The organism is Nocardia fusca NBRC 14340 (genome assembly GCF_001618425.1).
In the GTDB taxonomy this organism is placed as follows: domain Bacteria; phylum Actinomycetota; class Actinomycetes; order Mycobacteriales; family Mycobacteriaceae; genus Nocardia; species Nocardia fusca.
This window is the reverse complement of record NZ_BDCU01000035.1, coordinates 1-57520: the sequence shown is the minus strand read 5'-3', so window position 1 is coordinate 57520 and position 57520 is coordinate 1. Positions and strand designations below refer to the sequence as shown.

At 69.7% G+C, this 57520-nt stretch carries 53 protein-coding genes and 1 riboswitch (1 of these 54 cut by a window edge); of the genes, 34 read left to right on the top strand and 19 right to left on the bottom strand.

Going from position 1 to position 57520, the window contains the following annotated elements:
• A riboswitch (cobalamin riboswitch) is annotated at positions 1–130 on the bottom strand; it reaches 24 nt to the left of the window's first position.
• 136 nt (positions 131–266) lie between these two features.
• Positions 267–1004, top strand: coding sequence for an SDR family NAD(P)-dependent oxidoreductase (locus tag NF4_RS22990; RefSeq protein WP_063129446.1), 738 nt, complete (start codon positions 267–269; stop codon positions 1002–1004).
• A gap of 18 nt (positions 1005–1022) precedes the next feature.
• On the opposite strand, the gene NF4_RS22985 is transcribed toward NF4_RS22990, so the two are convergent.
• Positions 1023–1814, bottom strand: coding sequence for an aminoglycoside adenylyltransferase family protein (locus NF4_RS22985; protein WP_063129445.1), 792 nt, complete (start codon positions 1812–1814; stop codon positions 1023–1025).
• Between NF4_RS22985 and NF4_RS22980 the strand changes: the two genes are divergently transcribed.
• Positions 1808–2485, top strand: coding sequence for a hypothetical protein (locus NF4_RS22980; RefSeq protein ID WP_157120520.1), 678 nt, complete (start codon positions 1808–1810; stop codon positions 2483–2485). The two genes, NF4_RS22985 and NF4_RS22980, sit on opposite strands and share 7 nt — an antisense overlap.
• Before the next feature lie 17 nt (positions 2486–2502).
• Here NF4_RS22980 and NF4_RS22975 read toward each other — a convergent pair whose 3' ends face one another.
• From NF4_RS22975 to NF4_RS22965, 3 genes are all read right to left on the bottom strand, one after another.
• Positions 2503–3573: a hypothetical protein gene (locus NF4_RS22975; RefSeq protein ID WP_063129443.1), complete on the bottom strand. Its 1071-nt coding sequence runs from the start codon at positions 3571–3573 to the stop codon at positions 2503–2505.
• A 532-nt stretch (positions 3574–4105) separates the two neighbouring features.
• Positions 4106–4480 carry a hypothetical protein gene (locus NF4_RS22970; protein WP_039827705.1) on the bottom strand — a complete coding sequence of 125 codons (375 nt, stop codon included), beginning with the start codon at positions 4478–4480 and terminating at the stop codon, positions 4106–4108.
• Positions 4481–4560: 80 nt separating this feature from the next.
• Positions 4561–5259 (bottom strand): ESX secretion-associated protein EspG, encoded by a 699-nt coding sequence (locus tag NF4_RS22965; protein WP_063129442.1) that lies wholly within the window; start codon positions 5257–5259, stop codon positions 4561–4563.
• A gap of 349 nt (positions 5260–5608) precedes the next feature.
• Here NF4_RS22965 and NF4_RS22960 point away from each other — a divergent pair, with 349 nt between their 5' ends.
• The 4 genes from NF4_RS22960 (at position 5609) to NF4_RS22945 (ending at position 12233) form a co-directional block, all read left to right on the top strand.
• Positions 5609–7126 (top strand): PEP-utilizing enzyme, encoded by a 1518-nt coding sequence (locus NF4_RS22960; RefSeq protein WP_063129441.1) that lies wholly within the window; start codon positions 5609–5611, stop codon positions 7124–7126.
• A 10-nt stretch (positions 7127–7136) separates the two neighbouring features.
• Positions 7137–8096 (top strand): nucleoside-diphosphate kinase, encoded by a 960-nt coding sequence (locus NF4_RS22955; protein ID WP_063129486.1) that lies wholly within the window; start codon positions 7137–7139, stop codon positions 8094–8096.
• 59 nt (positions 8097–8155) lie between these two features.
• Positions 8156–10015, top strand: a complete 1860-nt coding sequence (locus tag NF4_RS22950; RefSeq protein ID WP_063129440.1) for a Na+/H+ antiporter — start codon at positions 8156–8158, stop codon at positions 10013–10015.
• A gap of 112 nt (positions 10016–10127) precedes the next feature.
• Positions 10128–12233 carry a RecQ family ATP-dependent DNA helicase gene (locus tag NF4_RS22945; protein ID WP_063129484.1) on the top strand — a complete coding sequence of 702 codons (2106 nt, stop codon included), beginning with the start codon at positions 10128–10130 and terminating at the stop codon, positions 12231–12233.
• On the opposite strand, the gene NF4_RS22940 is transcribed toward NF4_RS22945, so the two are convergent.
• Complete coding sequence (locus NF4_RS22940; protein ID WP_198165432.1) at positions 12157–12951, bottom strand: Pr6Pr family membrane protein; 795 nt, start codon at positions 12949–12951, stop codon at positions 12157–12159. The genes NF4_RS22945 and NF4_RS22940 overlap by 77 nt on opposite strands.
• A gap of 92 nt (positions 12952–13043) precedes the next feature.
• Between NF4_RS22940 and NF4_RS22935 the strand changes: the two genes are divergently transcribed.
• Positions 13044–13796: an isocitrate lyase/PEP mutase family protein gene (locus tag NF4_RS22935; RefSeq protein WP_063129439.1), complete on the top strand. Its 753-nt coding sequence runs from the start codon at positions 13044–13046 to the stop codon at positions 13794–13796.
• Between the two features lie 35 nt (positions 13797–13831).
• Here the strand turns inward: NF4_RS22935 and ligD are convergent, their stop codons facing one another.
• The 3 genes from ligD to NF4_RS22920 form a co-directional block, all read right to left on the bottom strand.
• Positions 13832–14794: a non-homologous end-joining DNA ligase gene (gene ligD / locus NF4_RS22930; RefSeq protein WP_063129438.1), complete on the bottom strand. Its 963-nt coding sequence runs from the start codon at positions 14792–14794 to the stop codon at positions 13832–13834.
• A gap of 123 nt (positions 14795–14917) precedes the next feature.
• Positions 14918–15406 (bottom strand): hypothetical protein, encoded by a 489-nt coding sequence (locus NF4_RS22925; protein WP_198165431.1) that lies wholly within the window; start codon positions 15404–15406, stop codon positions 14918–14920.
• Positions 15400–16119 (bottom strand): SDR family oxidoreductase, encoded by a 720-nt coding sequence (locus tag NF4_RS22920; RefSeq protein WP_063129437.1) that lies wholly within the window; start codon positions 16117–16119, stop codon positions 15400–15402. The genes NF4_RS22925 and NF4_RS22920 overlap by 7 nt, the downstream gene beginning before the upstream one ends.
• Positions 16120–16219: 100 nt before the next feature.
• On the opposite strand from NF4_RS22920, the gene NF4_RS22915 reads away from it, so the two are divergent.
• Entirely contained in the window at positions 16220–17041 is an 822-nt protein-coding gene (locus NF4_RS22915) for a helix-turn-helix transcriptional regulator (RefSeq protein WP_063129436.1), read from the top strand.
• Positions 17042–17122: 81 nt separating this feature from the next.
• Here the strand turns inward: NF4_RS22915 and NF4_RS22910 are convergent, their stop codons facing one another.
• Positions 17123–18001: a helix-turn-helix transcriptional regulator gene (locus tag NF4_RS22910; RefSeq protein ID WP_063129435.1), complete on the bottom strand. Its 879-nt coding sequence runs from the start codon at positions 17999–18001 to the stop codon at positions 17123–17125.
• Between the two features lie 101 nt (positions 18002–18102).
• Between NF4_RS22910 and NF4_RS22905 the strand changes: the two genes are divergently transcribed.
• Positions 18103–18858, top strand: a complete 756-nt coding sequence (locus NF4_RS22905) for an SDR family oxidoreductase (RefSeq protein WP_063129434.1) — start codon at positions 18103–18105, stop codon at positions 18856–18858.
• A gap of 62 nt (positions 18859–18920) precedes the next feature.
• Here NF4_RS22905 and NF4_RS22900 read toward each other — a convergent pair whose 3' ends face one another.
• A complete protein-coding gene (locus tag NF4_RS22900; RefSeq protein ID WP_063129433.1) occupies positions 18921–19442 on the bottom strand; it encodes a DoxX family protein in 522 nt (173 codons plus the stop codon).
• A 290-nt stretch (positions 19443–19732) separates the two neighbouring features.
• Here NF4_RS22900 and NF4_RS22895 point away from each other — a divergent pair, with 290 nt between their 5' ends.
• Complete coding sequence (locus tag NF4_RS22895; RefSeq protein WP_232330608.1) at positions 19733–20305, top strand: hypothetical protein; 573 nt, start codon at positions 19733–19735, stop codon at positions 20303–20305.
• 224 nt (positions 20306–20529) lie between these two features.
• On the opposite strand, the gene NF4_RS22885 is transcribed toward NF4_RS22895, so the two are convergent.
• On the bottom strand, positions 20530–21747 hold the full coding sequence (locus tag NF4_RS22885; RefSeq protein WP_063129431.1) for an RtcB family protein: 1218 nt from the start codon (positions 21745–21747) through the stop codon (positions 20530–20532).
• 154 nt (positions 21748–21901) lie between these two features.
• Positions 21902–22786, bottom strand: a complete 885-nt coding sequence (locus tag NF4_RS22880) for a ribokinase (protein WP_084533353.1) — start codon at positions 22784–22786, stop codon at positions 21902–21904.
• A gap of 63 nt (positions 22787–22849) precedes the next feature.
• Between NF4_RS22880 and NF4_RS22875 the strand changes: the two genes are divergently transcribed.
• The 12 genes from NF4_RS22875 (at position 22850) to holA (ending at position 34618) form a co-directional block, all read left to right on the top strand.
• Positions 22850–24115, top strand: a complete 1266-nt coding sequence (locus NF4_RS22875) for a glutamate-5-semialdehyde dehydrogenase (RefSeq protein WP_063129430.1) — start codon at positions 22850–22852, stop codon at positions 24113–24115.
• 219 nt (positions 24116–24334) lie between these two features.
• Entirely contained in the window at positions 24335–25228 is an 894-nt protein-coding gene (locus NF4_RS22870; RefSeq protein WP_063129429.1) for an AAA family ATPase, read from the top strand.
• Positions 25229–25233: 5 nt separating this feature from the next.
• Positions 25234–26637 carry a vWA domain-containing protein gene (locus NF4_RS22865; protein WP_232330607.1) on the top strand — a complete coding sequence of 468 codons (1404 nt, stop codon included), beginning with the start codon at positions 25234–25236 and terminating at the stop codon, positions 26635–26637.
• A gap of 105 nt (positions 26638–26742) precedes the next feature.
• Positions 26743–27408, top strand: coding sequence for a nicotinate-nucleotide adenylyltransferase (gene nadD, locus NF4_RS22860; protein WP_063129428.1), 666 nt, complete (start codon positions 26743–26745; stop codon positions 27406–27408).
• 73 nt (positions 27409–27481) lie between these two features.
• Positions 27482–27886, top strand: coding sequence for a ribosome silencing factor (rsfS, locus tag NF4_RS22855; RefSeq protein WP_030523197.1), 405 nt, complete (start codon positions 27482–27484; stop codon positions 27884–27886).
• Positions 27883–28542: a histidine phosphatase family protein gene (locus NF4_RS22850; protein ID WP_063129427.1), complete on the top strand. Its 660-nt coding sequence runs from the start codon at positions 27883–27885 to the stop codon at positions 28540–28542. Before rsfS ends, NF4_RS22850 begins: the two co-directional genes overlap by 4 nt.
• Entirely contained in the window at positions 28532–28708 is a 177-nt protein-coding gene (locus tag NF4_RS37945) for a hypothetical protein (protein WP_157120518.1), read from the top strand. The genes NF4_RS22850 and NF4_RS37945 overlap by 11 nt, the downstream gene beginning before the upstream one ends.
• Positions 28709–28727: 19 nt before the next feature.
• On the top strand, positions 28728–29603 hold the full coding sequence (gene octT / locus NF4_RS22845; protein WP_232330606.1) for a diglucosylglycerate octanoyltransferase: 876 nt from the start codon (positions 28728–28730) through the stop codon (positions 29601–29603).
• A 3-nt stretch (positions 29604–29606) separates the two neighbouring features.
• The gene (locus tag NF4_RS22840; protein ID WP_063129426.1) at positions 29607–30449 is read left to right on the top strand and encodes a DegV family protein; all 843 of its coding nucleotides are present in this window, start codon (positions 29607–29609) and stop codon (positions 30447–30449) included.
• A gap of 115 nt (positions 30450–30564) precedes the next feature.
• Positions 30565–31464, top strand: a complete 900-nt coding sequence (locus NF4_RS22835) for a ComEA family DNA-binding protein (protein WP_063129425.1) — start codon at positions 30565–30567, stop codon at positions 31462–31464.
• Positions 31465–31762: 298 nt separating this feature from the next.
• The gene (locus NF4_RS22825; protein WP_198165429.1) at positions 31763–33394 is read left to right on the top strand and encodes a ComEC/Rec2 family competence protein; all 1632 of its coding nucleotides are present in this window, start codon (positions 31763–31765) and stop codon (positions 33392–33394) included.
• A 252-nt stretch (positions 33395–33646) separates the two neighbouring features.
• Positions 33647–34618: a DNA polymerase III subunit delta gene (holA, locus tag NF4_RS22820; RefSeq protein ID WP_084533352.1), complete on the top strand. Its 972-nt coding sequence runs from the start codon at positions 33647–33649 to the stop codon at positions 34616–34618.
• Between the two features lie 34 nt (positions 34619–34652).
• On the opposite strand, the gene NF4_RS22815 is transcribed toward holA, so the two are convergent.
• The 3 genes from NF4_RS22815 to NF4_RS22805 form a co-directional block, all read right to left on the bottom strand.
• Positions 34653–34898 (bottom strand): hypothetical protein, encoded by a 246-nt coding sequence (locus NF4_RS22815; RefSeq protein WP_039823397.1) that lies wholly within the window; start codon positions 34896–34898, stop codon positions 34653–34655.
• Between the two features lie 148 nt (positions 34899–35046).
• Positions 35047–35307: a 30S ribosomal protein S20 gene (rpsT, locus tag NF4_RS22810; protein ID WP_063129422.1), complete on the bottom strand. Its 261-nt coding sequence runs from the start codon at positions 35305–35307 to the stop codon at positions 35047–35049.
• Positions 35308–35648: 341 nt separating this feature from the next.
• Complete coding sequence (locus tag NF4_RS22805) at positions 35649–36230, bottom strand: type II toxin-antitoxin system PemK/MazF family toxin (protein ID WP_063129421.1); 582 nt, start codon at positions 36228–36230, stop codon at positions 35649–35651.
• 121 nt (positions 36231–36351) lie between these two features.
• Between NF4_RS22805 and lepA the strand changes: the two genes are divergently transcribed.
• From lepA to NF4_RS22790, 3 genes are all read left to right on the top strand, one after another.
• Positions 36352–38229: a translation elongation factor 4 gene (gene lepA, locus NF4_RS22800; protein WP_063129420.1), complete on the top strand. Its 1878-nt coding sequence runs from the start codon at positions 36352–36354 to the stop codon at positions 38227–38229.
• 191 nt (positions 38230–38420) lie between these two features.
• Positions 38421–40850, top strand: coding sequence for a RodZ family helix-turn-helix domain-containing protein (locus tag NF4_RS22795; RefSeq protein WP_063129419.1), 2430 nt, complete (start codon positions 38421–38423; stop codon positions 40848–40850).
• 99 nt (positions 40851–40949) lie between these two features.
• Positions 40950–42755, top strand: a complete 1806-nt coding sequence (locus tag NF4_RS22790; RefSeq protein WP_084533361.1) for a dynamin family protein — start codon at positions 40950–40952, stop codon at positions 42753–42755.
• Positions 42756–42765: 10 nt separating this feature from the next.
• On the opposite strand, the gene NF4_RS22785 is transcribed toward NF4_RS22790, so the two are convergent.
• Both NF4_RS22785 and NF4_RS22780 read right to left on the bottom strand, forming a co-directional pair.
• Positions 42766–44778, bottom strand: coding sequence for a glycoside hydrolase family 15 protein (locus NF4_RS22785; protein WP_063129418.1), 2013 nt, complete (start codon positions 44776–44778; stop codon positions 42766–42768).
• A gap of 42 nt (positions 44779–44820) precedes the next feature.
• The gene (locus NF4_RS22780; protein ID WP_063129417.1) at positions 44821–45483 is read right to left on the bottom strand and encodes a class I SAM-dependent methyltransferase; all 663 of its coding nucleotides are present in this window, start codon (positions 45481–45483) and stop codon (positions 44821–44823) included.
• An 83-nt stretch (positions 45484–45566) separates the two neighbouring features.
• Here NF4_RS22780 and NF4_RS22775 point away from each other — a divergent pair, with 83 nt between their 5' ends.
• From NF4_RS22775 to NF4_RS22745, 7 genes are all read left to right on the top strand, one after another.
• Positions 45567–45776, top strand: coding sequence for a hypothetical protein (locus NF4_RS22775; RefSeq protein WP_030523180.1), 210 nt, complete (start codon positions 45567–45569; stop codon positions 45774–45776).
• A 133-nt stretch (positions 45777–45909) separates the two neighbouring features.
• Positions 45910–46881 carry a sulfate ABC transporter substrate-binding protein gene (locus NF4_RS22770; protein ID WP_063129476.1) on the top strand — a complete coding sequence of 324 codons (972 nt, stop codon included), beginning with the start codon at positions 45910–45912 and terminating at the stop codon, positions 46879–46881.
• A 165-nt stretch (positions 46882–47046) separates the two neighbouring features.
• Entirely contained in the window at positions 47047–47802 is a 756-nt protein-coding gene (gene cysT, locus NF4_RS22765) for a sulfate ABC transporter permease subunit CysT (RefSeq protein ID WP_157120524.1), read from the top strand.
• On the top strand, positions 47799–48605 hold the full coding sequence (cysW, locus tag NF4_RS22760; protein WP_063129416.1) for a sulfate ABC transporter permease subunit CysW: 807 nt from the start codon (positions 47799–47801) through the stop codon (positions 48603–48605). Before cysT ends, cysW begins: the two co-directional genes overlap by 4 nt.
• A 235-nt stretch (positions 48606–48840) precedes the next feature.
• Entirely contained in the window at positions 48841–49836 is a 996-nt protein-coding gene (locus tag NF4_RS22755; RefSeq protein ID WP_063129415.1) for a sulfate/molybdate ABC transporter ATP-binding protein, read from the top strand.
• Positions 49837–50050: 214 nt separating this feature from the next.
• Complete coding sequence (locus NF4_RS22750; RefSeq protein ID WP_084533350.1) at positions 50051–51064, top strand: AurF N-oxygenase family protein; 1014 nt, start codon at positions 50051–50053, stop codon at positions 51062–51064.
• A 17-nt stretch (positions 51065–51081) separates the two neighbouring features.
• Positions 51082–52674 carry an FAD-dependent oxidoreductase gene (locus tag NF4_RS22745; protein WP_063129413.1) on the top strand — a complete coding sequence of 531 codons (1593 nt, stop codon included), beginning with the start codon at positions 51082–51084 and terminating at the stop codon, positions 52672–52674.
• A gap of 280 nt (positions 52675–52954) precedes the next feature.
• On the opposite strand, the gene NF4_RS22740 is transcribed toward NF4_RS22745, so the two are convergent.
• Entirely contained in the window at positions 52955–53794 is an 840-nt protein-coding gene (locus NF4_RS22740; protein ID WP_063129412.1) for an NAD(P)H-binding protein, read from the bottom strand.
• A gap of 62 nt (positions 53795–53856) precedes the next feature.
• Here NF4_RS22740 and NF4_RS22735 point away from each other — a divergent pair, with 62 nt between their 5' ends.
• Positions 53857–54252 (top strand): winged helix-turn-helix transcriptional regulator, encoded by a 396-nt coding sequence (locus NF4_RS22735; protein ID WP_063129411.1) that lies wholly within the window; start codon positions 53857–53859, stop codon positions 54250–54252.
• 77 nt (positions 54253–54329) lie between these two features.
• On the opposite strand, the gene NF4_RS22730 is transcribed toward NF4_RS22735, so the two are convergent.
• The gene (locus tag NF4_RS22730) at positions 54330–55295 is read right to left on the bottom strand and encodes an Lrp/AsnC family transcriptional regulator (protein WP_063129410.1); all 966 of its coding nucleotides are present in this window, start codon (positions 55293–55295) and stop codon (positions 54330–54332) included.
• A gap of 601 nt (positions 55296–55896) precedes the next feature.
• On the opposite strand from NF4_RS22730, the gene NF4_RS22725 reads away from it, so the two are divergent.
• Positions 55897–57520, top strand: a 1624-nt coding sequence (locus NF4_RS22725; RefSeq protein ID WP_063129409.1) for an Hsp70 family protein, incomplete at its 3' end; no start/stop codon positions are given.

The window sequence follows — 57520 nt, the reverse complement described above, 5'->3', positions numbered from 1 at the left end:
GAACCGAGCTCGGCGGATGAGTGATCGGACTCCACCACGCGGGTGTCACCGTTGCGCGCCAGTCCCGGATTTCCACCGGGTTCCCTCATCACGCCCCGACCGCAGTGCGGCCGCCGTCCATGCTATCCGACAGCGAACTGGACGTTCGACCCGATCGAACCGGCATACCGGCCGTGGGCGAATGCGACGGCGATTTCCTGCCAGCGCGCACCGTATGTCCTCCCCGATGCTCATAGGGCACGAACGGAAATCACGAAAGGAACGACATGTCGGACAAGATCGTGGTGGTCACCGGGGCAACCCGCGGAATCGGACGCGCCACCGCGACGGCATTCGCCCGCGCGGGCTACCGGGTGATCGTCACCGGCCGCCGCGCGCCGGCGGTGGAAGCCGTGGTGGGCGAACTGCGGTCGGCGGGACTGGCGGCCGAGGGGGAGATCCTCGACGTGTGCTCGGTGGACAGCGCGCGGTGCCTGCACGATTCCCTCGCCGAACGGCACGACCACATCGATGTACTGGTGAACAATGCCGGCATCCTGCCCGAGGCCACCGCCACGGGCACGGTGAACTTCGCCCATCCCGGCGCGTTCACCGAGACATTGATGACCAACACCTTCGGTCCCGTCAATGTGATCGAAGCGCTGCTGCCGCTGGTGCGCCGCGCACCGGCCGGCCGGATCGTCAACATCTCCACCGAGATGGGCTCGCTCACCGAGCAGCGGAACCCGGAATCGGCGTACTACTCGATGGTGGTCCCGGGTTATCAGGCGTCGAAGGCGGCACTGAACAGCATCACGGTCGGCCTGGCCAAATCGCTCGCCGATACCGCCGTCCGGGTGACCTCGGTATGCCCCGGTTTCGTCGCGACCGAATTGGCTCCCGCGGCGGCCGACGCGCCGACGACACCGGAGCAGGCCGCCCAGGTCGTCCTCGCGGCGGCGGAGTCGCCGGAGGTGTCCACCGACGGTTCCTTCGTCGGCGCGCAGGGGGCCATCGCCTGGTAGCGGGTCCGGGCGGAGTGTTCAGTGCTGTTCCCGGTCGGCGTCCGCGGCGGCCGTGATCCCCGCGGCGGCATATCGCACGAACGCCGCCACCTCGGCACGGTGCCCGGCCCAGTCGTCCACCGCCGCACCGAGATAGCCGTCCCGCGCGCGGCGCAGCAACGCGGCGTGCGCGGCCGGCACCCGCGCCGCGAGTCGCTGGGCCGCTTCGGTTTTGGAGACCACCGCCCCGGTCTCCGCGGTGATCCACATCCGGGCCAGTGTCAGGATGGTATTGCGCTCGTCACCGTCCACGCCGGCGAGCAACGCGGGCAGGCTCTCCGTGATCGCGCGGACCAGATCCTCCGGCGGCACCGGATCCAGTAACCGAGCGGCGGGCGGTCCGGCCAGCGCCACCGACGAGTCGCGCACCATGCCGAGCAGGATCGCCAGATCGGGGTCGGGCGCGGGCGGGTCGACCGCACCGCGCTCGAACTCCGCTCGCAACCACTCGCCGTACACGAACTCGCCGCGCGGCGGGAAGCGCCACGGCACCACGGCGTCACGCGCCACCACGGTGAGTTCCACCGGCCTGGCCTCGCCCGTGCGGGGCCACCGTCCCGACTGCGGGAGCAGTCGCTCGGCCAAACGCGAACGCAGTGCGTCATCGAGGGCCGCGGCGGTGACCGCCAGGAAATCGAGGTCGCTGTCGTCCTGCAGACCGCTGGTCACCGCCGACCCGTACAGGTACAGGCCGAGCAGGTCGGCACCCAGCAGATCGGTGACGATTCGGGTGATCGGCGCGGTGTCCGCGGCGAGACCGGCGGGTGGCATGGGCACGGATCCACGATAGGCAAAGGGGTATCGACAGCGTCCGGGCATCGAGGTATCGCACTCCGCTGATCCTGCTCGTCCCGCAGGCCCGCCGTTTCGCGGATTTCTTCCTGCTCGCCCGCCGTGCCGATCCCGCCGTGCAACCGCCGCTGTGCACGAGCCGGCGGGGCGCGCGGATCGCCGGGTTCGCCCAGACGGCGGTCGGTATCTGGCTGGTCGGCGGAGTGGCGGTCCTCGGCTGGTCGAGCTGGTGGGAGTACGGCGGCGGTGCGCCGAAGCCCGAACTGTACGGGCTGTGGGAGGTCACCGAGTTCCGGATGGACGGCCGGCCGGTACCCCCGCTGCTCACCGACCCCGATCGCTGGCAACGGCTGGTGATAGAGAAGGAGGGCGCGGTGTCGTGGCAGCGGATGAACGGGGCGTTGGTGACGGTGCCCGCACAGATCGACGCGACCGCACACACCCTCACGGTCGCCGCTCCGGCCGGTACCGACCCGGCGGGCATGCCGATTGCCGACTTCGCCTATGCCCGTCCGGAACCCGGCATCCTGCGACTGGACGGAGAACTGGACGGACGGCCGGCGACCATCGATCTACGAGCGACCGATCCCGCTGCCTTCCCGCTGAACGGTCCGCGGTTCCACTGGGTGCAGGACCATCCCGATCAATAGTGCTCCGCGGGCCCGCCTCAGGATTGTGGCGGAATGACTCCGGGCTGGTCGGGGGCGCGCTGTCCGGGCACCGGTCCGGTGATACCGGGCTGCCCGGCCGGATCCGAGAGCGGTACCGCGGTCGGATTCGGTGCCGCGTGCGGCTCCGGCTCGGCCGGATTCGCCGGCGCGGGTGGTGGTTCGGCCGCGGGCGGTTGGACCGGTGGTGCCGGGGGTGGTGCCGGTGCGGTATCCCCGGGAGCGGGCTCGGCGGGGGGCGCCGAGCCGTCGGTCGGCTCCGGGACCTCGGATGCCGGTGGCTGCGGGGATCCACCGTCGTGTTCCGGGGACGGCGCAGGGGTGTCCTCCGGCGTCGCGGGAACCTCCGGCGGGGGTGCGGCCGGGGCCGAGCCGCTCTCTGGCGACGGCCGATCGGTGGCACCCTCGGACTCGGTGGCCTCGCCGCCGGGTGCGGTGGAATCTCCTGCCGCCGGGGCCGATTCCGCGCCGACCGCTGAATCGATCCGAGCCCGGGGTGCCGGCGGCGGCCCGAGCGGGGGCAGCGGACCGGGGGCGGCCGGCGGTTCGGGCAGCGCGGGGACCGCGGTACCCGCCGCCAGATAGGCCGGTTTGTAGACCATGTTCATGGTGAGGATCGCTTCCTGGCGCAGCACCTCCTGCACCATCTGCGCGTCGATCACCTTGGCCGCCTCCAGCAGTCGGGCCAGCGCGCCGACCGGGCCGGAATCTCCGGGCGGTACCACCGCGATCTTCACCGCTTCCGCGGCCGCGGCCACCGCACCCAGGCGCAACCCCACCTGACCGAGCACGCCGGCCAGTTCCTCCACCGAATCGGCGAAACTGCGGGTGCTGGCGAAGGCGGCGTCGGCGGCCTCCCCGTCCCATTCCATCGCGTTCATCACCCGGTCCGCGCCGGCACGGGTCAGCGGCAGCGAGGTCTGCAAGGTGGTGGCGGCATGCATCCAGGTGCCGGAGATCCGCAGGATCTCACCCGCATCGATCTGCTGGGTGGCCCGATAGATGTCCTCGTGGCGCATGGCTTCGAAATGCTCCATGGCACTGATGTAATCGGGATCAAATCCCATCATGAAGTCTCCTCGAAGCAGCTACATGCGGTCCGCGGAGGCCGTAGCGAAGGCGGAGGTATCGCATCATCGAGCCTCCCCCGAAGCAGTTGCACGCGGTCCGCGGAGGCCGGGGCAAACGCGGGGTATCGCATCACAAGGCCTCCTTCGAAGCGGCAGCCCGTGTTCGGCGGAAGCCGTAGCGAAGGCGGAGGTATCGCCTTATTGAACCTTTTTCGCAGTGGGTACATGTGTCGGCGGAGGCCGTAGCGAAGGCGGAGGTATCGCCTCATGACGCCTCCTTCGAAGCCGGTGCCTGCCGTGCGCGGAGACCGAAGCAAACGCGGAGGCAACGCATCACAGGGCCTCCTCCGAAGCAGCCACTCGAGTTCGGCGTAAGCCGTAGCGAAGGAGGTTCCGCCGCATCGAGCCTTCTTCCGGCGGGTACATGTGTCGGCGGAGGCCGAAGCGTTGGCGGAGGTATCGCCGCATCGAGCCTTCTTCCAGCGGGTACATGTGTCGGCGGAGGCCGAAGCGAAGGCGGAGGTATCGCCCCTCATCGGTCGAGCCTCGCTTCGAGCGCGCGTACCGCCGCGGCGTTCGCGGCGTCGGCCTCGTCGTAGAGCCCGCCGCTGACCAGGAACGCTTCCTTCATCCGGTAGGCCGCCTCGATGTAGTGGTCGAGCAGGGCGGCGGCGTCGCGGGCCTTGTGCCCGAACCCGGCCTGGAGCTGTTGCGCCGAGATCAGACCTCCGAAACCGTGCGGATCGGAGGCGTCTTCCAGGCGCTGTCGCAGATAGATGAGCCGATCGGCCTGGCGGTCGTAGAGTTCCGCGCAGCGGCGTGCCGCCTCCGGATCGAACTTGACCGTTCCCGCATGGGCTGCCTGGCGGAACCGGACGATCTCGGCGCGGCTGTCTTCGATCTTCATGACTGGCGTCCCCTCCGTCGGTCAGGCCCAGCGTAGCCGGAACCGGCGGCCCGGGGCAGCCGGTCCGGTGCGATACCGGCTCAGACGGGTATCCGCTTCTGCAGGTGCGCGGCGAGTTGTTCGGGGGAGGCGGGAACCATGTGCACGTCCTCGTCCGCCTTGAGCAGGTAGCGACCGTCGTTTTCGACATCGAGCCAGGTGTAGTGCAGCGGCGGCGGCGGATTCGGCCGGTCCAGATGCGGTTCGATCCGGATGTGGCCGTCGGCGGTGTGCGGGGCGCACAGCAGTTTCCGGATCAGCGGTGCGGCACGTTCTTCCTGGATGACGGTTTCGGTATCGCGGACCGCCGCGGCCGAGGCGGTGCGGGCCGGGTGGCGGCCGGCGGGGGCCTTCGGCAGCAGTGCCGCCAGCCGGGCGCCGAGTTTCGTACTGTGCCCGATCGAGAGCTGGACCGGCCCGCCGAATTCCCGCGTGCGTCCGGGGGCCTGAACCGCCAGGACCGCGCGGTCGTAGACGACGCAGCCCAGTACACGCAGTTCCCGGCCCGGTTCGGGCGCCCCGCCGATGGCGATCACCCGGGTTTGCGGCAGCGCGAGAATACGCAGGCAGGCATCGAGATCGGGGTCCGGCGGGAGCCGCTGGGCGAGTTCGGCGCGCAGCAGCCGGGCATCGCGCTCGGTGCGCGGCGATTCGAGGACCCGCAGCGGATAGGGGATCCGGTCCAGGTCGGCGCGACGCCATACATGCGCGAACTCGTCGGGGGTCAGGCTCCAACTCACGCGGAATCACATCCTCACCGAAACCTGCGCGGGCCTTCTCAGACTATCGGTTGTTTCGCGCTGCCCCGACCTCGGCACGGCCGGAACCGATGCCCCCGCGGCCGGACACAAAACCCGAATACGCGGTGGACGAGGTCGTTCTCGGGTTTACTCGTCGGCACGGACGACGATGTCCTGTTGTGGCAGACCGGGTTGGAGGTCGGTTCTTGCGGGTGCTCGGGACGGACGACACCGAGACAGAGATCATGGCGCGGCGTGGTGCGGCCCCTCGGACGTGCGCGCCGGGGGCGCGACTACCGGGGTGGACGGGGACCGGCGCCGCGTGCGCTCCCCGCCGCGGGAGTGGGCGATGGCGGGGGTGATCCGGGGCGCGGGTGAGCCGGTGGCGCCGGGGGAACCGCGGATCTGGGACGATGCCACCACCGCCGAGGCCTTCCCCGGGGCCACCGCCCCGCTGACCTTCACCCTCGCCGCCGGGATCCATGGGCGGGTGTGCCGCGAATACGCGCGCTTCCTCGGTGTCCCGGCGGACCAGCTGGCGCAGACGGATGCGTGGACGCCCTACCTGCTGGGCAGTTTCCACGGGCGGGTCTATCTGGATCTGCTGCACTGGTATCGGCTGGCGGCGATCGCGCCCGGCCACCGGCTGAACCGGCGCGGGCTGGAGGCGGTGCTGGGCGCGTCCGACCCACTGCTCGATGAGCTCGCGGAAACGCTGCGTCCCTTCACCTTCGAGTCGGAGGCGCGCCGGATCCGGTCGCGGATCCGGACGACCGCGGCCTTCGTGCACCGGGCGTTGCGGACGGAATCGATGATGCGGGAGTTCCGGACCGAGTTCGACCGCGTCTGTGACCGTTACGAGGCGACGGACTATGTGCACGGGGATCACGCCTACGCCGAGTATCGGCGCCTGGACCGGGAGCTGGTCCTGCTGTGGGGCCCCGTGACGGTCCTGGACGCCCTCGCGCTGATCCTCACCGGCGCCGTGGTCGCGCTGACGGAGACCTATCTGCCGGAGGCGCCCACCACGTTCCGGTACGCGGCGCTGCGGCCTCCCGCGGATACCGGATCATCCGGCGCACCGGAACACCCCGCCGTGGGGGAGCCGATCGTCACCGGAGTGGACCCGGACGCCTACCTCGACCGGACGCTGGGCGGCCCGCGCCGATGGCTCTACGACCTGGTGCGGGTGCGCGCGGCGCGCTGTGCCGCGCACCGGGACACCATCCGGTCGAGCCGGACCCGTGCGGCGGGTCTCGTCGAGGCCATGATCCGGGTAATGGCCCGCGACCTCGCCGACCGCGCGATTCTCCACGAGTCCGCCGATATCCGGTATCTCACCGCAGGCGAACTGCGCGACTGCTACGACCGGGTGCCGATACCGGATCTGCGGGCCCGGATCGCGGCCCGGAAGGCCGCTCACGCCGCCGGCGAGTTCTCGGCTCCGGTACGTTTCAGTACCGAAGGCCCGGATTTCTCGGATAATGAACTGGCAGAACAGGGTTGGTCACCGCGTGCCCGGATCGCGGCCGCGCGCGACGGCGATGTGCTCACCGGAATCGCGTCCGCCGCGGGCGTGACCGAGGGGACCGCGGTGGTGGCGGATCGATCGGGCGACCCGGCCCCGGGGGTCCTGGTCACCGAGAGCGCCGACCCGCGCTGGGTGGCGGCACTACCGTCGGCGTCGGCCCTGGTGATCGAACACGGTGGCCCGCTCACCGTGGTGGCGACCGTCGCCCGTGCGCTCGGTGTGCCCACGGTGGTGCGGGTGCCCGGATGTACCGCGAAACTGCGGACCGGTATGCGCCTGCGGGTGGACGGGTCCGCGGGCACGGTGACGGTGTTGTCCGGGGTGGGCCGGAGATGAGGTGGAACAGATGACCGATCCGCAGACCGCGCAACCCGCCGCGCCGCCACCGCCGGACCCGCTGGCGGCGCTGCTGTCGGCCCTCACCCCGGCCGAGGACAAGGCCGGCGCCTACCACGGCGACACCTATGTGCTCGAATGCGTCGATCAATTGCGGCGGTTGCGGGTCGACCCCGCCGCGTTCGCGTCCCGCCATTCGCTGCTGCTGCTGGCGCCCGGTGCCATCGTCTCCCGGGCGGTGGATCCGACGCTGAAATGGCTGTCCGGCAACGGCTTCCGGGTGGTCGATGCGGCCGCGGTGCCGTTGAACCGGCATCTGGTGCGCGCCCTGTGGCGCTACAGCTGGAATACCGCCTCACCGGAGCGGCACCGGCTCACCGATCTGCTGGCCGGGATATCCGAGGCGCTGCTGCTGGTCGTCACCGGCCCCGACGGTGAACTTCCGGCCCCGGTACGGCTGGCCGAAGGCGCGGGACCCGACGATCCGGCGCAGCGCCGTCCGGGACAGTTGCGCTACCTGCTCGGCCGGCGCAGTACGGTGCTCGACCCCGTGCACACGCCGGAAGACCCCGCCGATGTCGTGCGGGAACTGGCCATCTTCTTCCCCGAGACCCGCCGCGCCGAGGTGATCTCGCGGGCGTACACCGGCGCCGACAGCGCCGAGACCGCCCGGACCCTCGCCGATGCCCTCTATGCCCGGACGCCGTGCCGTTCCTTCGACAAGTCCGTCGCGCTCGATCGCATCCTGCGCGATCTCGATCGGGCGGGTGCCCCCGCACCGGCGGATTTCGACGCCGGGTCCGCGGGCGCCTGCGCCGCGATGCTGACCCGAGCCCTGGCGTCCGGACTGGATATCGACCCGTGGTCGGCGATCGTCCTGGGCGCGGAGGTGCTGCCGATGCGGGCCGGCGCCGGACCACAGACCCTGCGCCCGGTGACCGCGGCCGACTGGCGGGCCGGCGCGCGCTGACCCCCGGGGTGCGCCGACGGGCGTGTCACCGGTAATCGGCCACCTGCGAGAATTCGCGAATGCACATCGCGATCGGCCTGGTTGTTCTGGTGGCCTCGGCGGCGGCCGTGGCGGCGCTGGCGCGCCGAGCCGGCATCTCCGAGCCCCTGGCCCTGACCCTGGCCGGGGTCGCCGCATCGTATCTGCCGTTCGTCCCGGAGGTCCATCTGGAACCGGAGGTCGTGCTGCTCGGCCTGCTGCCGCCACTGCTGTACACGGCGGCGATCCGTACCTCGCTGGTGGATTTCCGGGCCAATATCGGCGCGATCGCGCTGCTGTCGGTGGGGCTGGTCCTGTTCAGTACGTTCGCGGTGGCCGCGGTCGTCTGGTGGCTGCTGCCGGTGCCGTTCGCGGTGGCCGTGGCGCTGGGCGCGGTGGTGGCGCCGCCGGACGCCGTGGCGGCGACCGCGGTGGCGCGGCGGATCGGGATGCCGCGCCGGATCGTGTCCATCCTCGAAGCGGAGTCGCTGTTCAACGACGCGACCGCGCTGGTGGCACTGCGGACCGCGATCGCGGCGTCGGCGGGTGCGGTGTCGGTGTGGAACGCCGGCGGTGATTTCCTGCTCGCCGCCGGCGGCGGCGCGGTGGTGGGGATCGCGGTCGCGTACGCGCTCGCCCTGTTGCGGCGGCGGATCACCGACCCGGTCCTGGACACCACACTGTCCTTCCTGGCGCCGTTCCTGGCCTATCTGCCCGCCGAGGAGATCCACGCCTCTGGCGTGATCGCCGTGGTGACCTGCGGGATGATCCTCGGACACGGGGCACCGGTGTGGCAGAGCGCGGCCTCGCGTACCGCCGAACGCATCAACTGGGGCACCGCGCAGTTCATCCTGGAGAGCGCGGTGTTCCTCGTCATCGGGCTGCAGGTGAACACGATCGTCCGGGACGCGTGGGCGAGCGGGCTGGACCACCGCACCCTGATCGTCACGGCGCTCGCGGTCCTGGTGGCGGTGATACTGGCACGACCGGTCTGGATCTTCGGCTATGCCCTCCTCGAGCGGGTGATCGGGCGGTCGCCGGCGCCCGTGGCCCATTCGACCGTGGTCTCCTGGGCCGGGATGCGCGGGGTGGTGACCCTGGCCGCCGTGCTGCTGCTGCCCGCGAACACTCCGCAGCTGCCGGTATTGAAACTGCTGGCTCTGGTCGTCGTCGCGGGGACCCTGCTGCTCCAGGGCACCTCGCTGTCGTGGCTGGTCCGGCGGCTGCGGCTACGTGGGCCGAGCCGTGCCGAGGACGCGCTGCAGAAGGCGAACCTGCTGACCCAGGCGTCCAACGCGGGACTGGCCGCGCTGGACGCGGCGATCGGTCCGGATACCCCGGAGGAGGTCGTGCACTCACTGCGCGACCGGGTCACCTGGCGGACCAATGCCGCCTGGGAGCGGCTGGGCCGGCCGGAATCCGAGCTGGCGACCCCCACCGCCGAATACCGCCGGTTGCGGTTGGAGATGTTGCGCGCCGAACGGGAGACGGTGCTGCGGGTCCGCGACTCGGGCGGGGTGGACTACGAGATCCTCCAGCACGTACTGGCCCGGCTGGACCTCGAGGAGTCCATGATCGACCGGTTCGACGAAGGCGACGAGGAGGAGCGGGCCGAGCCGCTGGCGGTCCCCGGCGGCGCGGCCGAGGACTGCGCGCATCTGCGGGCAGCCCCGCTGGTGTGCGAATCCGACGGGCCGGATGTGTGCGCGCAGTGTGTGGCGGAGGGCCTGACCTGGGTACATCTGCGCATGTGCCTGACCTGCGGGAATATCGGCTGCTGTGATTCCTCCCCGGGTAACCACGCGGCCGGGCACTACACATCGACCGATCACCCGGTCATACGCAGTGTGGAGCCGGGCGAGGCGTGGCGCTGGTGCTACGTCGACGAACTCCTCGGCTGACCTCGATCGGCTGCTGCCGGCGCGCGGTATTCACCGGGTGCCGCGGGCGGGCCGGCCGCTGTCGGTGGCCTGCGGCAGTATGGGCGCCATGACGACGGCACCGGGCAGCACCATGGGCGGGGCCGGCGAAGTCGCCGGCGAACTACGGGAGCACGCGGAGGCGCTGCTGCGCGAGCTCGCGGGGCCGGGCGCCCGCTTGCGGGAGGACCAGTGGACCGCGATCGAAGCGCTCGTGGTCGGTAGACGACGGGCCCTGGTGGTGCAGCGCACCGGGTGGGGTAAATCCGCGGTCTATTTCATCGCGGCGAAGCTGCTGCGCGCGCAGGGTCGCGGGCCCACCGTCATCGTCTCGCCGTTGCTGGCCCTGATGCGCAACCAGGTCGCCTCGGCCCAGCGGGCCGGCGTGGTCGCGGCGACCATCAATTCCGGCAATGTCACCGAATGGGACGAGATCCATCAGCAGGTGGCGGCCGGTTCGGTGGATGTGCTGCTGGTCAGCCCCGAACGACTGAACAACCCCGATTTCCGGGACCAGGTGCTGCCCCGGCTCGCCGCCGACGCCGGGCTGGTGGTCATCGACGAAGCGCACTGCGTCTCCGACTGGGGCCACGATTTCCGCCCGGACTACCGCCGCATCCGCACGCTGATCGCCGACCTCGGCGCCGATGTACCGGTCCTGGCCACCACCGCCACGGCCAACGACCGGGTGGTGACCGATGTGGCCGGGCAGATCGGCACCGACACCCTGGTCCTGCGCGGGGACCTCGACCGTGCGTCGCTGCATCTGTCGGTGGTCCGTTTCGACGACGCGGTGGAACGCACCACGTGGCTCAGCGGTCAACTCGACCGGTTGCCGGGTTCCGGGATCGTCTACACCCTGACCGTGGCCGGCGCCCACGACCTCGCCGATGTGCTGAACTCACACGGCCACAAGGTCGCCGCCTACACCGGCCAGACCGACCCCACCGAACGGGAAGCGCTCGAGGCCGCCCTGTTGAACAACGAGGTCAAGGCGCTCATAGCCACCTCCGCGCTGGGTATGGGCTTCGACAAACCCGATCTGGGTTTCGTGGTCCACGTGGGTGCGCCGTCCTCGCCGATCTCCTACTACCAGCAGGTCGGCCGTGCCGGGCGCGCGACCGAACGCGCCGAGGTGGTCCTGCTGCCCGGCCCCGAGGACACCCGTATCTGGAGCTACTTCGCCTCGGTCGCCTTTCCCCGCGAGCATGTGGTCCGGTCGGTCCTCGAAGCGCTGGATCGGGAGCGTCCGCAGTCCACCGCCGCCCTGGAACCCCTGGTCGAACTGAACCGCTCCCGGCTCGACATGGTGCTGAAGGTGCTCGATGTGGACGGCGCGGTCCGCCGGGTGCGCGGCGGCTGGCTCGGCACCGGCGAGCCCTGGGCCTACGACGCCGACCGGTACGAACGGCTCGATGCCGCCCGCACGGCCGAACAGCAGGCCATGCTCGACTACCAGCGCACCACCGGCTGCCGGATGGAGTTCCTGCGCCGCCAGCTCGACGATCCGGCGCTACTGGCCGCCGCGCCGGGTACCGGCGCCTGCGGCCGCTGCGACAACTGCACCGGCGAGCATCGCGAGACCACCGTCGACACCGCGGCGGTGGCCGCCACCCGGGCCCGGCTCGACCGGCCCGGTATCGATCTCGCGCCGCGTAAACAGTGGCCGACCGGGATGGCGAAACTGGGTGTGCCGCTGTCCGGCAAGATCGCCGAGGGCGCCGAGACCGGGCGGGTGCTGGGCCGGCTGAATTCGCTGGGCTGGGGCCGGCGGCTGCGCCCGATCCTCGACGGCCCCGACGGCCCGGTTCCCGACGAGGTGGTCGACGCGTGCATTCCGGTACTGCGGGAATGGGGCTGGGCCGTCCGGCCCACCGCGGTACTGGCGCTGGAGTCCGAGACGCATCCGGTCCTCACCGGATCGCTGGCCGAACGCCTCGCCGGGATCGGCCGCCTGCGCCACCTGGGCACGCTGCGCATCCGTCCGGACCGGCCACCGGTCTCCGCCGTCAACTCGGCCCACCGGGTCGCCGCGCTGTACGACGGGTGGGAGGTCCCCGACCTCGGCGCGGCGGACGGTCCGATCCTGCTGGTGGACACCCTCACCGACACCGGCTGGACCTTCACCGTCGCGGCGTGGGCGCTACGCCGGGCGGGCGCCCCGGCGGTTCTTCCGTTCGCGCTGGCGACCCCGGCCTGACCGGTGCGTCCGCGGCGGCCGCCGACCGGGTTCGCCCCCTGGCGGTGGGCAGCCGGTCGAGCAGCGCGAACAGGCCGATCAGCACCACTGCCAGGACGACCACCAGGAGTGTGTTGGTCACCGCGGTCGCGTACCCCTTCCGGGTGACGGTCAGGAACGGATACGGGTACCAGTCGGTCACGGCGCCGTGGGCGAAGGTGTAGCCGATCCAGGCAACCGGCCAGACCAGTGCGGCGCCGATCGTGCGCCGATCGATCCGGGGCCGGGGCCCGAACACCAGCCATGCGGCCAGGCCGGCCCAGGGGGCGAGATAGTGGAAGCCCAGATTCGCCCACCACGCCGCGCCGGTCAGATGTACCTCGTCCGCGAGTACCAGGGTGAAGACGAGGCCGGTGATCACGACCCCCAGCAGGGAGTCCAGTCGCACCACCCGCCAGAGCCGCCCGTCCCGCGCCGGATTCAGAGCCAGCCCCGCCGAGGCGACCAGCAGGAACAGATTGCTCTGGATGGTGAAATAGCTGAACAGGCGGACAAGTTCCGTCCCGATACCGGCGTCCGGTTCCGCGCGTCCCGAGTTCGCGTCCGGGCCGCCGGTGAACAGCAGCGCCAACTGGGTCACCAATGCGGCCGCGATCACCAGTGCGATCACGAGATGACAGGCCCGGGCGGCCGAATCGGCCGCGGCGGCCCGGCCGGCCGGCCGAATATGCGCGTTCACACCGGTCCATCCTGCCGTCGCCGGCCGTGCCCGGGCCGGCGACACGCGACAGCGGGTGCGTATCCGGGCCCGGGTACGGCAGGATCGGTGCGGTGACCACATTGCCCGAGAAGGCCGCCGCATTCCTCGAACTCCATCGCCCCGGTGACCCGGTGATCCTGCCCACGGTATGGGACGCCTGGTCGGCGGATCTCGTCCAGCAGGCCGGTTTTCCGGCGCTCACGGTCGGCAGCCATCCGCTCGCCGATTCGCTCGGCAAATCCGATCACGAGGGTATGGCCTTCACCGATGTGCTCGGCCGCGTCCGGGAGATCACCTCCGCGGTGGATGTGCCGGTCTCGGTCGATCTCGAATCCGGTTACGGTGTCGAGCCGGCGGCGCTCATCGACGGGTTGTTGCAGGCCGGCGCGGTCGGCTTCAACCTCGAGGACACCGTGCACAAGGAAGGCGGGCGGCTGCGCGAACCGCAGGAGCACGCCGATCTCGTGGGCCGGTTGCGACAGGCGGCCGACGACAGCGGTGTGCACGTCGTCGTGAACGCCCGCACCGATCTGCTGCTCGCCCCCTCCGGTGATCCGGCCGAACTCGTCGGCCCGGCGATCGAACGGTTGCGGCTGGCGGCCGCGGCAGGGGCCGATGTGCTGTATCCGGTCGGCCGCTACGGGCCGGACGTGCTGGCCCGGCTGTGCGCCGAATTGCCGCTGCCGGTCAACGCGGTCACCCTGCCGGAGCAGGGAAACAAGGCCTATTTCGCGGAAGCCGGGGCGGCGCGCGTGAGTTTCGGGCCGTTCCTGCAGGCCGCGCTCGCGGTGGAGGCGAAACGACTGCTGGAACCCTGGAAGTGACTATCCGGCAGTGAACGGCGCGGGGCCCGGACCGGTCAGGATTCCGGGACGGGCTCCTCGTCGAGATCCACCGCGTCACGGTCGGCCCATTCGATCAGCTGCCGCAGATCGAATACCGCGTCGTCGATTCCCGCGTGCAGATCGCCGAGCCGGCGGTACCGGGCGGGCACGGTGGCCACGGTGAAATCTCGGGGATGGATATCGTCGATCTCGTCCCAGCCCACCGGGGTGGAGACAGTGGCCGCGGGATTGCCGCGGACCGAATACGCGGCGGCGATCGTATGGTCGCGCGCATTCTGGTTGTAGTCGATGAACAGTTGGGCCGGATCGCGGTCGCGCCGCCACCAAGTCGTCGTCACATCATCGGGAGCCCGGCGGCGAACCTCTTCGGCGAAGGCCAGGGCGGCGCGGCGCACCTGCTGGAACCCGTGCTCCGGCGCGATCCGCACATAGACGTGCAAACCCTTGCCGCCCGAAGTCTTCGGCCAGCCGACCGCGCCGATCTCGTCGAGCACCTCGCGGACCACCCCGGCCACCCGCTGCACCCGTGACCAGGGACAGTCCGGCATGGGGTCGAGATCGATCCGCCATTCGTCCGGACTTTCGGTATCGGTCCGGCGCGAATTCCACGGGTGGAACTCGACCGTGGACATCTGCACCGCCCAGATGACCTCCGCCAGGTCGCCGACACAGAGTTCATCGGCGTGCCGGCCGTAGCGCGGGAAGTACACCCGCACGGTCGACACCCAGTCCGGTGCGCCCGCGGGCAGTCGTTTCTGGTGCACTTTCCCGCCGGTCAGCCCCTTCGGGAAGCGGTGCAGCATGCAGGGCCGATCCCGCAGTGCGTTGACGATCCCGTCGCCCACGCTCAGGTAGTACTGCACCAGATCGAGTTTGGTCACGCCGGACTCCGGGAAGTAGACCCGGTCGGGGTTGGAGATACGCACCTCGCGTTCTCCGACTGTCAATTCCACCGCCGCGCCCGCGCCGCCAGCCATGCTCCGACCCTAGCCGCCGCACGCGGTTCGGGTTCGGTTGTCCGTGGCGCGTCGGTCGCGCGGCCGCGTTACGGGTACCGATATCTGTCCGCCGGTCGACGCCACGGTCCGGTTTCGGTGTGCTCAGTGGACGACGGGCTCCACCCAGCGGCGCAAAGCGTCGATGGTGGTTTCCGGGGAGGTGTTGAAGCACAACCGTATGCCGGGCACGAGCTCGACGACCACGTTCACCAGGCGTTCGAACAGCAGTGTGTGCTCGGCTGCCATGCGTACGCCCGCGCCGATCATCGCCACCCCGAACGACCGGCCCGCCGTGCATTCACGCAGCTTCGCTTCGGCCGCGTCCGGGTCCGCGGGTACCTGGCACGATACGAGGTCGAATCCGGCGTCACGGAGAGCCGTCTCACCCGCGGCGATCCGCGCGGTGAGGGTCGCCGCATCGATGTGCGGATAGCGGCTGTAGTCCACGGCACCGGGATCCAGGCCGATCGACAGTACGGTCGTCCCGCTCGAGTTCTGTCGTTCCATCGAATGGTCCTCCGATCTCAGATACACGAACAGTGCTGTACACAGTGTCAGCAGCGCGGTGACGATCGCCGCGGCCCTCACCATCGGGTAGTTCCGTTCCTGTCGAAGAACCCGCCGGTGGGCCCGTCGGGGCCGATCGATGCCAGACGGATGATGGCTTCGGCGCCTTCGGACACGGTCTGGAGGCCGGTGTGGCCGTTGAGGTCGGTGGCCGTGTAGCCGGGATCGACCGCATTGATATGGATATCGCCCAGTGCGCCGGCGTACATGGTGGTGAGCATGTTCAGGGCAGCCTTGGACGTCGAGTAGCCGAGCTCGGGTCGCACGAAGTCTTTCCATTGCGGATCGGTGACGGTCGTGATCGAGCCCATACCGCTGGAGACCATGACGATGCGCGGGTGGTCGGAAGCGCGTAGCAGGGGCAGGAAAGCGTGGGTCACCCGGATCGGGCCGAGGACATTGGTGTCCAACACCCGGCGCACCTCGTCGGCGCGGGTGTCGGCCGGAGGCGTGCCCTGCCCGCCGATCGCGGCATTGTTGACCAGCACGTCCAGGCGGCCCGTCTCGGCCCGGACCGCGGCCGCCGCGGCGGCCACGGATTCGTCGGAGGTCACGTCCAGCGTGACGAGACGAGCCCGCACGCCTCGCTCGGCCAGCTCCGCCACTGCGGCGGCACCGCGTGCGGGATCGCGAGCTCCGAGGAACACCTCCCAGCCCGCTCCGGCCAGCCGGCGGACGGTTTCCCGGCCGATTCCCTTGTTCGCGCCGGTTACCAGCGCGATCGTCGTTGTTGTCACGCTCGTAGTCTCGTGCCGCTCGCCTGTGGACTCCAGGGACGGCGAGGCATGGGAGAGCGGGTCCCACCCCCGCACCGCCGGCCTCCGGCACCATAGGACGGTGGACAGAGCTGAATTGGCCATGGTGCTGCGCACGGCGCGGTCACGCATCGAACCGGCCGAGGTGGGTTTCGCGGCGGGATCCCGCCGACAGGTGCCCGGGCTCCGGCGGGAGGAAATCGCGCAACTGGCGGGGCTCAGCGTCGATTACATCGTCCGGCTCGAGCAGGGGCGCGGCTCCAAACCTTCCGATCAGGTGCTCGGTGCCTTGGCGCGGGCGCTGCGGTTGAGCGACTCCGACCGTGATCTGATCTTCCGGCTCGCCGGGTCCGAGCCCCCCGGAGTCGGACGCATTCCCATGCTGGTCCGGCCGAGCGTCATGCGGCTGCTGGACCGCTTGGCGGGTCTGCCCGCGCTGGTGTTATCCGCCAAATCCGATGTGCTGGCCTGGAACCCACCGGCGGCAGCGCTGCTCGGTGACTGGTCCGCACTGCCGCCCGCGCAGCGAAACCTCATCTGGCAGCGGTTTCTCGGAGCCGGACCGGACCGGGTGGTCGAGACAGGAGAACAGTCCGGGGCCGACTGCGTCGGTTGTCTGCGTACGGCGCAGGCCAGATACCCCCAGGATCCGAGTCTCGCCGGGCTGATCGACGAACTCCGGTCCGGCAGCCCGCGGTTCGACGAGTTGTGGCGGGCCGGGCGCTCCGGACGGCTGCGTAGCCGCACCGCTTCGGTCGTCCATCCGGAGTTGGGCACCCTCACTCTGGACTGCGATGTTCTGTCGGTGCCGGAGGCAGATCAGACGGTCATCGTCTACTCGGCCGGGACCGGCACCGCTACCGCCTCGGCACTCGAACTGCTCCGTCTCCCCGGCCGCGCGTGATCCGGCCCCGGCGGGCGCAGCGCGGCGCGTTGTTCCGGGAACGAGGTACCGGGGAACTCCGATGCCGACGTGCCGGGCAAGCTACCCGAGCGTCGTATCGATGACCCGGCTCGGCGGAGGCGAGTCGGTGTCGGCGGACTCCGCGGCCGTCAGGCTGCCCAGCAGCGACAACGCGCGCTCGGACGGTGAACCGGGTTCCGCGTGGTAGACGATGAGCGTCTGCCCGGGTACACCGTTGACGGTGAAACTCTCGAAGGAGAGGGTCAGTTCGCCGACCATCTCGTGATGGAACCGTTTCGTCCCGGCCGTTTTGGTGCGCACATCGTGCCGGGCCCACAACTGCCGGAAATCCTCGCTCTTGAGCGACAGTTCGCCGACGAGTTCGGTCAATTGCGGATCGTCCAGATCGGTGCCCGCCGTCGCGCGCAGACTGGCGACCGTATCCGCGGCGATCGAGTTCCATTCGGGGTACACATCGCGCGCCCGGGGGTCGAGGAAGACCATCCGCACCTGGTTGATACCGGGGACCGAGCACGCGTTCACCGCGACGGCCAGCGGGTTGGCCGCCAGGACGTCGAGGCTGCGCCCCAGCACGAGGGCCGGCGTCCGCTCCCACAGATTCATGAGCCGCAGCAGTCCGGGCGCCACGCGTTCGGGCCGGCGGGGTCGCTTCGGCCGGGCCGGCGCCGGGCGGGCCAGCTCCCGCAGATGCGCGGTGCCTTCCTCGTCCAGCGCGAAGACCCGGGCCAGGGCGCTGACCACCTGCTCCGAGGGATGTTTGTCCCGGCCCTGTTCGAGCCGGATGTAGTAGTCCGCACTCACCCCGGCCAATAACGCGATCTCCTCCCGCCGCAGTCCGGCGACCCGCCGCTGCCCGCCGCCGGGCAACCCGAAGTCCTCCGGCCGGACCAGTTCACGACGGGCTCGCAGGAACGCGCCCAGGCGGTTGTCCGAATGCATGTGTTCCAGGGTAGGGCGGGCCCTACCCGGCCGGGTGGCCCTGTGACTACCAGGAAGTGCGCGACCTGGCAGCCCGCCCGGCCCGGAGCGAGGGTCGAAGCATGACGAACAACGTGAATTCGAACGGACGGGTGGCCGTGGTCACCGGAGCTTCCAGCGGAATCGGTGCCGCGACCGCGCGCCGGCTCGCCGCGGAGGGCGCGCGGGTCGCGGTGCTGGGCCGCCGCAAGGAACGCATCGAAGAACTGGCCGCCGAACTCGGGGGCGGCGCGATCGCGGTGGTCGCCGATGTGACCGACCGCGATTCGGTCCGCGATGCCGCCGCCACGGTGCGGGCGGCGCTGGGGCCGGTCGATCTGGTGGTGGCGAATGCGGGTGTGATGCTCGGCGCGCCCTTCGAAGCCGCCGAGGTCGACGAGTGGGATCAGATGGTCGGGACCAATGTGACCGGCCTGCTGCACACCGCGCGGGCCTTCATCGATGATCTGCTCGCGGCCGCCGGTGCCGGCAACCGGGCCGATCTGGTGCTGGTGGGGTCGGTCGGTGGGCACGCCGTATTCCCCGAGTACGCCGTGTACACCGCGACCAAGGCCGCGGTGGCGCATCTGACCCGCAACCTGCGCGCCGAATTCGGTCCCCGGGGAGTCCGGGTGAAGAACGTCGAACCCGGTTTCGTGGCCACCGAACTCGGCGCGGGTATGCGCGGGGAGAAGCAACAGGCCCAGCTGTCGGAGTGGCGTACGGCTTTCACGATCCTGGAGCCGGAGGATATCGCGGACGCGATCGCGTTCGCCACCTCGGTGCCGGCGCGGCTGAATGTGGCCGAGCTGATCCTGGTGCCCACGCAGCAGGGCTGATTTCCCGGCGAAAGGCCCCGTTCCCGCGCAGTGCCGAGCGGGAGCGGGGCCGGCGAACGGGCTCAGCGCGCCGTCGGGACGAGCGACCGCTCGGCGCCGCGGTCCCCGCCCACCGCGGGCAGAACTCCGCCCACCCAGACGGCGAGGGTGAAATACACGATCTGTTCCGGGATCCGGAACCACAGCGGCGTGGCCGCTTCTCCGTTGAGCGGAATGTCGTTCAGCGCGGCATGGATATTTGCCGGGATCATGATCACGAGCAGCGCCGCGAGACCCAGGCCGGCCCAGCGGCGGGTGACGGTCACTACCAAACCCACGGCACCTGCCAGTTCCAGGACGCCCGTGGCGTAGACCGCGAAATCCGCGAACGGGACGAACGGGGGAACCATCGCCGTCAGGTCGTCGTGGCTGGGCATCACGGTGACCGAGTCGGGTACGAAATGCGCCAGTCCGGTCATGGTGAACAGGAACGCCAGTCCGTGGGCGGCGCTGACCCGCCAGGTGGCGAAGCGCTGGACGCCGATCCGGCCGAGTAGCCGCAGGACCAGCGTGGGGACCACGAACAGCATCAGGGTGTCGAACATGAGGTTCCTCCGAGGCAGGAGTCGGTTGTCCGGTCGCGCGGCGCCGACGTCTTGTGGTTATCGACTGATAACAAATTAAGATTATGCATCGGATGATAACTAGTCAATACGCGGCTCGGCCGTGGTGCGAACAGTCCTCCGGCGGCTTTGTCGGCCCACTCTCCGTCGGTTGGGCACTCGGTTCGCTGGGCGGCGTAATGGTCGGTGAACCTCGGGTGTGCGAGGGTGCGGGGCAGCGCGCGGTACCGGCCCGGACCGCCGCACCCGCCGACCGGCCCGGAGAAGTGTGCATGACCTCTCGACTCGAACGACCCACCACGGCGCAGTCGCCACCGCCGGACGACGGTGCCGCACGGCGGACCCTGGACGGCCGTGCCGCACAGGAGCGACAGAACGACGGCGCTGCGCGGGAGAGGCCGGGCGGCACGCGGTACCGGCAGCGGGAGTTGCGGCGCACAGCGCTCGCCACGCTGCTCGCGGCCGTGATCACCCCGGTTGCGGTCGGTATCGCGGCCAACGGCGCGGCGACCAGCGGCCGCTGGTGGGACTCCACGGACCGCTGGCTCTCACCCGCACAGTCGCTGCTCGGGGCGGCATTGTTACTGATGGTCGTCGGACTGGCGGCGTACGAACCGGCGGCGGCGGTAATCGCCGGGCTGGTGTGGGGCGCGCTGCCCGCCGCCGTCCAGATCGCCGCGCCGGGACAGACCTATCGGTTGATCTCGTCGCTGCCCGGCCTGCCCGCCGACCTCGCCCGTGCGCTGCACACCTGGTTGTCGAGCGGGGTGGTGCTGTCGATCGGTGTCCTGTTGGCCGGTGCCGGAATCGCCGTCGCGCTATGTCGGCGCAGACTGCCCGGCTGAGGGCCGCCGATGACCTCCCGCCGCACGATTACCCGGGTGGCGCCGGTGGCGGAGCGGCCGCGGGATCGTTGGCGCGCACTGTCCGGACCGCCGCCGCGTCCGGGCGGAGCAGTGCACGATTATCCGCGCGCGATATACGAACCGCCGCCGCGTCCGGTATGCCGGGCGACCGGAAACCGCCCGGCAAACCGGCACCGCGGATCGGATCCGCACTCACCGCGATCTCAGCCCTTCACACACAGCACCTGACGCAGCGTCGCCACCACATCGACCAGATCGCGCTGGGCGTCGATCACCTCGTCGATGTTCTTGTACGCGGCCGGGATCTCGTCCACCACGCCCGCGTCCTTCCGCGACTCCACCCCCTCGGTCTGGGCGATCAGATCCGCGACGCTGAACTGCCGCTTGGCCGCGTTACGGCTCATCCGGCGGCCCGCGCCGTGGGACGCGGACTGGAACGAATCCGGATTGCCCTTACCACGCACCACATAGGACCGCGTACCCATCGAGCCCGGAATGAGCGCCATATCGCCCGCTCCGGCCCGTACCGCACCCTTCCGGGTCACCAGCATCGGCACACCGTCGATCGTCTCCTCCGCCACATAGTTGTGGTGACAACTGATGGGGGTATCGAACCGGACCTCCCGGGTCGGGAACTGCTTGCGCACCGCCTCGCACACCAGCGCCAGCATCACCGCGCGGTTGCGTGCCGCGTACTCCTGGGCCCAGGTCAGGTCGTGGCGGTAGGCGGCCATTTCCGGGGTGTTCGCCAGGAACACCGCCAGATCGCGATCGACCAGGTTCTGGTTGTGCGGCAGTTTGCGCGCCACCGCCATATGCCGTTCGGCCAGTTCCTTGCCGATATTGCGGCTCCCCGAATGCAGCAGGATCCAGACCTGATCGTCCTGGTCCAGGCACACCTCGATGAAATGGTTGCCGCCGCCGAGCGAACCCATCTGCTTGTGCGCCTTGGACTCTCGCGACGCCACGGCATCGTCGAGGTCTCCGAACGCCGACCAGAACCGGTCCCAGCCGGTGCGCAGGGGCGCCGTGGCGACTCCGGACGGGCCGGGCGCCAGCTTGTTCACCGGCACCGGGTGCTGGTGGGCGGCGAAACCGACCGGTACCGCCGCCTCGATCGCCGACCGCAGCGCGCGCAGATCGTCGGGGAGGTCGGCGGCGGTGAGATCGGTGCGGACGCTCTCCATCCCGCAACCGATGTCCACGCCCACCGCGGCCGGGGCGACCGCGTCGCGCATGGCGATCACCGAACCGACCGTGGCGCCTTTCCCGAGGTGCACATCCGGCATGACCCGGACGCCGTGGACCCATTCCAGCCGGGCGATATTGCGCAGCTGTTGCAGCGCCGCCGCCTCGATATCGTGCTCGTGGGCCCACATCAACGTCCGTGCCCGGGCGCCGGACAGCTCGACGGGAAACATCGTCTCGTTCCTTCCCTCCGGGGCGGACCGATATCCGCCGCCGTAATTCCACGGTAGGCCGCCGGCTACGGGGAGGCGATCGATTTTCCGAGTGGGTGTGGGTGGGGCGTCCGGGCCCGCGGCGTGCGCCGACGGCGACGGGGGCGGCGACGTCTCACGGAGGGGGGTCGCCCGGCCCGGCGGACAGGGCGGCTTCGATATCGGCGCGCGACGGAATGGCGGCGCTGGCGCCCAGCACGGTGGTGGCCAGGGCACCCGCGGCGCAGGCGAACCGCAGAGCCTCGGCCGGGCCCCGCGACCAGCGGACGGCCAGGGCTCCGGCGAAGGTGTCACCCGCGCCGGTGGTGTCGACGACATCGACCGCCGGCCCGGCGACGGAGGTCTGCGTACCGTCCGGCCCGCGGTGGCGCGCACCGTCCGCGCCGAGCGTGACCACCAGATGCGGCACCCGGTCGAGCGTGCCGCCCAGGTCCTCGGCCTCGCCCCGGTTCACCACCGCCACATCCACCCGGCTCCACAACTCCGCCGGAAGACGCTGCGCCGGAGAGGGGTTCAGTATCACGGTGGTGCCGTTGTCCCGGGCGTGCCGCACCGCTTCCTCGATGGTCGGGATCGGGACCTCGAGCTGGCACAGCAGGATATCGGCCGCGGCGACGGCGGCGAGATCGCCGGCGCGCAGGCCGCGCAACTCGGCATTGGCACCGCCCACCACGATGATCGAGTTCTCGCCCCCGGCGTCGACCACGATCGAGGCGATACCGCTGGGGCCCTCGATGGTGCGCAACCCGGTGGTGTCGACCCCGGCCCCGGTCAGCACCGCGCGCAGTCGCGGCGCGAAGACATCGGTGCCGATCGCGCCGAGGAACATCACCTGCCCACCCGCCCGGCTCGCCGCGACCGCCTGGTTGGCGCCCTTCCCGCCGGGCACCATCGTGAAGCCGCGGCCCAGGACCGTTTCGCCGGGTGCGGGCCGGTGATCGGTGGTGGTCACCAGATCCATGTTGATACTGCCGAGTACAGCGATCAGCGGAGTGGTCACGGGGAGAACCTAGCGCGGTGAGCGTCGAGATAACCGATTTTCCCGGTGCGTAGGCTATAAGCCATGACGGTAGAGACCACCGCTGATTTCGATATGCGTGCGGCCGTGCACGAGGCCGCCCGCCGGGCGCGGGTCGCTTCCCGGGTCCTCGCCCAGCTCACCACCGACCGGAAGAACGAGGCGCTGCACGCCGCCGCGGACGCGCTGCTCGCCGCCGCCGGCACCGTGCTGGAGGCCAACGGCGAAGACCTGGTCGCGGCGAAAGCGGCCGGCACCGAGGACTCGCTGCTCGACCGGCTGCGGCTGACCAAGGACCGGATCGACGGTATCGCCTCGGGGTTGCGCCAGGTGGCCGGACTACCGGATCCGGTGGGTGTCGTGGAGCGCGGGTCGACGCTGCCGAACGGACTCGAGATCCGCCAGATCCGGGTGCCCCTCGGCGTGGTCGGCATGGTCTACGAGGCGCGGCCGAATGTCACCGTCGACGCGTTCGGGCTGGCGCTGAAGTCCGGGAACGCGGCGCTGCTGCGCGGCTCGTCGTCGGCGGCGCGGTCGAACGCGGCGCTGGTCGCCGTGCTGCGGGACGCGCTGAGCGGGGTCGGCATCCCGGCCGACGCGGTCCAGCTGCTGCCGAGTTCGGATCGTTCCAGCGTGACCCACTTGATCCAGGCCCGGGGCCTGGTGGACGTGGTCATCCCACGCGGTGGCGCGGGCCTGATCAACGCGGTGGTGCGCGACGCCAAGGTCCCGACCATCGAAACGGGTACCGGCAACTGCCACGTCTACGTGCACTCCGGTGCCGATCTGGATATGGCCGAAGAGATCCTGATCAACGCCAAGACCCGCCGCCCCAGCGTGTGCAATGCGGCCGAGACGGTGCTGATCGACGCGGCCATCGCGGAGACGGCACTGCCGCGGCTCAGCAAGGCGCTCGCCGACAAGGGCGTCACCTTGCACGGCGATCTCGACGGGATGGTCCCGGCCACCGACAAGGACTGGGGCGAGGAGTACCTGACCCTCGATATCGCGGTGAAGGTCGTCGACGACCTGGACACCGCGATCGAACACATCAACACCTGGGGCACCGGGCACACCGAGGCCATCGTCACCGGTGAACTGGCCGCGGCCGACGAATTCTCGCGCCGGGTGGACGCGGCGGCGGTCATGGTGAACGCCTCCACGGCCTTCACCGACGGCGAACAGTTCGGTTTCGGCGCCGAGATCGGCATCTCCACGCAGAAACTGCACGCCCGCGGTCCGATGGGGCTGCCGGAACTCACCTCCTCGAAGTGGGTTGTGCGGGGTTCGGGGCAGATCCGTCCCGCCTGACGACGCGTGGTCCCCGCTGTCGGCGGGGCGTTCCGGGCCGGCGCCGGCCCCGCCGCTCGGTCGGCCGGCGCTGTCGTTCCGCACGTGGGCCGTCGCGGTCCGCGGGGTCGATCATCGGCCTGGCGGCCCGGTGGTACCCGTCTCTTGGCCCCGGGGGACGACGCCGGGCGCGTGACCGCCCGGTAGCGTGGGTGGAGAGTTCGACGGAAGGACGGCCCGATGGAGCCCGCGAGTACCCCCACCCCGCCGGTTCAGGAGCCGATCTTCGCATCGGTCGAGGATGTGGTGCACCGCCTCGCCGAGACCGGATACCTGGCCGACAAGGCCACCGCGACCTCGGTCTTCCTGGCCGACCGGCTCGGTAAACCACTACTCATCGAAGGTCCGGCGGGTGTCGGCAAAACGGAGCTGGCGCGGGCCGTGGCACAGACGGCGAACGCCGGACTGGTGCGGTTGCAGTGCTACGAGGGCGTGGATGAGGCGCGGGCGCTCTACGAATGGAACCACGCCAAACAGATCCTGCGGATCCAGGCATCCAGCGGAAACGACTGGGCCGAGACCGAATCCGATGTGTTCACCGAGGAATTCCTGCTGTCCCGGCCCCTGCTCACCGCGATCCGGCGTACGGACCCGACGGTGCTGCTCATCGACGAGACCGATAAAGCCGATGTGGAGATCGAGGGCCTGCTGCTCGAGGTACTGAGCGATTTCGCGGTGACCGTGCCGGAGCTCGGCACCATCACCGCGACCCGGACCCCGTTCGTGGTTCTCACCTCCAACGCCACCCGTGAACTGTCCGAGGCGCTCAAGCGGCGCTGCCTCTATCTGCACCTGGACTTCCCGGACGAGGATCTCGAACGGCGGATCCTCGCGAGCCGGGTCCCGGAACTACCCCAGGCGGTGGCCACCCAGCTGGTGCGGATCGTGCACGTGCTGCGCGGAATGCAGTTGAAGAAACTGCCCTCGGTCGCCGAATCCATCGATTGGGCCCGCACCCTGCTCGCACTCGGGCACACCGAACTCGACGACGCCACCGTCCGGGAAACGCTGGGCGTGGTGCTCAAACACCGCAGCGACCACCAGCGGGCGCTGGCCGATCTGAAACCGGCCTGACCGTGGTGGCCACCGACGACCTGCCCCTCGCCCCGCACGGTCTACCTGGGCACCTGGTCGGTTTCGTGGAGGCGCTGCGGGCGCGGGGGATTCCCGTGGGCCCGTCGGAGACGGTGGACGCGGGCCGGGTGCTGTCGGTGCTGGACCTGCTGGACCGGGAGTCGGTTCGCGAGGGACTGGCCTGCGCCCTGTTGCGGCGCACCACCCATCGCGGCACCTACGACGGACTCTTCGACCTGTGGTTCCCGGTGGCCATCGGGGACCGCGCGGCTGCCGCGGAGGCCGAGATCCCGTACCGCGACGACGGAGAGGTCGATATTCCCGCACTGCGGCGCATGCTGGCCGAGATGCTCGCCGACGAGGATTCGGGACAGCAACAGGCGCTGATGGCCGCTCAGCTGGTCGAACAGCTGGGGCAGTACCGGTCGGCGCGGGGCGCGTCCTTCTCGTCGTATCAGGCGTTGAAGGAGGTGCAGCCGCAGACGCTGCTCGCGCAGATCCTGGCCGCCATGGCCACGCCCGGTATGAGCGATTTCGATACCGAGATCGCGCGCCGGGCCGCCCGCTCCCGTATCGAGAAGTTCCGGCGCACCGTGGAAGCCGAGACCCGGCGGCGGGTGGCCGAACGCATCGGTAAGGAACGGGTCGCCTCCTACGGGGTCCCGCGGCAGGCCGAAGAAGTGGATTTCCTGCGGGCTTCGCAGGCAGAGCTGGCCGAACTGCGGCGCAGCACGCAGCGGCTGGCCCGGATCCTGGCATCGCGGCTGGCGGTGCGGCGCCGGCACGCCAAACGCGGCGAGATCGATCTACGCAAAACCCTGCGCAAATCCATGTCCACCGGCGGGGTACCGATCGATCTGGTGAACCGCAAACCCCGGCCCGGCCGCCCTGAGCTGGTCCTGCTCTGCGATGTGTCGGGCTCGGTCGCCGGTTTCAGCAATTTCACGCTGCTCCTGGTGAGCGCGTTGCGTGAGCAGTTCTCGAAGGTCCGGATCTTCGCCTTCGTCGATCACACCGACGAGGTGACCAGGTTCTTCGATCCGCACACCCAGCTCGACGAAGCCATGCAGCGGATCTTCGCCGAGGCCGATATCGTCGGCTTCAACGGCCACTCCGACTACGGCAGCGCGCTGACGAGCTTCGCCGAAGCGTTCCCGGACGCCGTCACCAGCCGCAGTTCCCTGCTGATCCTGGGTGATGCCCGCACCAACTACCGCGACCCCGAACTGCCGACCCTGCGTGAGCTGGTCGAGGTCGCCAAGCACGCGCACTGGCTGAACCCGGAACCACGCACCAACTGGGGATCCGGGGATTCGGCCGCCGACCGGTACCAGCAGGTCATCGAAATGCACGAATGCCGGTCGGCGGCGCAGCTCACGGCTGTGGTCTCCCGGTTGCTACCGGTCTGATATGCCTCCGCCGGCGCTTCGGCCACCGCGGACCGCAAGCGCCCCCACAGACGAAGGCCGATCGGTCGGGAGGGGCCGGTGGCCGACCCGTTAAGCTCGACACTCATGCACGGAACGGGCCGGGGTGGACGCAAGCTGGGTGTGATGGGCGGCACCTTCGACCCCATCCACCACGGACACCTGGTCGCGGCCAGTGAAGTCGCGCACCGGTTCGACCTCGACGAGGTGATCTTCGTCCCCACCGGGCAACCCTGGCAGAAGACCGATCGCCAGGTCAGCCCCGCCGAGGACCGGTACCTCATGACGGTGATCGCCACCGCCTCCAACCCGCGGTTCTCGGTGAGCCGGGCGGATGTGGAGCGGAGCAAGGTGACCTACACCGTCGACACCCTGCGTGATCTGCACGCCCAGCACCCGGGCGCGGAACTGTTCTTCATCACCGGGGCCGACGCGCTGGCCAGCATCCTCACCTGGCAGGATTGGGCCGAACTGTTCGAGCTGGCGAAATTCGTGGGGGTCAGCCGGCCGGGGTACGAGCTGAACATCGACCATCTCGCCGACCATCTGCGAGGTTTGCCCGACGACGCGGTCACCATGATCGAGATCCCCGCGCTGGCCATCTCGTCGAGCGAATGCCGCCGTCGCGCGGCCGAGGGGCGGCCGGTCTGGTATCTCGTACCGGACGGGGTCGTGCAGTACATATCGAAGCGGCATCTCTACGTGCCCGCTCGAGCGGAAGGTGATGGAAACGTGAACGAGGTGCTGGCATGAGCGGGGTACGCCCGGCGGCGGAAGCCTGCGTGACCACGGAGGCCGTGCGGCGCCCGTGCCCGGAGGTGACAGCGTGAGCGCGACGGAAGAGGCGGTGCGGATGGCGACCGTCGCCGCCCTGGCCGCGGACGAGAAGCTGGCCGCCGATGTGGTCGTGCTGGACGTCTCCGAACAACTCGTGATCACGGACTGCTTCGTGATCGCTTCGGCGCCGAACGAGCGCCAGGTCAATGCCATCGTCGATAATGTCGAAGAGAAACTGCGCGCGGCCGGACACAAACCGGTACGCCGGGAAGGGACCCGCGAGGGCCGTTGGGCGCTCTTGGACTACGTCGACGTGGTGGTGCATATCCAGCACAACGACGAACGTAATTTCTATGCGCTGGAACGGTTGTGGAAAGACTGCCCCATCGTTCCGGTCGAGGGGATCGGCGCGCCACCGGCCGCCGGAGACGAAAGTGCTGGAGAAACCGAGTGAGACAGAAAACCGGTGTGCGCACCCTGATCCTGTTGCGCCACGGGCAAACCGAATGGAACGCAAGCGACCGGATGCAGGGGCAGATCGACACCGATCTCACCGATCTGGGACGACGGCAGGCGAAAGAGGCGGCGCGGGAACTGGTGTCCCACAAGGCCGTCGGCTTGATCTCCTCCGATCTGCGACGCGCCTACGACACCGCGCTGGCGCTGTCGGAGCATTCCGGACTCGAAGTGGTCCGGGAGCCGCGGCTCCGGGAGACCCACCTCGGTGACTGGCAGGGGATGGGGGATGTCGAGGTCGATTCCCTCTATCCCGGTGCCCGGCTGGAGTGGCGGATGGACCCCACCTTCACCCCGCCCGGTGGGGAATCGAAGCTGGAGGTCGGTGCCCGCGCACTGCCGGTCGTGCAGGAGTTGTTCGACGAGCGGCAGGATTGGCCCGGCGCCACTATGATTCTCGTGGCGCACGGCGGGCTGATCGCCGCGCTCACGGCCGCGTTGCTCGATCTGCCGCCTCGGAACTGGCCGGCCCTCGGTGGCCTGGCCAATGCCAGCTGGGTGCAGCTGAGCAGCCACGGCCCGAGCCCGGACAGGCCCGGCTGGCGTCTCGATGTGTGGAACGCAGCGGCGAAAGTAGCACCCGATGTCATCTGAAGACCTGAACCGCCAGATACCGGACGAACTGTTCCGGAAGGTATCCGCGAAACCGGAGCGCGCGCTACCCGACGCCCTGTTCGGCCCGGCGCCCGAACGGGAGGCGGACGGGACCGCCGACGACACCGATGCCGCCGAGGACGGCGACGTCCGGAAGGCAGTCTGACCCCCAGGAGGATTCCGCAGTGACTTCCACGTCGGCGGGTACGCATATGCCCGATCCGGGTAGCGAACCGGAGAACACCGGCCCGGACACGGGTTCTGTCACGGAGATGGATCCCGCGCCACGGATCGCGCCGGACGTGGAGGTCACAACGGATCCCGCGGTCCCCACCGGGTCCCCGGATCCCGGCGCCCCGCGACCGGTACTGCTGGTGATCGCCGATTCGCTGTCCTATTTCGGGCCCAAAGGGGGTCTGCCGGCCGATCATCCCCGTATCTGGCCGAACCTGGTGGCGGCCGAACTCGATTGGGATGTCGAACTCGTCGCCCGGATCGGCTGGACCTGCCGGGACGCCTACTGGGCGCTGATCGGTGACCCGCGGGTCTGGGCTGCCGTCCCGCGAGCCGGTGCCGTGGTCTTCGCGGTGGGCGGCATGGATTCGCTGCCCTCGCCGTTGCCCACCGCACTACGGGAAATGATCCGCTATGTGCGGCCGTCGGGTCTGCGCCGGGTGGTGCGCTCGGCGTACCAGTGGATTCAGCCCCGGGCCGCGAAACTCGGCCGCCCGGTGGCCCTTCCGCCCGAGGTGAGCGTGGACTATCTGGAGCAGTGCCGGACGGCGCTGGACCAGCTCCGGCCCGAGCTGCCCGTGGTCGCGGTGCTGCCGTCGGTGCACGACTGCGCGGCCTACGGCCGGGTGCACAGCGGCCGCGAACCGGCGGTGCGTGTCCTCCAGGCCTGGTCGCGACGGTGCGGCGTCCCGCTGGTGGATCTGAAGGCGGCGGTCCACGACAACATCTACTCCGGCGAGGCCAACCCCGACGGGATCCACTGGGGCTGGGACGGGCACACCGAGGTCGCCAAGGCGATGGTGAAAACGCTGCAAGAGGTCCGGTGAGACGTGGCGGTCGTGGTCGTCACCGATTCGTCCGCCAGCCTGCCCGCGGCGTTGATCGGCGAGCTGGGTATCGAGGTGGTGCCCCTGCACGTGCTGGTGGGGGATACGCAGATCCGGGAGGGCGTCGACGAGTTCGCCGTCGACTACACCGCCGATGACGTCACCACGTCGGCGCCGTCGCCGGGTGAACTGCGCGACGCCTATACCGAGGCGCTGCGGCGCAGCCGCGGCGACGGTGTGGTCGCGGTGCATCTGTCCCGGCAGCTCTCGGCGACCTGGGAGGCGGGCCGGCAGGCCGTCCGCGATATGGACGCTGCGGAGTCGGTGCTGCTGGTGGATTCGCTCGGCGCGGGTCTGGCGACCGGTTTCCCGGTACTGGCCGGCGCGCGGTGCGCGGCCGCCGGCGGTACGCTCGCGGCCGTGTACGAGGCCGCGGTCCGGGCGGCGGCGGGTTCCCGCACGTTCTTCGTGGTGAATCGCACCGAGCAACTGCGTCGCGGGGGACGGCTCAGTACGGCAGCGAGTTTCTTCGGCAGCGAGCTGGTCAGCAAACCGGTATTGCAACTGGTGGAGGGGCGGCTGGAGTTACGGGACAAGGTGCGTACCCGGTCGAAGGCGTTCGCGAAGCTGGTCGCGGCCGCCGAGGAGGCTGCCGGGGCGGGGCCGGCCGCGGTGGGGGTGCAGCATCTGGCCGCCGTCGAGGCCGCCGAGACGGTGATGAGCCAACTGCGCGAACGTCTTCCGCAGGTCACCGAGGTTCACATCGCCGAATTCGGGCCGGCACTGGCCGTCCATCTGGGGGTCGGGGCGGTCGGGGTCCTGGTACTCCCCGGCGGGTGCGGCTGACCGGCCACGGTAACCACGGCCACCGTTCATCCACAGGCCGAAGTTGTCCACAGGTCTATCGAAATCTCAGGTGGGCCCAGGTTTCCGATGATCGGCCGGGCCTAGCGTCGCGGGCATGGCACCACACGACGAGCGTGAACGGGTACGCAGACAATTGGGCGGCCACCTCGGTGAGTTACCGCGGGACGACCCGGAGGGCCGGGCGCATCCGTGGCCGGACTCCACGCTCGCCGAAGCCGATGCGGTACGCACCCCTCGATGGCTGGACGACGAACCCGCCCCGCCCGGCCGGTGGGACCGCCTGATCCCCGATCGATTCCGAGGCGCACGCCTGGACACCGGGCGGCGCGGGGTGGCGGCCATGGCGGGTATCGGCCTGCTCGCCGGGCTGCTCACGGTCGTGATGGTTCTGTGGGACCGTCCGGTCGCACAATCGGTTCCCCCGCTGCCCGCGGTTGCGCCGGCCGCGCTGCCGGTGGATTCCCCGGAAGCCGCGCCGGCGCCTCGCCCGGCGGAGCCGGCGCCGACCGGAGCACAGCCCGCCGAACTGGTGGTGAGTGTGGTGGGTCTGGTGAACCGGGCAGGCCTGGTGCGGCTGCCACCCGGCGCCAGGGTCGCCGACGCGATCTCGGCGGCGGGCGGTGCGCTGAACGGCGCGGACCTGGCAGGACTGAACCTGGCCCAGCGGCTGGCCGACGGCGACCAGGTCCGGGTGGGCCCCGGCGAACCCGGCGGGGCGCTGCCGGGCAGCGCGACGATCAGCGGCGGTTCGGCGGGGTCCCCGCCCGCCGCCGGTACGAACGGTGGTGGGGCCGGAGCCGGTACACCGGTGGATCTGAACGCCGCCACCGAAACCGAACTCGACGCACTGCCCGGAGTCGGGCCGGTGACCGCGAAGGCGATCATCGCCTGGCGCCAAACCAACGGACGGTTCACCGATGTGGAGCAGTTGGCCGAGGTGGACGGTATCGGTCCGGCCCGGCTGGCGCGGCTGCGCGAACTGGTGACCGTATGAGGGCGCTGTCCGTGCGGGCGCGTGGCGAGGGCATCGAACCGGTGCCGGATTCCGACCCGGGTGGCGGCGCGATCCCGAAGCAGAGTCGGCGTTACGCGCGGGTGGTTCGCGGTCGGCGAACCGGTCCCGGCCTGGGGTGCGGCGCCCGGTCCGGGCGGTGGAGTCGCACCCGGGAAACGGGCGCGGTTCGCACGGTAGGGGCTGCCCTCATCGACGACTTCACCGGGCGCCCTGTTGTCCGCGGGCGAGGCCGGCGGTTGCTCTGGCAGATCGTGCGGATATTCGGACAGGTGTGCCGGTGAGGGCGACGGCGGACACCGCACTCCGGCAGCGAGGAACGGAAGCCGAAGGTGACGCGGCGGGCCCGGAGACGGTGCTGGACGCGCGGTTGCTACCGGCCGCGCTGACCTGCTGGCTCGTCACCCTCCTCGCGGTCGGCGCCGGCTGGGTCACCGGGGTGTGCGTCGCGCTCGCGCTGGCCGTGCTCGCCCTGATGTCCTGGGCACTGCTGTGGACCGGGATCGCCCACCGCAGCGAACGCCGCCGTGTCGTGGCGACCGTGGTGCTGGGTGCCGCGCTGATCGGTTCGGCGTTCGCCTGCGCCGGCGCGTGGCGGGAGCACCGGGTCGGTGCTCATCCGCTGCGCTCGGTGCCGGCCGCGGCGACGGTCGAGGTGGTGATGGTGCCGGGGGATGACCCGAAACCGGTACGTAGCAGTGGGTCCGGGCGCGGTCGGCTCTGGGTGGTGCGCGGCGAACTCCGGCAGTTCCGCTATCGCGACCAGGTGGTACGCGGCGGTGGTGCGGTGGTCGTGCTGGCTGCGGGGCCGGGCTGGGCGGAACTACTGCCGGGGCAGCCGATCGAATTCCGGGCTCGGCCCGCGCCCCCGCGCAATCACGATCTGACGGTGTCCACCCTGCGGCCGGTGGACGAACCGGCCATCGCGGGCCCGCTGCCGTGGTGGCAGGGGGCCGCCGACTCGGTGCGTTCGGATCTGGTCGCGGCAGCCGGCCGGGCACTCGCACCGGATGCGGCGGGACTGTTGCCCGCGCTCGTCGCCGGAGACACCTCGGCGCTGAGCGACCGGGTGCACGACGACTTCGTCGCCGCGGGCCTCCAGCACCTGACGGTTGTCAGCGGTGCGAACTTCTCGATCCTGCTCACCGCGGTGCTCGCCACCACCCGCCTGCTCACCCTCGGCCCGCGTCTGTCGCTGCTCTGTGCCGCGGTGGCGCTGGTGTCGTTCGTGATCATCGCCCGGCCCGACCCCAGCGTGCTACGTGCCGCGGCGATGGGATCGGTGACGCTACTGGCCTTGCTGACCGGCCGCCGCAAACAAGCCCTGCCCGCGCTCTGTGCCGCGGTGATCGCCCTGCTGGCGCTGCAGCCCGCGCTCGCCGTTGAGGCCGGGTTCGCGCTCTCGGTTCTCGCGACCGGTGCTCTACTTCTACTCGCCCCCAGCTGGGCCGATCATCTGCGGGCCCGCGGCTGGTGGCGACTACCCGCCGAACTGGTCGCGGTGGCGGCCGCGGCCTTTGTTGTCACCACACCGCTCACCATCGCGATATCGGGGCAGCTCAGCCTGGTGGCCGTGGCCGCCAATATTCTCGTGGCTCCGGTGATCGCCCCGATCACCATCGGCGGAGCCCTGGCGGCCGTGGTGGCCACCTGCTGGGGCGCCCTCGCTCACCTCGTCCTGTGCCCGATCGGGCCGCCGATGTGGTGGCTGCTCACCGTGGCGACCGAGGCGGCCGCCGTACCGGGCGCGGTCGTCACGGTCCCCGGCGGTACACCGAGCGGCCTGCTCGCCGCCGTGGTCGTCGCCGGTGGAATCGCGGCCCTGCGGTGGGCCCGTATCCGGCGTGTGCTGTCGGCCGTATCCCTCGGAGTTCTCGCCGCGTACCTGCTACTGGTCTTCGGGTTCGGCTGATCCGCCATTCCCTGGGCCGGCCGGAACCCGCCGGCGGACCCGTGGCCGGCCGGATCCCGGGCGCGAATATCGGCCGGCCACCGTACTCGGCAGCTCGAACCGGGGACGACCGCGCCGGCGGCGTAGCCGATCGAATACTTCGATCTTCCGGCGTCCTGCCTCGCCCTGCCTCGGCGGGATTTCGAGGGGCCTCGAAGTCGGCACCGCCCGGGCTGCGGCAGGTGGTCGGAGGGCGGCCGTACGATCGGAGCCGTGAGCGAGCGACCTGCGGCCCTGCATCTGGTGCTGGGCGATGAGGAACTGCTGATCCAGCGCGCGGTGGCCGGGGTCACCGGGCAGGTGCGGGCGGTCGCGCCGGACCCGGACTCCGTCCCGGTGGATCGGTTGCGGGCCGGTGATGCCAGCAGTGCGGAGTTGGCGGAACTGCTGAGCCCCTCGCTGTTCGCCGAGGACCGGGTGATCATTCTGGAGGCGGCGGATCAGGCCGGTAAGGAGGCCGTCGCGGTGATCTCCGAAGCCGCCGCGGCCCCACCCGAGGGGGTGGTGCTGATGGTGGTGCACTCCGGTGGGGGGCGCGCCAAGGCCATGGTGCCCGCATTGCGGAAGGCCGGGGCGGTGGTGCACGAATGCGCGAAGCTCACCAAGGCCTCGGAGCGATCCGAATTCGTCCGGGCCGAATTCCGGGGCGCCGGGGCACGGGTGTCGGCGGAGGTGGTGCAGGCCGTACTCGACGCGGTGGGTTCGGAACTGCGTGAACTGGCGGCGGCCTGCTCGCAGCTGGTCGCCGATACCGGGGGGAAGCTCGATGTCGCGGCGGTGCGCCGGTACTACTCCGGCAAGGCCGAGGTGTCCGGTTTCGAAGTCGCGGACCTGACCGTGGCCGGGAATCGGGCGGGCGCGGTGGAGGCGCTGCGCTGGGCACAGGACCGGGGGGTGCCGCATGTGGTGCTGGCCGACGCACTGGCCGATTCCGTGCACACCATCGCGAAGGTGGGATCGGCGGGGCGCGGGGATCCGTTCAAACTGGCGGGTCCGCTGGGCATGCCGCCGTGGAAGGTGAAGAAGGCCCAGTCACAGGCCCGCGGCTGGACTCCGGCCACGATCGGGTCGGCGCTCCAGGTCGTGGCGACCCTGAACGCCGATGTCAAAGGCGGCGCCGCCGATTCCGGGTTCGCGCTCGAGGACGCCGTACTGAAACTGCTCGCCCTGCACGGGCGCAGCTGACGGGGCAGGCGTAGGACCGGCGGGAGGACGGTCGCTATTCGACCGCGCTGAGCCCCAGCGCTTCCTCGGCCGCTTCGTCGTAGCGGCCGTCCCACTCCTCATAGACGGGCGTCTCCTCGTCCCGGGTGACCATCCAGACCACCACCGGACCGCCGTCGTCATCCGCCGGGACCAGCACATTTTCGATCTTGACGCCGATACCGAGGACTTCGGCGGCCCGGATCACACCGGGCAGGTCCTCGGCCTGGACTACCGATTGGTTCGCATACACCGTAACCATGCGCCGCATGCTACGGCAGGAAGCGGACAACCGGACCGGCGCCATCCGGGAACGGCCGGAAAAGCCGCGCTGACCGGGGTCCGGGAACACCAAAAGCCGCCGTGGTCCTCAATGCCGCGGCGGCCGGTTGTCGAAAGAGTTCAGTCGATCAGAGCTTGTTCAGCGCGGTCGCCATCGCCGACTTCTTGTTGGCCGCCTGGTTGGCGTGGATGACGCCCTTGGAGGCAGCCTTGTCGAGCTTGCGGCTCACGAAACGGAGGCGCTCGGCGGCCGCTTCCTTGTCACCGGACGCGGCAGCGGTCCGGAACGCGCGGATGTAGGTGCGCAGTTCGGACTTCACCGACTGGTTGCGCTGACGCGCCGCCTCGTTGGTGCGGATCCGCTTGATCTGGGACTTGATATTGGCCACGCCGGTATCCTCTGGTTCCTGTTTGGTTCGGTCGGAAAGTCTGTGTGCACCCCCGCCCTGGTGCTCGTCCACCGAAGGGAACAGCCGGGCACGGGGTAGGCAACGCCGATTGGCCAGGTTACCAGCACGTGGCGACGCGACGAAATCGTGGGCGGATCGTCACATCGCGGCGATGTCGTGGTGCCGGTCGAAGGCCCCGCGTGATGTCCCCCGCGATCGGCACAGGAGTTTCCCAGCAGGACCCGGGTGTTTCCCGGTGTGCGCCTGCGGGGGTCCTGGACGCGCCGGGGTACAGGCTGCTCTTCGGCCGCTCCCGGGACCTGGAGGTCCGACCGGGCGCGTCAGCTCCAGCGATATTCGCGGACGAGCCGGTGGGCGACCAGGTCGAACAGTTTGCGCGGCAGGATGGCGCCCTCACGGCGGATACCGTCCTCGGGGACATCGAGCACCCGGTCCAGCCGCACCCAGCTGTCCCGGCCCTGGTGATCCCAGGTGCCCGCGCCGATCCCGATCCAGTCCGGATCGTCGCCGCGTACCGGGTTGGAGCTGAGCATGAGTCCGAGCAGCGTGTGCCCGTCGCGGCCGACCACCAGCACCGGACGGTCCTTGCCGTTGCTCGGATCCTCTTCGAAGGGGACCCAGGTCCAGACGATCTCGCCGGGGTCGGCGCGACCGTCCAGCTGGGGGGCGTACACCACGCGTCGCGCGCGGTGCGCGGTCGGTACCGGGGTGGAGGCGGCGGGCCGTACCGGGACGCCGCCGGGTGCGACGGGACGGCGGCCGCGGCCCGAACCGTCGCGGGCGCCTCGCCGGTCGAGCAGGGCCTCGACCAGTCGCGGCGCCTGCCGCTTGACGATCTTCGGACCCTGTTGTTTCGCGATCGCGGTGAGTTGCTTGCCGAGACTGTTCCAACTTCGGGCCATCTCAGGAGGATAACGTCACGGCGGCGCCGGGGATATCGCCTCCGGTGGGCCGCGGCGGGACCTGGGCGGCGGCGGGCGCGGTCCAGCATGGGACGATGGTCGTCAGTACGCCCGATACCCCATGAGGAGTGGAGTGCCCGCCAGCTTCGCCGATACGACGTTCACCGATCCGTCGCGGATCCGGAACTTCTGCATCATCGCGCACATCGATCACGGCAAGTCGACGCTGGCCGACCGGATGCTGCAGCTCACCGGTGTCGTGGAGGGCCGGCAGATGCGTGCGCAGTACCTGGACCGGATGGATATCGAGCGGGAACGCGGTATCACCATCAAGGCCCAGAACGTGCGGCTGCCGTGGACGCCGCGGTCCGGGGAGCACGAGGGCGAGGATTTCGTCCTGCACCTGATCGATACGCCGGGCCACGTGGACTTCACCTACGAGGTGTCCCGGGCGCTGGAGGCGTGTGAGGGCGCGATCCTGCTGGTCGATGCCGCGCAGGGGATCGAGGCACAGACCCTGGCGAATCTGTACCTGGCGCTGGACAAGGACCTGGAGATCATCCCGGTCCTGAACAAGATCGACCTGCCGGCCGCCGATCCGGAGCGTTACGCGGCCGAACTCGCCCATATCGTCGGCTGCGAGCCCGAGGATGTGCTGCGCGTCTCCGGGAAGACCGGGGTGGGCGTGACCGAACTGCTGGATCGGGTGATCGAGCGGGTTCCGGCGCCGGTCGGGGACCCGGATGCCCCCGCGCGGGCGATGATCTTCGACTCGGTCTACGACACCTACCGCGGCGTGGTCACCTACGTCCGGGTGGTGGACGGCAAGCTGACACCGCGCGAGAAGATCAAGATGATGTCCACCGGCGCGACCCACGAGTTGCTCGAGATCGGCATCGTCTCACCGGAACCCAAGCCCACCCAGGGCCTCGGGGTCGGGGAGGTCGGCTATCTGATCACCGGTGTGAAGGATGTCCGGCAGTCGAAGGTCGGCGATACCGTGACCGCCGCTCGCAACGGCGCGATCGAACCGCTCACCGGCTACCGCGAACCGCGTCCGATGGTCTACTCGGGGCTGTATCCGGTGGACGGGTCGGACTACCCGGATCTGCGTGACGCGCTGGACAAACTCCAGCTCAACGATGCCGCTCTCACCTACGATCCGGAGACCTCCGTGGCGCTCGGGTTCGGTTTCCGCTGCGGGTTCCTGGGTTTGTTGCATATGGAGATCACTCGCGAGCGCCTGCAACGCGAATTCGGTCTCGACCTGATCTCCACCGCGCCGAACGTGGTCTATCGGGTGGTGATGGAAGACGGCACGGAACATACCGTGACGAATCCGTCGTACTGGCCGGAAGGCAAGGTGCGCGACGTCTTCGAGCCGGTCGTCAAGGTCACCATCATCTCGCCGAGCGAATTCATCGGCGCCATCATGGAGTTGTGCCAGTCGCGGCGCGGCGACCTCGGCGGGATGGACTACCTGTCGGAGACCCGCGTCGAACTGCGCTACACCCTGCCGCTGGCCGAGATCATCTTCGATTTCTTCGATTCGCTGAAATCGCGGACCCGCGGCTACGCCTCACTGGACTACGAGGAGTCCGGGGAACAGGAATCGCAGCTGGTCAAGGTGGATATTCTCCTCCAGGGCGAGGCGGTCGACGCGTTCAGTGCCATCGTGCACCGCGACGCCGCCCAGGCCTACGGGCACAAGATGACCACCAAACTGCGCGAACTGATCCCGCGTCAGCAGTTCGAGGTGCCGATCCAGGCGGCCATCGGTTCCAAGATCATCGCCCGCGAGAACATCCGCGCCATCCGCAAGGACGTGCTGGCCAAGTGCTACGGCGGTGACATCAGCCGTAAGCGCAAACTGCTGGAGAAGCAGAAAGAGGGCAAGAAGCGGATGAAGACGATCGGCCGGGTCGACGTCCCGCAGGAAGCCTTCGTCGCGGCGCTGTCCTCCGACGCGCAGTCCGATAAGCCGAAGGACAAGAAGTAGCGGTCCGATATCCCCGCTCGCGGGAATATCGCTGTGCGATAGCCGGATATGCTCCGCACCTCCACCCGGCCTACCGGAATCGGCTGATAACAAAAATGTGACAGCCGCAGATGTCGACAATAGGCTGTGAGCGGATCCGCGCCGGGGCGGCCCCGGCGCGGTTGCTGTTGAACGCGAGAGTGGAGTTTGGAATGGCGCGTGATCTGCCGTTCGACGGCGACGAAGAGGTCACCGAACGCGGTGGCGACACCGCCTATCGCATTGCCAGCGCCACGTCGCGGGTCGCGCGCGGCGGCGCCTATGTAACCGGCGGCGCGCTGATCGCGAACAACGGCGGCGGGGTCCCGGCACCGCCCAGTGAACTGGACAGCCGTAACGCCGGCTGGGCCTACAGCGCTGATCCCGATCCCGATGTCCCGAGTCCGGTGATCACCTTCCCGGATCCGGATCCCGTGCAGTCCGAGGCGCCGGGCTCCGCCGGTGACGCGAGCACGACCATGCCGCTCCCGCACGGCCCGACCTTCGATATCCAGGTCGGCCGTCCGGGCGATTTCGACCTCGACGACTACTACCCCGGTGTCCACACCGAGGACATACCGGGATTGACGCTGGTACCCGGCTCGCCCGAGGGCGGTGCGCCCGGTGCCGAGTACATGCCGGGCACCGGGGTACCCGAATCCACGATCCCGGGTATGCCCGAGCTCGGCGCGCCGGATCCTGGTCTGCCGCCGAACACCGTCCCGGGTTTCGACGGTATCCCCGGTTGGGGGCAGGGATTTCCGCTGCCCGGTAACGAAGGTTTCGGTGCCCCGGGCGAATTCGAGCTCCCGGCACCGGCCGACGCCTTTCAGACCGATATCTTCGACCTGCCCCGATTCGATCTGAGTCCCGATTCCTCGGCCCAGGCGGTGGCGCGCGGCGCCGACGATGGCGACTGGGGGTTCGACCTCGCCGATCTCCTCGCGCGCCCGGCCGGCGATCCGGCGTCCGGCTGGTACGGCGAGGGCGGTCCGACCGGCGAGTTCCTCATCGACTTCGGCGTCGACGGCGGGATCGTCGTCGCCGACGGGTTCGGCCATGCGGTGGCTGTCGATTCCCGTACGGGACTCGATATCTCGGCGGGCGCCGAGGGTTTCTGGGTCGCCAGCGACTGGGATCTCGATATCACCGTCGGTGACGGCAGCCTGCTCGACGATCGACTCGATCAGTACCTCGACTGGGCCCAGTCCGGCACCGTCGCGGCCGATTCGTTGCAGTCCGCCGGTCGCGATCCGCTGGACGCCGCCGCGCGGGCGGACGCGGGTGCGGAGGCCGCGGCTCGCGGAGCCGACTCCGGTGTCGCGGCCGGGGCGGAGGCCGCGGTTCCCGGTGTCGCGTCCGGCACCGGCGCGGCCTCCGGCGCCGCGGCGTCGACCGGCGCCGGGGCGGCCATGGCACCGGGCGCCGCGGCTCCCGGGCCGATCCCGGCCGCCGCGATGGCCCCGGGCCCCGTCGCGCCCGGGCCGATCGCCCCGGCTCCGATGGCCGCGGCTCCGATCGCGCCCGCACCGATGGCTCCCGCGCCCGTCCCGCCGCCGGTCGTCGTACCGCCCGCCATGGCACCGGCGGTGCAGCCGGTCGCGGCGACTCCGCTGCAGACCACGGTCCAGCCCGATGCGGCGACCACCCCGATGGCCAATGTCTTCCATGCGCCGGCGGGACCGTCGCCGCTCACCGCGCCCGCCGCGCAGCTCCCGGATCTGTTCCACCGGCCGCCGCAGGCGCCGGCACCGGACCCGCAGCCGCCGGCCGAGCCGGTCCTGCCCGGGTCCGCCACCCCGGTCGTGCCGACCACCACCGCGCCGACGACCACCGGTGACGTCACGTCCACCACCGGCCCCACGACCACCGGCCCCGACGGCGGTACGACCACATCCCCGGATGGCAGCACCACGGTGGGCGGCAGCACCACACCGTCGATCGGCGGGAGTACCGGCACGTCTCCGGACGGTTCGACCACCTCGCCGGAAACCACCACCGGCACGGGCGGACCCGCCACCGGCACCACGTCGCCGGAAACCACCACCTCCGAGGGCGGGTCCACCGGCAGCACCGGCGAATCGACCGGCGCCACCACCACGGACCCCGGCTCCTCCACCGGCGAGACCGCGACCGGCGGTACCACCACCGACCCGATCGGTGGAACCAGCCCGAACGAGCCGGGCAAGGGTGACCGGACACCGGACGGAACTCCGTCCACGGTGGAGGTCCCCACCCAGCCGGTGCCCACCCAGCCGGTGCCCACCCAGCAGGTGCCCACCGCGGATCAGCCGCCGGCCACGGTGCCCACCGTGAGCGTGCCGACCCAGCAGCCGGTGCTGCCGGATGCCCCGGCGCCGGTGGCACCGCATCCGCTGCCGACACCGCTCCCGGTGGCACCCCAGGTGCAGCCGATCGCCGATCACGGTTCGCCGGTTCCGTACGATGTGCACGCGGTGGCCGTCACGCCGCATACCGAGCACACCGCGCTCGGTATCGCGGGCGGTGGGCTGACCGGTGATCTGTCCGGCGGATTGCTGCCACATACAGTGGCGGTGACCGAGGACCCGATTGCCGATCACGGCCACTGGGTATTCATGTGACGGTTCACGACCGGCGGGGGTGCTGTCCGGTCGTACGGGGGTGATTCGACCGAGCACGGTCGATGACGGGATGTTGTGACCGAGAGTGAGGAGCAGGGCTTGTCTGCCGCAGCCGGACCGCGGGCCGCCACGGTGAAGAACCCGGATGTGATGGCCCCCCTCATCCAGATCATCGATGAGCTGCGGGACGTATCACGCACCGCGAGTCGGAACGACTTGCGGGGCCGGCTGGGGATGGTGCGTGCCCGGGTGGCCGATACGAGGGTTCGGCTGGTGGTGGTCGGTCCACCGAAGAGCGGGATGAGCACCCTGGTCAACACCATGGCGGGGGCGCCGATCAGCGCCACCGACAGTGCGATCAGCGTGCCCGCGATCGTGGAGTACGGCCCGGAACCCTCCGCCACCCTCATCCGCCGTGAGGGCGGCGGGCGGATCCGCCGGCAGCCCGTCGATCCGCTGAATCCGGCTCCGGCGCTCACGGCCAAGGGGGTGATCCGGGCCGATTTCACCCAGCCCAGCCCGTTGCTGGCCGAGGGGATCGTGCTGATGGACGCCCCTGGCGCTTCCGTGCAGGATCGCAGCACCTGGTCGATGATCGCCGCCGCCGACGCCGTGCTCTACGTAAGCGATGCGGACAACGAATACAGCCGGGAGCAGATCGCGCATCTGCGCCGGATCGGGCAGGTGTGCCCCACGGTGATCTGCGTGCTCAACAAGATCGATCGCAACCCGCACTGGACCCATGTGCAGGAACGCAACCGCGAACTGCTCGACGCCGCCGGATTGGGTTTCGCGGTGGCGCCGGTCTCGGCCGCCCTCCATCAGGAGGCGCAGCAGTCGGGCGATCAGCAGCGTGCGATCGAATCGGGTCTGCCGCAACTGGTCGAACATCTGCGCGACTACGTGGTCGCCCACGCCGACGCGGCGGCCGTACAGTCCGCGGTGCGCGATATCCGGCTGGTCGGCGACCATCTCGGTGTCACGCTGCGCACCGAGGCCGACGCGCTCCGTGATCCGCGTCGCCGGGCACATGTGACCCAGCAGCTGGCCACCGCACGGGACCAGGCCGATCAGCTGCGCCAGCGCACCGCGACCTGGCAGATCACGCTCGCCGACGGCAGCACCGAACTCATGGCCGATATCGAACACGATCTCCGGCACCGGCTGCGGATCCTGGTGCGCGACGCCGAGGCCGAGATCTCGCGTACCGACCCGGCGGCCCGCTGGGCGCGCTTCGGCACCGACCTCGAGGCCAGGATCGCCGAGGCGATCGCGGAGAATTTCGACACGGCCAACTATCGCGCCGAGGAACTGGGCGAACAGGTGGCCGCGCGGTTCCCCGCCGATCACCGCCGCCCGGATCTGCCCGATATCCGTCCGCAATATCCCGCCGAACTGCTGGAGAACGTCGCGCCGCTGGAGCCGCTGCAGAGCGCCAAAGCCGGTATCACCGAGCAGTTCCTGTCCGCGCTGCGCGGTTCCTACGGCGGTATCCTCATGGTCGGCCTGGCGACCAGTCTGCTCGGTATGTCCTTGGTGAACTGGTATTCGGCCGGCGCCGGCATCCTGCTCGGTCTGCATGCCCTGTGGGAGGACCGGCGCACCCGCCGGCAGCGGCGGCAGGCCGAGGCCAAGGTGGCGCTGGCGCGTCTGATGGACGATGTGGTGTTCCAGGTCGGTAAGGAATCCCGGACCCGCCTGCGTGAGGTGCAGCGGGTGCTGCGGGATCATTTCACCGATATAGCCACCGAGGCGTTGCGTACCGCGGAGGAGGCGCTGCGGGTCGCCGAGGAAGCGGGCGCCCAGTACGGCGATCGGGGTGCGGAACGGCTCGCCCGGTTGGACAGTGAGATGGGCAAGTTGCGCGACCTGCGCCAGCAGGCCGACAGTTTCGTCGCCGCCTGACCGGCCCTGATCAGCGCCGGGGGCGGCTGCGCCACGGGGTGCCGCCGGTCTTGTTGTGCGCCGGGCGGAATGTCCCGGCCTCCTGGGAGCCCTCGGCCCGGATCAGGTGGGTGACCGCGTTGATCAGCGCGAGGTGGGTGAACGCCTGCGGGAAGTTGCCCAGATGCCGGCCGGTGGACGGATCGATCTCCTCGGCGTAGAGCTTGAGCGGGCTGGCATGGGTGAGCAGCCGTTCGCACAGTCTGCGGGCGCGGCCGATCTCGCCGATCTCCACCAGCGCCGATACCAGCCAGAACGAGCAGATGGTGAAGCTGCCCTCGGGGCTGACCTGCCCGTCGTCGGTGGTCTCGTTGCGGTAGCGCAGTACCAGGCCGTTCTCCGAGAGCTCCTCGGCGATGCCGAGCACCGTCGCGCGGACCCGCCGGTCGTCCGGAGGCAGGAATCGGGTGAGTACCACCAGTAGCAGGGAGGCATCGAGGGTGGTGCCGCCGTACACCTGGGTGAAGCGACCGCGGTCGTCCACGCCGTGGGCCAGCACATCGGCCCGGATCTCCTCGGCGATCCGATGCCATTCCTGGGCCGTATGCACCTGACCGTGCAGTTCGGCGATTCGCGCACCGCGGTCCAGCGCCACCCAACACATCACCTTCGAGGAGGTGAAGTGCTGGGGTTCGCCGCGGACCTCCCAGAGGCTGCGGTCGGGTCGGCGCCAGTTGTCGATGGCGGCGCCGACCTGGCGTTCCAGCATCGGCCACAGCGTTTCCGGTACGTGCTGGCGGGATTTCACGTGCAGGTAGACCGCATCGAGCATGGTGCCCCAGATATCGTGCTGCTCTTGGTTGTAGGCGCCGTTACCGATCCGGACCGGCCGGGCGTTGCCGTACCCGGACAGGTGATCGAGGGTGTGCTCGGTGAGCTCGCGCTCCCCGCCGATCCCGTACAGCACCTGCAGGGGTACCGCCTCGTCGTCGGGTCCGGTGGTGGCGTCGTGCAGGAAGGCGAAGAAATCGTCGGCTTCGCGGTCGAGGCCCAGGGTGTACAGACCCCACAGGGCGAAACTGGCATCGCGTACCCAGGAGTACCGGTAGTCCCAGTTGCGCTCCCCGCCCGGTGACTCGGGCAGCGAGGTGGTGGCGGCGGCCATGAGGGCGCCGGTGGGGGCGTAGGTGAGGCCCTTCAGAGTGAGGGCGCTGCGTTGCAGATAGCGACGCCAGGGATGGTCCGGGAAATCACCGAGGGTGATCCACTGCCGCCAGCAGTCGATGGTGGTCCACATCTTCTCGGCGGCTTCGGCGAAGGTCTGCGGTGCGGGCAGCTCCGACCAGGTCAGCGCGACATAGGCGCAGTCGCCCTCGGTCATCCGGGTCCGCGCCCGGGCCTCACGGCCTTCCAGGCCCAGGCGCAGATCGGTGGTGAGTACCAGGGTGGGCCCGGCCGTGGGGTCGGCGGCACAGACCGCGGAGGCCTCCTCGTACACCTTGCCCGTGTACTCCCAGGTGGCCGGGGCCCGGTGGTAGTCGAACGACGGTTCACAGCTCAGTTCGAGTTCAACCGTGCCGCTGACGCATTTGACCGTGCGCAGCAGCATATGGGCGGCATCCCAATCGGTCGGCGTGCGGCGACGGGTGCGGCTGCGCTGTTCGGTGTTGTGCCACGGACCCAGCACCAGCGCGTCCCGGACGATCAACCAGCCCGTTTCGGTCTGCCAGGTGGTCTCCAGGATCATTCCGCCGGGCAGATAGCGGCGGGCGGCGGGCACGGTACGGCCGTAGGGGCCCAGCCGGAAATGGCCGGCACTGCGATCCAGGATGGCGCCGAAAACACTCGGTGAATCCGGGCGTGGGACACACATCCACTCGACCGAGCCGTTGCTGGCGATCAGGCAGGTGGTTTCGCAGTCGGACAGGAAGGCATAGTCGTCGATGACCGGGAAGTTGCTCTGCGGCAACTTGGTCTCCGGCGGAACGGCCGGGAAGGTGCCCGGTTTCCCGTCGGCCGACGGTGCGTGCTCGGGACTCGGCATACCCCATCATGGGTCGCGCGACCCCGAGCCGTCCACCACGGTTCAGCCGACGCGCCGGATCCGGGCCAGCCAGGCGGCGAGTTCAACCTTGCCCGCGGCGTCGGGCGTGAGGTCCCCGGCCCGGTCGGCGACCGTCTCGGTGATCCGGCCGTAGTAGTGGTCGGGCCGCAGGTCCTCGACCTCCCAGCCGGGGCCGGTGAAGGAGTCGCGGATCATGGCCGCGCCGATCCGCGGACCGAATCCGGCCTCGGTGTCCGAGAGCGCCAGAATGTGCACGTACCCGCCCGGCGCGCACAGCCGGTGCAGTGTCCGGACGTAGTCGGCCCGAGCCCCGGCGTCATCGACGAACACGTGGAACAGCGCACTGTCGACGATCGTGTCGAAGGTGCCGAGCGGGTTGTCGCCGGAGTGGGCGAGAGCGACCATATCGGCCACTTCGAACCGCGCGGCAGGTACCTGCTTGGCCGCGGCGTTCCGGCGGGCGTAGGCGACCGCGCTCGGGGAGAGATCCACGCCGAGCACGTCGTAGCCGAGGGCGGTGAGCGCGATGGTGTGCTCACCGGCGCCCGCGCCGGGGTCCAGGACGCGGCCGCGGATCCGGCCGGCCCGTTCCAGTTCGACGATCGCGGGCTGGGGTTCGCCGATGATCCACGGCGCGGTGTCGTTGTCGTAGGCGGAGTTCCATACCTCTGGTGCCTGTGTCATGACCCCAGCCTGCAATCTCGAGTCGGGTTGAGGTCAAGGCGCGGGTCGGGGTGGCCACCGTGTGGTGTTCTACGCTGGTCGCCGTGGAGCGTATTGCCGACTGGTGGGACGGGTTCGAGATGTGGGTGGCGGGTCTGCCGTTCATACCTCAGTTCCTCGTGGTGCTGGTGGGTATGGTGCCGATCAGTTTCGCGATCGCCTACCTGATCGACCGGCTCCTGCATGTGGCGGGCGTCGCACTGGGCCGCGACGACGCCGACGGTGACCGCGATGCCGGAAACGAGGTGTGCTGATGCCGCGCTCACGGGTGCAGATCGCGCTGCTGGCGCTGCTGGTGCTGGTGATCGTCGCCTGGCTGTTCACCCGGTGAGGCGGGCTGTCGTGCGGCCGGCGCATCGCCTGCTGGCGGTGCTGGTCGCGGTACCGATGCTGCTGGCCGGGTGTGCCGGGGGATCCAGTGACGAGGTCGGCGGCGGCGGGGCCGACGGCAGCGGCGGAACCGTCGACCTGTACGCGTACGCCATCCCCAAGCCCGGCTACGACGAAGTGATCCCGAAGTTCAACCAGACCGAGGTGGGCGAGGGTGTGGAGGTGCGCCAGTCCTATGGCGCGTCGGGGGACCAGTCCCGCAAGATCGCGCGCGGCGCGCCCGCCGATGTGGTGAGTTTCTCCCTCGAACCCGATATCACGCGGTTGGTCGACGCCGGACTGGTGGATCCCGACTGGAACACCGACGCCACCCGCGGGGTGCCCTTCGGCTCGGTGGTGGCGCTGGTGGTGCGCGCGGGGAACCCGAAGAACATCCGGACCTGGGACGATCTGCTGCGCCCCGAGGTCGAGGTGGTGACCCCCAATCCGTTCAGTTCCGGTTCGGCGAAATGGAACCTGCTCGCCCCCTACGCCGCGGCCAGTGCGGGCGGGCAGAACCCGCAGGCGGGGGTCGACTACCTGAACCAGATGCTGACCCATGTGCGCGTACAGCCGAAATCGGGGCGGGAGGCCACCGAGGCTTTCCTGCAGGGCACCGGTGATGTGCTGATCAGCTACGAGAACGAGGCGATCTTCGCCGAACGGCACGGCGACCCGGTCGAGCACATCGTGCCCGAGACCACCTTCAAGATCGAGAATCCGGTCGCGGTGCTCACCCATGCCCAGCATCCGGAGAAGGCGGTCGCCTTCCGCGATTTCCTCTATACGACCGAAGCGCAGCGTGCCTGGGCCGACGCGGGCTTCCGTCCGGTCGATCCGGGGGTGGCCGCCGAGTACACCGACGTCTTCCCGCAGCCGCCCACTCTGTACACCGTCGCCGACCTCGGTGGCTGGGAGACGGTGGAAACGGAACTGTTCGCGCCCGACTCCGGCACCATCGCCGTCGCGTACGACAACGCGACCGAGTGACCGGGTGACCCGGCCCACACGCGATACTCGATACTCGTGACCACCAGCACCACCACCGAACCCGCGCCCGCCGGCGGCGTCGGCCCCGACGTGTCCCCCCGCCGGCCGCTCCGGTCGTGGTTGCGGTTCACCGGTTCGGTGGGCCCGCTCGGTATCGCCACCGCGATGCTGTGGCTCAGTGTGATCGTGCTGTTGCCGCTGGCCGCGCTGACCGTCAGCGCGTTCGACGACGGCTGGTCCGGGTTCTGGGGTGCGGTGACCGACCCGCTGGCCCTGGCGTCGCTGCGGGTGACGGTGCTGGTCTCGCTGGCGGTGGCGCTGCTGAACGTCGTGATGGGCACGATGATCGCCTGGGTCCTGGTCCGTGACGACTTCCCGGGCAAGGGACTGGTGAACGCGCTGATCGACCTGCCGTTCGCGCTGCCCACGATCGTCGCCAGCATTGTGCTGCTGGCCCTGTACGGACCGCAGAGTCCGGTCGATATCCATCTCAACGCCACCCGGCCGGGCCTGGTGGTGGCATTGGCCTTCGTGACCCTGCCCTTCGTGGTGCGCTCGGTGCAGCCGGTGCTCATCGAGGCCGATCGCGAGGTGGAACAGGCGGCGCTGTCGCTGGGCGCCGACAACTGGACGACCTTCCGCCGCGTGGTGCTGCCGACCCTGGCGCCGGCCATCATCAGCGGCGGCGGCCTGGCCTTCGCGCGCGCCATCGGTGAATTCGGGTCGGTGGTGCTGATCGGCGGCAACATCCCCCGTGAGACGCAGGTGGCCTCCCAGTACATCCAGCAGCAGATCGAGATCGACCGGCCGGTGAACGCGGCGGCGGTCTCGGTGGCGCTGCTGGTGATCGCGTTCGTCGCGCTGCTGGTGCTGCGGGTGTTCGCCGAGCGGACGGCACGCAAGGAACGTGAGGCCCGATGAAACTGTCCGCTCCCGGCCGGATCACGCTGCGCGTGCTCGCTCTCGGCTATCTGTTCGTGCTGCTGGTGCTGCCGCTCGGGATCATCCTGTACCGGGCGTTCGGCCAGGGGATCGGGGCGTTCATCGATCAGATCAGTACGCCCGCCGCCATCTCGGCCTTCAATCTCTCCATGATCATCCTGGTGATCGTGGTGCCGGTGAACGTGATACTCGGCGTGGTGATCGCCCTGGCGCTGGTACGCGGCGATTTCCCCGGTCGCCGGTTGCTACAGGGCATCGTGGACCTGCCCTTCGCGGTCTCGCCGGTGGTGGTCGGCGTGGCGTTGATCATGCTGTGGGGTGTCGACGGCTGGTTCGGTGTGGTCACCGACTGGGGTTTCCGGGTGATCTTCGCGCTGCCGGGCATGGTGCTGGCGACCATTTTCGTCACCATGCCGTTCGTGGTGCGCGAGGTGGAACCGGTGCTGCACGAGATCGGCGACGATCAGGAACAGGCGGCGGCGACCCTGGGGGCTTCACGCTGGCAGACCTTCTGGCGGATCACCGTCCCCGCCATCCGCTGGGGACTGACCTACGGCGTGGTGCTCACCGTGGCCCGCGCGCTGGGGGAGTTCGGCGCGGTCATCATGGTGTCGTCGGGGTTCCCCGGTGTATCGCAGACGCTGACGCTGCTGGTGCACGAACGCTATATCAACGATCACAACGATTTCGGTGCGTACTGCGCCGCCACTCTGCTGATGGGGCTCGCGCTCATCACCCTGCTGTTGATGACGCTCCTGGAACGTAAGCGGGACGCGTCCTGATGCGATACTGCGATACCTCCGCCTTCGCTGCGGCCTCCGCGGATCGCATGAACCTGCTTCGAGGGAGGCCTCGTGAGGTGATGTCTCCGCCTTCGCTGCGGCCTCCGCCGACCATAGGTACTGCTTTCGAAGACGGTTCTGCGCTGCGGTACCTCTGCCTTGACCGCGGCCTTCACGGGCCGTATGTGCCAGCTTCGAAGAAAGACATCTCGACTGTGTATGCCGGAGGCCGCCCGTGATCACCGTGACCAATGCGCGTAAGAACTACGGTTCGTTCGCCGCCCTCGACGATGTCAGCCTGGATATCCCCTCCGGCGAGCTGACCGCGCTGCTCGGTCCCTCGGGGTCCGGGAAGTCGACGTTGCTGCGGTCGATCGCGGGGCTGGAGAATCTCGATTCCGGAGTGGTGACCATCGGCGGCCGGGATGTGACCCGGGTACCACCGCAGAAGCGCGATATCGGTTTCGTCTTCCAGCACTACGCGGCGTTCAAACATATGACCGTCCGCGACAATGTGGCCTTCGGGCTGACCATCCGGAAGCGGCCGAAGCCGGAGATCGCGAAACGAGTCGACGAACTGCTCGGCATCGTCGGTCTCGATGGTTTCCAGCACCGGTATCCGGCGCAGCTGTCCGGCGGGCAGCGGCAGCGGATGGCACTGGCCCGGGCGTTGGCGGTGGATCCGCAGGTGCTGCTGCTGGACGAGCCGTTCGGCGCGCTCGACGCGAAGGTCCGCGCGGATCTGCGGACCTGGTTGCGTCGCCTGCACGAGGAAGTACACGTGACCACCGTGCTGGTCACCCACGACCAGGAAGAGGCCCTGGACGTGGCCGACCGGATCGCGGTGATGAACGCCGGCCGGATCGAGCAGGTCGGCAGTCCCGAGGATGTCTACGACCGGCCCGCCAGCGAGTTCGTCATGTCGTTCCTCGGCGCGGTGGCGCGGCTCAACGGGCATCTGGTGCGGCCGCACGATATCCGGGTGGGCCGGGATTCGAATATGGCGCTGGCCGCCTACGAGGGCACCGCGGAATCGGCGGGCGTCACCCGGGCGACGGTCGAGCGGGTGGTGCGGCTGGGGTTCGAGGTCCGGGTGGAGTTGCGCAACGCCGCCACCGGCGACTTGTTCACCGCCCAGGTCACCCGCGGTGACGCCGAGGCATTGCGCTTGGCGGAGGGGGAAACGGTGTACGCCCGCGCGACCCGGATCCCTTATTTGCCGGTGCGGTGATCGCGGGCGTCGCCTTCGGTACCGCGAGGGTCGGGCTTGTCGTAACCCCCTTCTGAGCCTGTTCGACCGCTGTCCATGCCGCGCTGAGCTGGAGTGATACTCGCCACGTCCCCGGTGTGACCCGGCTGCCGCGGGTAGTCGTGTTGACGTACCCCGGCGTAGCTGTAACTATGGGAAACAGTTAAGCCCGAATCATCGACGAGAGGCAGTGACGATGACGTCTTCAGCCACCACGGTCTCCGACGACCAACTGGTCGCGCAGGCGCAGGAATACGCGGAGAAGCTGTTGCTGCTGTCGGAGGGTTCGGTCAACCGGAACTTCGATCCGTTCACCGATATCGACTGGGACAATCCCGATTTCGCCGCCGATGCCCGGCCGGAGCGCTGGATTCTGCCGGTCTCCGGGGACACGCTCGGCCGTCATCCCTGGTACCAGGCGTTGCCGCACGAGAAGAAGATCGCGCTCGGCAAGTACCGCCAGGCCAATGTCGCCAAAGTGGGCCTGCAGTTCGAGGCCATCCTGATCAGCGGCATGATGCAGCACATCTTCGGCCTGCCCAACGGTGACCCGGAGTTCCGCTACTGCTCCCACGAGATGATCGAGGAGCACAACCACACCCTGATGTTCCAGGAGATGGTGAACCGGATCGGGGTCGATGTCCCGGGTATGGGCCCGCTGGTGCGTCAGATCCGGCATATCGCCGTCCCGGTGGCGGTGGCCTTCCCGAACTTGTTCTTCATGGCCGTTCTCGGCGGTGAGGAGCCGATCGATCACATCCAGAAGGAAGTTCTGCGCTCCGGCGAGGAAGTGCATCCGATCATGCGCGGTGTGATGGCCATCCATGTGGCCGAAGAAGCGCGGCACATCTCCTTCGCGCACGAATTCCTCAAGAAGCACGTACCGGAGGCCTCGGCCCGGAACAAGTTCGTGTTGTCGCTGGCCATGCCGATCGTCATGTGGATCCTCGGCCGTGCCATCGTGACGCCGCCCAAGGCGTTCTTCGACGAGTTCGATATCCCGGAGAGCGTGCGCAAGGAACTGTTCTACGGGTCCGACGACGCCAAACAGACCTTCAGCGACTACTTCGGCGACGTGCGCGCCCTGGCCCAGGAGATCGGCCTGATGAACCCGGTCGCCAAGCGGGTGTGGAAGGCGCTGGGGATCGACGGCCACACGACCCGGTACCGCTCCGAGCCGCTGCGCGCGGTCTCCGGCAAAGCGGCCTGAGCGGCGGTAGCACCTCCATGCCCTACGTCGTCACCCAGTCGTGCTGTAGCGATGCGTCCTGCGTCTACGCCTGTCCGGTCAACTGCATCCATCCCACCCCGGACGAGCCGGATTTCCGGACGGCGGACATGCTCTATGTCGATCCGGCGGCCTGCGTGGACTGCGGCGCCTGTGCCTCGGCGTGCCCGGTGGACGCCATCACCTCCTCGAAGAAACTGACCGCCGAGCAGCAGCCGTTCATCGAGATCAACGCCGACTTCTACCGGCAGGCGCGCCCGCGCCCGCTGCTGGCACCACCGGTGCCGGCGCCGGTGATCGACACCGCCGGGCGCGGGCCGCTGCGGGTGGCCGTGGTCGGTTCGGGACCCTCGGCCATGTACGCGGCCGACGAACTGCTCACCCGGCCCGAGGTGCAGGTGACGGTGTTCGACCGGCTGCCGGTGCCGTACGGGCTGGCCCGATACGGTGTGGCACCGGACCACACGAAGACACGGCAGGTGGCCGGCCTCTTCGATGTGATGTCGGAGCAGCCGGGCTTCGGGTCCTACTTCGACGTCGAGGTGGGCAAGCACATCTCGCACGAGGAACTGCTCGCCTACCATCACGCGGTTGTCTACGCGGTCGGCGCGTCGACCGACCGCAAACTCGGTATCCCGGGCGAAGGTCTGGCCGGGAATGTCTCCGCCACCGATTTCGTGGCCTGGTACAACGGTCACCCCGACCATCTGCACCACGATTTCGATCTCTCCCGGCGCCGGGTCGTCATCGTCGGCAACGGCAATGTCGCGCTCGATGTGGCGCGCATCCTGACCAGCGATCCCGAACAGCTGGCCGGGACCGAGATCTCGCCGGTCGCGCTCGACGCGCTGCGGCGCAGCAGCGTGGAAGAGGTCGTGGTGCTGGGCCGGCGCGGCCCCGCCGAATCGGCGTTCACCGTCCCGGAGTTCGTCGGGCTGCTGGGCGCGGATGTGGATATCGTCGTGGACGGCGAACTGCCTCCGCCCACGGAGGGGCTGTCCTATCAGGTCGAGCGCAAACTGGATCTGCTGCGACGGGCCGCCGAGCGGCCGTCCGGCGGGCGACGGCGCATCGTCTTCCGTTATCAGAGCGCGCCGAGCCGCATACTCGGCCCCGATGCCGTCACCGGGATCGAGGTGGAGCGCACCGATCGGGTGATCGGTGACGACGGCCGGGTACGCGCGGTACCCACCGGCGATCTCGATCTCCTGGAGACCGGGCTCGTGCTCACCTCGGTGGGCTACCGGGGGGTGCCCACGCCGGGCCTGCCGTTCGACGAACAGCGCGGGATCATCCCGAACCAGGCCGGGCGGGTGCTGGAGGCGCCGGACGGGGCGGTGTTCCCGGGCACCTATGTCACAGGCTGGATCAAACGCGGGCCCACCGGGTTCATCGGTACCAACAAGTCCTGTGCGCAGGAGACGGTGCAGCAGCTGGCCGACGATTTCAATGCTGGCCGCCTACCCGAACCCGCGGGCAGCGCGGAGGCCTTCGACGGTCTGTTGCGTAGTCGCCGACCGCAGGCGCGGCCGGGTGGAGCGGTACTGCGCGCCGGGCAATCGGCACGCCGCCGCCTCTTCGGTCGCCGCTGAACCCGCTGCGCGGCGGACCACGCAACCCTTAGCGTGGTCCGCCGCGGAGTCGCTCGTATACCTGCTCCGTCGCCGCGCACGACCACCCGGTCCTTTTCCTCCTCCTCCTCCTCCTCGGTGAGCCGGTCGTAGGGCAACTTCTGATCGGCCGGCGCGTGCTCGTGATCGCGTTCCGGCCAGGCAATATGAACGCGTTCGGCGGCGGTCTCCATGCGGGGGTGCCGAGGTCGCGACCGGTGAGGTGGCCGTCGAGGACATGCACGGCACCCGGATCCCGCGGTCAGCGGAAGTCGGGCGCGTGGTCCATCGCCCACTCCGCGAAAGTGCGCCCGGGGCGGCCGGTGACCTCCTCGATGATGGTCGATACCTCCGGCGGCGCGGCTGTTCCCGCCTGCCATCCGGCCAGGACGGCCTCGACGCCGATCGCGGGCATGGTCTCGCTCAGTTCCGCGCGGGCCCGGTCGACCGAGACCACCTCGACGGAGATCTCCCGGCCGATGGCCGCACCGATGTGCTCTACCTGCTGCCGCAGGGTCAGAGCCGCGGGCCCCCACACCGAATAGGCGCGGCCCTGATGGCCCCGCTCGGTCAGTGCGGTCACCGCCAGTGCCGCCATATCGCGTTCGTGGACGGGTGCCGTCCGCGCTTCGGGATACGGCATGCGGACCCTGCCCTCTTCGCGGATCGACCGCTGCCACCACCACAGTGCGTTCGTGGCGAACATTCCCGGCCGGATGAACGTCCACGCCAGGTCCGACTGCTCGAGAGCGGCTTCGACAATGCGGTGGGAGCGGGCGATCGGGTTCTGTTCGGCCTCGCCCTGCAGGACGGCCCCGGACGACAGCAGTACCACGTGCCGGACCCCGGCGGTCTCGGCGGCCGCCACGAATTCTGCGATTCCGTCCGGCTTCGCATACAGGAATACGCGTTCCGCGTCTTCGAGTGCGGCGGGCAGTGTTTCGGAGCGCTCCAGATCGGCCGCTACGACCTGTACGCCCGGTGGGAAGCCCGCCGGGTCGGGCTCCCGGCTCGTCAGGCGAACCGGCCCGCCCTGCGCTACCAGTGCCGCCGCGACGTGGCGGCCGACATTGCCTCTAGCTCCGAAAACGACTGTGACCATGGCGGAAGCGTATGCCGAAGGCTTACTGAAAGTAAGAACATACCTGTAGGTAAGCTCCTGGTATGGCAGTAGGTTCCCAGGCTCGCAAGACCTTCCGGCCCGCGATGAGTGACGCATTCAACAGCGATTGCCCCGCGCGTGAAGTGCTCGACCACATCACCAGCCGCTGGGGAGTGCTGATCCTGACGGCGTTGGGACGCGGGCCGTTACGGTTCTCCGAACTGCACACCACGATCGGCGGGATCAGCGAGAAAATGCTGTCGCAGACGCTGCGCACACTCGTGCGGGACGGGCTCGTCTCGCGCACCGTCGAGCCCGTCACGCCGCCGCGGGTCAGCTACGAGCTCACCGACCTCGGCCGCGGTCTCAACGCGCCGATGCAGCAATTCCTGGACTGGATCCGCCTGCACACAATCGAGGTCGTGGCCGCCCAGCGCCGCCACGACCGGAAGAGCTGACGACCCGGTCGGCTCACCGCATCACTCGGCGCGACACCACGTTGTCGTCACCGGGACCGCGCACGGCGCCGGTGCGGTCAGCCTGTTCGGCTCACCTGGGCCGGGGCGAAACGTTTGGCGTACGCGGTGATCGGCGCGGTCTCGACCTGCTCGACCCCGGGTAGCGCCCCGATCCGCTCGCTCAGATAGCTGTACAGGGTGCCGGCGTCGCGGCTGAGTGTGACGGCGAGCAGATTGTGCCTACCGGTGGTCGCGCCGAGGTAGGCCGTTTCGGTGTCCGCGGCAAGGCTCGCGGCGGCTGTGTTCAGCCGCGACGGAGTGACCGAAAGCCACAGCAGGCACTGTGCGGAGAAGCCGAACAGCGCGGGCTCCACTTCGACGTCGAACAGCAGCATCCCGGCGCCCCGTAGTTCCGTCAACCGCCGCCGCACCGCGGATTCCGACCAGTCGACCTGTCGCGCCAGATCCGCATAAGCCGTCCGCCCGTCCGCGGACAGCATGCGGAAGAGCCTGCGGTCCAGATCGGTGAGCCGAACCGGATCGGGAGTCGCTGTATCGGGCGGGTGTATCCCGGCGAGCTGCTGCTCGGTGAGTGCGGACATACGCCCGCGCCAGCGGTGGTCCATCAGATGGCACAGCAGGCGCTGGGCGGTCACCTCCACGATGCCGGGATGCGCACTGAGCATTGCCAGCGGTGCCGCACCGTTGCCGGGAACCCGGAACAGGCAAACGATCTCGGTGCCGCCGGACAATTCGGTGACCCAGGCGGTGTCGTGGCGGGCGGCCAGGGCTCGTGCCACCCCGGTGGCGGCCCGGGGGTGGACCCGCAGGCGCACCAGCCACTGGGTGTCGGCGGCGACATGGCTGTGCGGTACGGCGCTGACGCGGAGGGCGCCGGCGGCCCGGAGCCGGCCGAAACGGCGGGCGACGGTTCGGTCCGAGACGTCGAGGACAGCGGCGATCCTGCTGAACGGCACGCGCCCGTCGATCTGCAAGGCGTGCAGCATGCGCTGGTCGAGCGTGTCCAGCATGACCGATTCCACCAGATCAGAATAGGGCCCTCACCGGTATCGACCGTGCACGCGGGACGGTCGGTGCGGCGGGAATCGAGGCCCCGACCCGCAGGGGTTTTTCGTCTCCGTGCGCGACGCCTACGGTACGGGGTTCTTCGTCGCCGCTGCGTGGCGAGCGCGAAATATGCACTGGCGCAACGGATTCGATGTAGGGGCCATCGGCCTGGTGGCGATAAGAGGCGCGCTTCCCGAAAGTATTTGTGCGGACGGTATTCCGGCAAATAATGCTGGCATGATACGGCTACCGGTCGGTTACCGGCGGGTAGGCTCGGCGCTCGATCGACGCTGCGTCGCTGGGGTTTACGAATCCATCGGGGCGGGGCGATATCGAATGGATTGCTACAGGTCTTTATAAGAGCTGATCAGAGGCCATTTCTTCGGATCTCTATCTTATCTCTGTCCGGTATGTAACCCGCTCCGATGCGGGAAAGCCTCTCCGTAACTTCGGATTTACTTCTCGATTATTCGGTGTTCGGACGAAGTTCCAGCTAACCTGTGGGCGCTGTTTGGAAGACGACCGCGCCCATGGCTCTTTCGAGGACGTGGTCACGGTGCGTTGACGGGATGGCAGATGACTTCTGGGCTGGGTATCAGCATCGGTACGGTGAACGTGGTCTCGGCGCGGGTCGGGGCACCGGACGCGCGGCCGGTGGTCCGCATCCGACGGACCGCCGTCGGATTCGACAGCGGGGGCACCGCGAGACTCGGGGGCATCACCCGGTTCTCCACGGCGGTCAACGAATTCGCCGATCTGGGGCGGAATCCGGAATCGGTGTACGTGGACGGGCGGATCTGGTCGCCGGCCACCATCTTCGCCTCGGTGGTCCAGGGCCTGGTGACCGCCGAACCGGCGGCCGGGGTGGTCGCCACCCACCCGGCCGGGTACACCCGCAAACAACTCGGCCTACTGCGGCAGAGCCTGGATCTCGCCGGGGTCGGTCACGTCGAGCTGGTCCCGGAACCGGTGGCCGCCGCGCACTGGCTCGATACCGAATACGGGCCGTTGGGCACCGGGTTCGTCCTGGTCTACGACCTGGGCGGGAACAGTCTCGATGTCGCCGTGGTGCGGACCGGGCCGGACTGGCCCGATCATCCGGTGGTCGGTAACGCGGTCCGCTCCTACGAGTTCGGCGCCCGGCCCCTGGGCGCGATGATCGCGCGCTGTGCCGGCGATCGGGCCATCGGCCCGGCCGAACCGGATACCGGTGCCGTATCGCTCATGTCCTTCGTGAACCCGGAGGGCCTGCGGCGTGAACACGTGCGGGATTCCCTGGAGGTGGTCCGGGCCGCGGTGCGCTCGGCCGGTGTCGCGCTCTCCGATATCGATCGGGTGCTGGTGGTGGGCGGCGCCGCGCGACCCCCGCAGGTGGCCGAAACGCTCGCCGAACTGGGCCTGCCGGTGACCGTCGCCGCCGATTCGGGGCAGTGCGTCGCACTCGGCGCCGCCGCGATGGCCGCGGAGAGCGTGGCGCCGGCGGTCGCGCACGGATTGAGACATCCGCCGATCTTCTCCGGCGCCGCCCTCTTCTCGGCGGTCGCCATGTCCGCGGCCACCATCCTCGGCAGCGGCCCGGCGGATACCGGACATCTCGACCAGGACCGGGTTCCGCTGCAGAGCCCGGGGGCGGTGCAGTTCGAGATCCACGGTGAGGCCCGGGTGGAGCGGTCGGACACCGGATGGACCGTGTCCTATGCGCCGCTGCGCGCCCCCACGGTGATCACACCTGCCGCGCTGACAAGGCCGTACGGGCCGCCCATGCCCGGCCGTGCACCCGCTCCGGCCAAGTCGGCTCCCGAAGGTCCCGCGGACGCCGGGTCGGGAACACACCACACCCGACAGGACGAACACCCCGAAACCCGGCCGCGGCACGATGATCCCGCGCGATTCGGCCATCCGCCGTTCGGGCACGGCGGCGTCCAGCTGCCACCGCGCACCGGCGCGGTCCCGGATCGGCCCGCGCCCGGTGACGGCGGACCGGGCAGCCCGGAACCGGGTGATCCGCCGGTGGTGGATGAACCAGACGGGGATACCGGCGGGCCGGCCGACGGTGGCGACGAATCCGGCGGCGCCGGCGGATGGTTGCCCGGTATCGAGCCGCCGGGGTCGGTTCCGGGGTCCGGCGACAGCTCCGACGGCGGCGGCTGGACCGGTGGTCTGCCGGGTGGCGGCCGGCCAGCTCCGGGTGGTCTCGGTT

Coding starts and splice junctions, on each gene's coding strand:
- NF4_RS22870 (WP_063129429.1), top strand. CDS start 24,335: ATGGAGCCCGCGAGTACCCCCACCCCGCCGGTTCAGGAGCCGATCTTC.
- NF4_RS22910 (WP_063129435.1), bottom strand. CDS start 18,001: ATGCATTCGGACAACCGCCTGGGCGCGTTCCTGCGAGCCCGTCGTGAA.
- NF4_RS22985 (WP_063129445.1), bottom strand. CDS start 1,814: ATGCCACCCGCCGGTCTCGCCGCGGACACCGCGCCGATCACCCGAATC.
- NF4_RS22750 (WP_084533350.1), top strand. CDS start 50,051: ATGACGTCTTCAGCCACCACGGTCTCCGACGACCAACTGGTCGCGCAG.
- cysW (WP_063129416.1), top strand. CDS start 47,799: ATGAAACTGTCCGCTCCCGGCCGGATCACGCTGCGCGTGCTCGCTCTC.
- cysT (WP_157120524.1), top strand. CDS start 47,047: ATGCTGTGGCTCAGTGTGATCGTGCTGTTGCCGCTGGCCGCGCTGACC.
- NF4_RS22990 (WP_063129446.1), top strand. CDS start 267: ATGTCGGACAAGATCGTGGTGGTCACCGGGGCAACCCGCGGAATCGGA.
- nadD (WP_063129428.1), top strand. CDS start 26,743: ATGCACGGAACGGGCCGGGGTGGACGCAAGCTGGGTGTGATGGGCGGC.
- NF4_RS22815 (WP_039823397.1), bottom strand. CDS start 34,898: ATGGTTACGGTGTATGCGAACCAATCGGTAGTCCAGGCCGAGGACCTG.
- lepA (WP_063129420.1), top strand. CDS start 36,352: ATGAGGAGTGGAGTGCCCGCCAGCTTCGCCGATACGACGTTCACCGAT.
- NF4_RS22900 (WP_063129433.1), bottom strand. CDS start 19,442: ATGTTCGACACCCTGATGCTGTTCGTGGTCCCCACGCTGGTCCTGCGG.
- NF4_RS22945 (WP_063129484.1), top strand. CDS start 10,128: ATGGGCGGGGCCGGCGAAGTCGCCGGCGAACTACGGGAGCACGCGGAG.
- ligD (WP_063129438.1), bottom strand. CDS start 14,794: ATGGCTGGCGGCGCGGGCGCGGCGGTGGAATTGACAGTCGGAGAACGC.
- NF4_RS22885 (WP_063129431.1), bottom strand. CDS start 21,747: ATGTTTCCCGTCGAGCTGTCCGGCGCCCGGGCACGGACGTTGATGTGG.
- NF4_RS22875 (WP_063129430.1), top strand. CDS start 22,850: ATGACGGTAGAGACCACCGCTGATTTCGATATGCGTGCGGCCGTGCAC.
- NF4_RS37945 (WP_157120518.1), top strand. CDS start 28,532: ATGTCATCTGAAGACCTGAACCGCCAGATACCGGACGAACTGTTCCGG.
- NF4_RS22905 (WP_063129434.1), top strand. CDS start 18,103: ATGACGAACAACGTGAATTCGAACGGACGGGTGGCCGTGGTCACCGGA.
- NF4_RS22805 (WP_063129421.1), bottom strand. CDS start 36,230: ATGGCCCGAAGTTGGAACAGTCTCGGCAAGCAACTCACCGCGATCGCG.
- NF4_RS22975 (WP_063129443.1), bottom strand. CDS start 3,573: ATGATGGGATTTGATCCCGATTACATCAGTGCCATGGAGCATTTCGAA.
- NF4_RS22955 (WP_063129486.1), top strand. CDS start 7,137: ATGACCGATCCGCAGACCGCGCAACCCGCCGCGCCGCCACCGCCGGAC.
- NF4_RS22950 (WP_063129440.1), top strand. CDS start 8,156: ATGCACATCGCGATCGGCCTGGTTGTTCTGGTGGCCTCGGCGGCGGCC.
- NF4_RS22895 (WP_232330608.1), top strand. CDS start 19,733: ATGACCTCTCGACTCGAACGACCCACCACGGCGCAGTCGCCACCGCCG.
- NF4_RS22925 (WP_198165431.1), bottom strand. CDS start 15,406: ATGGTGAGGGCCGCGGCGATCGTCACCGCGCTGCTGACACTGTGTACA.
- NF4_RS22770 (WP_063129476.1), top strand. CDS start 45,910: ATGCTGCTGGCCGGGTGTGCCGGGGGATCCAGTGACGAGGTCGGCGGC.
- NF4_RS22735 (WP_063129411.1), top strand. CDS start 53,857: ATGGCAGTAGGTTCCCAGGCTCGCAAGACCTTCCGGCCCGCGATGAGT.
- NF4_RS22780 (WP_063129417.1), bottom strand. CDS start 45,483: ATGACACAGGCACCAGAGGTATGGAACTCCGCCTACGACAACGACACC.
- NF4_RS22795 (WP_063129419.1), top strand. CDS start 38,421: ATGGCGCGTGATCTGCCGTTCGACGGCGACGAAGAGGTCACCGAACGC.
- NF4_RS22745 (WP_063129413.1), top strand. CDS start 51,082: ATGCCCTACGTCGTCACCCAGTCGTGCTGTAGCGATGCGTCCTGCGTC.
- NF4_RS22970 (WP_039827705.1), bottom strand. CDS start 4,480: ATGAAGATCGAAGACAGCCGCGCCGAGATCGTCCGGTTCCGCCAGGCA.
- NF4_RS22835 (WP_063129425.1), top strand. CDS start 30,565: ATGGCACCACACGACGAGCGTGAACGGGTACGCAGACAATTGGGCGGC.
- NF4_RS22960 (WP_063129441.1), top strand. CDS start 5,609: ATGGCGGGGGTGATCCGGGGCGCGGGTGAGCCGGTGGCGCCGGGGGAA.
- NF4_RS22740 (WP_063129412.1), bottom strand. CDS start 53,794: ATGGTCACAGTCGTTTTCGGAGCTAGAGGCAATGTCGGCCGCCACGTC.
- NF4_RS22785 (WP_063129418.1), bottom strand. CDS start 44,778: ATGCCGAGTCCCGAGCACGCACCGTCGGCCGACGGGAAACCGGGCACC.